The 41,424-nt window shown below is 63.5% G+C and carries 37 protein-coding genes and 1 pseudogene; 23 read left to right on the top strand and 15 right to left on the bottom strand.

Features of this window, described 5'->3' with window-relative positions:
- The 16 genes from DFR31_RS09850 to DFR31_RS09785 form a co-directional block, all read left to right on the top strand.
- The coding region (locus DFR31_RS09850) for an OsmC family protein (RefSeq protein ID WP_121442498.1) at positions 1–309 on the top strand (309 nt) is incomplete at its 5' end.
- A gap of 448 nt (positions 310–757) precedes the next feature.
- Positions 758–1,795, top strand: coding sequence for a DUF262 domain-containing protein (locus tag DFR31_RS09845; protein WP_121442497.1), 1,038 nt, complete (start codon positions 758–760; stop codon positions 1,793–1,795).
- An 11-nt stretch (positions 1,796–1,806) separates the two neighbouring features.
- Complete coding sequence (locus DFR31_RS13800; RefSeq protein ID WP_147436970.1) at positions 1,807–2,424, top strand: hypothetical protein; 618 nt, start codon at positions 1,807–1,809, stop codon at positions 2,422–2,424.
- Positions 2,425–2,528: 104 nt separating this feature from the next.
- Entirely contained in the window at positions 2,529–3,107 is a 579-nt protein-coding gene (locus tag DFR31_RS09840) for a DUF6932 family protein (RefSeq protein WP_147436969.1), read from the top strand.
- On the top strand, positions 3,097–4,050 hold the full coding sequence (locus DFR31_RS09835) for a hypothetical protein (RefSeq protein ID WP_121442495.1): 954 nt from the start codon (positions 3,097–3,099) through the stop codon (positions 4,048–4,050). Before DFR31_RS09840 ends, DFR31_RS09835 begins: the two co-directional genes overlap by 11 nt.
- Positions 4,051–4,212: 162 nt before the next feature.
- Positions 4,213–4,902 (top strand): hypothetical protein, encoded by a 690-nt coding sequence (locus DFR31_RS13795; protein WP_147436968.1) that lies wholly within the window; start codon positions 4,213–4,215, stop codon positions 4,900–4,902.
- A 98-nt stretch (positions 4,903–5,000) separates the two neighbouring features.
- On the top strand, positions 5,001–5,690 hold the full coding sequence (locus DFR31_RS09830; protein ID WP_211328284.1) for a nuclease-related domain-containing protein: 690 nt from the start codon (positions 5,001–5,003) through the stop codon (positions 5,688–5,690).
- Positions 5,687–6,193, top strand: coding sequence for an OsmC family protein (locus tag DFR31_RS09825; protein WP_121442494.1), 507 nt, complete (start codon positions 5,687–5,689; stop codon positions 6,191–6,193). The genes DFR31_RS09830 and DFR31_RS09825 overlap by 4 nt, the downstream gene beginning before the upstream one ends.
- On the top strand, positions 6,183–8,975 hold the full coding sequence (locus DFR31_RS09820) for a type I restriction endonuclease subunit R (RefSeq protein WP_170153657.1): 2,793 nt from the start codon (positions 6,183–6,185) through the stop codon (positions 8,973–8,975). The genes DFR31_RS09825 and DFR31_RS09820 overlap by 11 nt, the downstream gene beginning before the upstream one ends.
- Positions 8,976–9,040: 65 nt before the next feature.
- Positions 9,041–10,585 carry a restriction endonuclease subunit S gene (locus tag DFR31_RS09815; RefSeq protein ID WP_170153656.1) on the top strand — a complete coding sequence of 515 codons (1,545 nt, stop codon included), beginning with the start codon at positions 9,041–9,043 and terminating at the stop codon, positions 10,583–10,585.
- Positions 10,582–12,504 carry an ATP-binding protein gene (locus DFR31_RS09810; protein ID WP_121442492.1) on the top strand — a complete coding sequence of 641 codons (1,923 nt, stop codon included), beginning with the start codon at positions 10,582–10,584 and terminating at the stop codon, positions 12,502–12,504. Before DFR31_RS09815 ends, DFR31_RS09810 begins: the two co-directional genes overlap by 4 nt.
- Positions 12,501–13,988 carry a class I SAM-dependent DNA methyltransferase gene (locus DFR31_RS09805; protein WP_121442491.1) on the top strand — a complete coding sequence of 496 codons (1,488 nt, stop codon included), beginning with the start codon at positions 12,501–12,503 and terminating at the stop codon, positions 13,986–13,988. Before DFR31_RS09810 ends, DFR31_RS09805 begins: the two co-directional genes overlap by 4 nt.
- A gap of 161 nt (positions 13,989–14,149) precedes the next feature.
- Positions 14,150–14,392, top strand: a complete 243-nt coding sequence (locus DFR31_RS09800; RefSeq protein WP_121442490.1) for a type II toxin-antitoxin system Phd/YefM family antitoxin — start codon at positions 14,150–14,152, stop codon at positions 14,390–14,392.
- Positions 14,389–14,652 carry a Txe/YoeB family addiction module toxin gene (locus DFR31_RS09795; protein WP_121442489.1) on the top strand — a complete coding sequence of 88 codons (264 nt, stop codon included), beginning with the start codon at positions 14,389–14,391 and terminating at the stop codon, positions 14,650–14,652. Before DFR31_RS09800 ends, DFR31_RS09795 begins: the two co-directional genes overlap by 4 nt.
- A 298-nt stretch (positions 14,653–14,950) precedes the next feature.
- Entirely contained in the window at positions 14,951–16,246 is a 1,296-nt protein-coding gene (locus DFR31_RS09790; RefSeq protein WP_121442488.1) for an MFS transporter, read from the top strand.
- A gap of 313 nt (positions 16,247–16,559) precedes the next feature.
- Positions 16,560–17,234, top strand: coding sequence for an HAD family hydrolase (locus tag DFR31_RS09785; RefSeq protein WP_121442487.1), 675 nt, complete (start codon positions 16,560–16,562; stop codon positions 17,232–17,234).
- A gap of 151 nt (positions 17,235–17,385) precedes the next feature.
- Here DFR31_RS09785 and DFR31_RS09780 read toward each other — a convergent pair whose 3' ends face one another.
- Entirely contained in the window at positions 17,386–19,620 is a 2,235-nt protein-coding gene (locus DFR31_RS09780; protein ID WP_121442486.1) for an NADP-dependent isocitrate dehydrogenase, read from the bottom strand.
- 178 nt (positions 19,621–19,798) lie between these two features.
- Between DFR31_RS09780 and DFR31_RS09775 the strand changes: the two are divergent.
- Both DFR31_RS09775 and DFR31_RS09770 read left to right on the top strand, forming a co-directional pair.
- Positions 19,799–19,942: pseudogene (locus DFR31_RS09775) on the top strand (arsenic resistance protein); the annotation flags it as partial.
- Positions 19,943–20,141: 199 nt separating this feature from the next.
- Positions 20,142–20,669 (top strand): YgjV family protein, encoded by a 528-nt coding sequence (locus DFR31_RS09770; RefSeq protein WP_121442485.1) that lies wholly within the window; start codon positions 20,142–20,144, stop codon positions 20,667–20,669.
- Here DFR31_RS09770 and DFR31_RS09765 read toward each other — a convergent pair.
- The 14 genes from DFR31_RS09765 to DFR31_RS09700 form a co-directional block, all read right to left on the bottom strand.
- Positions 20,666–21,511, bottom strand: a complete 846-nt coding sequence (locus tag DFR31_RS09765) for a universal stress protein (protein ID WP_121442484.1) — start codon at positions 21,509–21,511, stop codon at positions 20,666–20,668. The two genes, DFR31_RS09770 and DFR31_RS09765, sit on opposite strands and share 4 nt — an antisense overlap.
- A gap of 30 nt (positions 21,512–21,541) precedes the next feature.
- Positions 21,542–21,862: a CC/Se motif family (seleno)protein gene (locus DFR31_RS09760; RefSeq protein ID WP_121442483.1), complete on the bottom strand. Its 321-nt coding sequence runs from the start codon at positions 21,860–21,862 to the stop codon at positions 21,542–21,544.
- Positions 21,859–22,974: an ACR3 family arsenite efflux transporter gene (arsB, locus tag DFR31_RS09755; protein ID WP_121442482.1), complete on the bottom strand. Its 1,116-nt coding sequence runs from the start codon at positions 22,972–22,974 to the stop codon at positions 21,859–21,861. The genes DFR31_RS09760 and arsB overlap by 4 nt, the downstream gene beginning before the upstream one ends.
- A complete protein-coding gene (arsA, locus tag DFR31_RS09750; RefSeq protein WP_121442481.1) occupies positions 22,971–24,686 on the bottom strand; it encodes an arsenical pump-driving ATPase in 1,716 nt (571 codons plus the stop codon). Before arsA ends, arsB begins: the two co-directional genes overlap by 4 nt.
- A gap of 88 nt (positions 24,687–24,774) precedes the next feature.
- On the bottom strand, positions 24,775–25,155 hold the full coding sequence (gene arsD, locus DFR31_RS09745) for an arsenite efflux transporter metallochaperone ArsD (protein ID WP_121442480.1): 381 nt from the start codon (positions 25,153–25,155) through the stop codon (positions 24,775–24,777).
- A gap of 76 nt (positions 25,156–25,231) precedes the next feature.
- The gene (arsC, locus tag DFR31_RS09740) at positions 25,232–25,654 is read right to left on the bottom strand and encodes an arsenate reductase (thioredoxin) (protein WP_121442479.1); all 423 of its coding nucleotides are present in this window, start codon (positions 25,652–25,654) and stop codon (positions 25,232–25,234) included.
- A gap of 27 nt (positions 25,655–25,681) precedes the next feature.
- On the bottom strand, positions 25,682–26,020 hold the full coding sequence (locus tag DFR31_RS09735; protein ID WP_121442478.1) for a metalloregulator ArsR/SmtB family transcription factor: 339 nt from the start codon (positions 26,018–26,020) through the stop codon (positions 25,682–25,684).
- 151 nt (positions 26,021–26,171) lie between these two features.
- Entirely contained in the window at positions 26,172–27,131 is a 960-nt protein-coding gene (locus DFR31_RS09730) for a PstS family phosphate ABC transporter substrate-binding protein (protein ID WP_121442477.1), read from the bottom strand.
- 135 nt (positions 27,132–27,266) lie between these two features.
- A complete protein-coding gene (locus DFR31_RS09725; protein ID WP_121442476.1) occupies positions 27,267–30,089 on the bottom strand; it encodes a bifunctional diguanylate cyclase/phosphodiesterase in 2,823 nt (940 codons plus the stop codon).
- Between the two features lie 39 nt (positions 30,090–30,128).
- On the bottom strand, positions 30,129–31,340 hold the full coding sequence (locus DFR31_RS09720; RefSeq protein ID WP_245971151.1) for a TonB-dependent receptor: 1,212 nt from the start codon (positions 31,338–31,340) through the stop codon (positions 30,129–30,131).
- On the bottom strand, positions 31,330–31,869 hold the full coding sequence (locus DFR31_RS09715; protein WP_245971150.1) for a hypothetical protein: 540 nt from the start codon (positions 31,867–31,869) through the stop codon (positions 31,330–31,332). The genes DFR31_RS09720 and DFR31_RS09715 overlap by 11 nt, the downstream gene beginning before the upstream one ends.
- A gap of 199 nt (positions 31,870–32,068) precedes the next feature.
- On the bottom strand, positions 32,069–33,385 hold the full coding sequence (phoR, locus tag DFR31_RS09710) for a phosphate regulon sensor histidine kinase PhoR (protein WP_425452551.1): 1,317 nt from the start codon (positions 33,383–33,385) through the stop codon (positions 32,069–32,071).
- Positions 33,386–34,075 (bottom strand): phosphate regulon transcriptional regulator PhoB, encoded by a 690-nt coding sequence (gene phoB, locus DFR31_RS09705; protein WP_121442473.1) that lies wholly within the window; start codon positions 34,073–34,075, stop codon positions 33,386–33,388.
- A 59-nt stretch (positions 34,076–34,134) separates the two neighbouring features.
- Positions 34,135–35,670 carry a hydantoinase B/oxoprolinase family protein gene (locus tag DFR31_RS09700; protein ID WP_121442472.1) on the bottom strand — a complete coding sequence of 512 codons (1,536 nt, stop codon included), beginning with the start codon at positions 35,668–35,670 and terminating at the stop codon, positions 34,135–34,137.
- Between the two features lie 258 nt (positions 35,671–35,928).
- On the opposite strand from DFR31_RS09700, the gene DFR31_RS09695 reads away from it, so the two are divergent.
- The 5 genes from DFR31_RS09695 to DFR31_RS13880 all read left to right on the top strand — a co-directional run.
- Entirely contained in the window at positions 35,929–36,537 is a 609-nt protein-coding gene (locus tag DFR31_RS09695; protein WP_121442471.1) for a superoxide dismutase, read from the top strand.
- A 223-nt stretch (positions 36,538–36,760) separates the two neighbouring features.
- The gene (locus tag DFR31_RS09690; RefSeq protein WP_121442470.1) at positions 36,761–37,945 is read left to right on the top strand and encodes an acetylornithine transaminase; all 1,185 of its coding nucleotides are present in this window, start codon (positions 36,761–36,763) and stop codon (positions 37,943–37,945) included.
- 23 nt (positions 37,946–37,968) lie between these two features.
- On the top strand, positions 37,969–38,880 hold the full coding sequence (gene argF / locus DFR31_RS09685; RefSeq protein WP_121442469.1) for an ornithine carbamoyltransferase: 912 nt from the start codon (positions 37,969–37,971) through the stop codon (positions 38,878–38,880).
- A gap of 5 nt (positions 38,881–38,885) precedes the next feature.
- Entirely contained in the window at positions 38,886–39,965 is a 1,080-nt protein-coding gene (locus DFR31_RS09680) for an ABC transporter ATP-binding protein (RefSeq protein ID WP_211328283.1), read from the top strand.
- Positions 39,966–40,106: 141 nt separating this feature from the next.
- Positions 40,107–41,424, top strand: a 1,318-nt coding sequence (locus tag DFR31_RS13880) for a methyl-accepting chemotaxis protein (protein WP_170153655.1), incomplete at its 3' end; no start/stop codon positions are given.

Genomic DNA, 41,424 nt, shown 5'->3' with positions numbered 1-41,424 from the left:
ATGCTGCTGGAGGCGCTGGTGGCGTGCGCCGGTGTCACGTTGTCGGCGGTGGCCACGTCCTTGGAAATCCCCATCGAAGCGTGCACATTACGGGCTGAGGGGGATCTGGATTTCCGTGGCACGCTGGGCATCTCGAAGGAGGCCCCGGTGGGGTTCAAGGAGATCCGCCTGGAAATCGCGCTTCAATCACCCGCCTCGGCCGAGCAACTGGACACGCTCCTCAAGCTCACCGAGCGGTACTGTGTGGTGGCGCAAACGTTGAAGGCCGCCGTGCCGGTGCACGCCAGCTTTCGAGACCATGCCCAATAACCAGAACCCGGAACAACGCCCTATCAGCGAACTGCAACCGAGCCAATGGCGGAAGGAGGGAGAACGACGAGGACCTGGCTGACGGCGTGCGCATCTGACCCGGAGTACACGCCTGGGAAGCGCAGGCGCAGAGGCGTGCGACCGAGTGGTTGGAATTGGTTGGCTGATCCTGCACTATCAGGGGAACAGGATCACAGACTGCGCCAGGGAGACCCACCATGCGCATCCAGGGACGATGGCCCGCTTGCCAGAACAACACCGCCAGGTGCCACCCGCCCCATGGGCCGGTGATACTTTCCCCGTCTTATAGTGTGACCCGCGTGGACCGTGCCTTGCGGCGGGGCGGCTCAGTTCAACAGACATTTATCCGCCATGCTGCGCACGGGCGGATCGCTGCTTAGATGTTATGCAGCCGGTGGACAGCTATATTTCACCATCAGGAGAAGAAATGAAAAAATTTGATACACGAGTTTATAGCGTATCTGACTTCGTTGAGTGGGAGTCGTCTGGCCTGCTCGATTTATCGCCTGAATTTCAAAGACGATCCGTTTGGAGCGAGAAAGCCAAGTCGTATCTTATTGACACCATTGTCCGAGGCAAGCCGATTCCAAAGGTTTTGATTACCCAGGAGCTAAAAGGAACCAGAAACATTCGTGTTGTTGTTGATGGGCAGCAAAGGTTAAGAGCAATACTTGAGTTCATGGAAGATGGGTTCAAGATTTCAAAAGCGCACAACCCTGAATTTGCGGGGAAAACATATTCGACTTTAAACGAGGGCTTGCAGCATGAGATCCTTAAGTATGAAATCGGGGTCGACTTGCTATTTGATGCGACTTATCCAGACATACTAGATATTTTTGCTCGACTTAACACGTACTCAGTAAGGCTGAACAATCAAGAGCAACTTAATGCTAAGTATCTAGGTTTTTTCAAGCAAACCGCATATAGTTTAGGCTATGAGTATGTTGGCTATTGGGTTGATTCAGGAATTTTGACCAAAGCTCAGGTATCAAGGATGGCAGAGGCAACTTTAGCCTCTGACCTTTTGGTTGCACTGGCCGATGGAGTTCAAACCAACAAGAATATTTCTACCTTTTACAAAAAGTTTGAGGATGAAGAGGGAGACTTAGACAAAATTCAGGACCTTTTTCACAAAACCATGAGTGTCATTGGTGAGATTTATCCGGCCTCCGAACTAAAGAATACTAACTTCAGCAGAATACATCTATTTTATTCACTGTTTTGTGCAGTGGCTCACTGCATTTCCGGTGTTGAGGGACTAGAACATGCTCCCAGAGTAGACATTATTAAAAACATCAAGAAGACTAGAGTTCGTCTAGATGAGATAAGCTCTCGATATGACGAAGATGACGAAAGTCAAGATTATCAAAAATTCATAGACTATTCTCGTCGCGCGACTACTGATACGAGCAGACGAATTTTCCGAAGTGAATTCCTGTGCAAAAAGCTCTCTGAAATTCTCTGAGGTCGGAAGCAATGGCCAGAATAAAGATTTCCGCAGCCCACAGGGATTTTACGGCAGAGCTGAATTCTTTGATAAGATTAGACTCAATCAATCAGTCTAACACTGGATTGAGCAAAGGGCAGTTAGAGCTCCTAACAGAGGGAGTATTTCTCTCCGCTTTCAGGGCATATGAAAATTACGTAGAGGAGGTTTTTATTTTGTATACCCTAGAAAAAAATGGGCTTTCTGGTTTCAAGCCAAAATCATATTTAAAACCTAGGAGCTACAATCATTCAAGAGACCTAATACGGTCATCAATGCCATTCTTAGATTGGTCAAATCCAGAGTCGGTAATGGAAAGAGCTTCTATTTATCTTAGCTCTGGCGAACCATTGAGGACGGCCATAGCTGGTGCAAACCGCGATCTTCAAGACATGAAAACACTCCGGAATCAGATCGCTCACAACTCCAAAGAAAGCAAAATTAAGTACGCTAAACTACTCCGCCGGGAATACGGTACAGCCCCGTTGAACATTCCTTCGCCTGGTCGACATCTTTTAAAGACTGCACCCGGACGAAGCCCCACGGAGCATTATTTAGCCTTTTACATAAATACATTGCTATCCGTTGGGGTTGCGATTGCCGCATAAATATATAACAACTTCAGGCAGGGCGACGCCCTTTACATTGCGCCTTCTGCTCCTTGACAAAGACGCGCGTTCTGCAAACGTTATTCGAGAGGGGACAGGTAGTAGTGATTCCAGATTTCAACCAATCAGGCGTGCTTCCGCCTTTCCTGGCGACGCGTGGGCCGACGGACTCCGCTGCAATGGCGCCGTATCCTACGTCTATGGCAGAAGTCGCTGATACCTTAGGCTTTTCTGTGGAAAGGCGTGGCATCCTCTCCGGCCTCCTGGACTTCCGCCGGGCCCTACAGGCGGCAGGATTCACCGATGGGTTTCAATGGCTTGCAGGAAGCTATCTCGAGGATTGCGAGACACAACGAAGGCGCCCCCCGAAGGACGTTGATGTGGTCACGTTCGCCCGGCGACCACCGGCACTACAGGAGCAAGGCGCCTGGAACAAATTTGTGGCAGGTTCTCCCGAACTCTTTGACCGCAATGTCGTGAAGAGCGCGCATAGCTGTGACGCGTTCTTCGTCGATCTCTCCCTCCCCCCAGAGGCGATCGTGTCGCGCACTAGGTACTGGTTCGGCTTGTTCTCCCACCAGCGGGCGACATACTTATGGAAAGGGATCTTGCAGATACCCCTGCACGCAAACGATGATGCAGCTTTGGCTCTGCTGAGCGGAGATCGCAAACATGCCTCTTAAGTTGCAGATTGATGCCCTTGAAGCAGAATTGGCGGGAGTTGAGGCTCTGCTCGGCGAGGCTTCTGAGATTGGAGACACGGTTGGCAAGCTCCAGTACCAGCAGCGCGCAGATGAACTGCGCGCAGAGCTTGATCGTTTGTATACCCTTCACTCGCCTTTCGCCAGCGTTGCGCTTTACTTTAACGGAGAGCCCGTACTGGGTTCGCGGGGTATTGCCGCAGACTTCGCTGGAAGAGCTCTGGACACGTTCCAGGAGATAGTTTCGAAGGTCTACGCTAAATGTGAACTAGGGACTATTGGCGAACGTGGGCGCGTTCCGCTGCAGGACAGCGCTGGCTTGATGATTACGGGCGTCACGCACGGCTCCTTCGGCTTTGTTCTAGATGAATTATCTGACCAGGAGGAATTACACGACACCGCACTGAAAGAAGTCATCCACTCCGTATCACAACTTCTCGAGGACATCGGTGCGGACTCCGAGCAGAAGTTCGAAAGCACAATTGAAGATATAGATGCCCGGACGCTCATAGCTCTCCGCAACTTCTTCAAAGACATGGATACCGCGAGCGCGACGGTCCGCCTTGTCGACGACGAGCGGGATTTTACACTCGACGAGGGTGCGATCCATCGCGGAAGGCTGAGAACGGAAGCGACGCAAATCAAAGAGGATACGCAGTCTGTCGAAGGTAACTTGCTTGGTTTTCTACCAGAACACAGGAGATTCGAGCTTCAGGTAGCTAGTGGAGAAGTCGTCTATGGGACGGCTTCGATGGAAGCTGCCGAACAGGTTCAAGAAGCTGTCGAATCCGGCAATTTTGTAGTCGGTGGCGCTAACTCATGGTGCGTAGGGAACGTCATTGTGCGAACCGTCCAGCCTCTAAACCGGACTGCGCGCATCACTTACAGGTTGGTGGAGTTTACGAAGCTTGGAAATGCCGGATAACTTAGGAGCTGGAGTGATGGGATGGACTCCTCCCACCCCCTTATCCGGATCCGGCATCTGAGTGCCATGCTGGATAAGAGGGCGGGATGAGTCTGTCCTATCACTGACAGCATTAGCTCTCTTCGGTTGCTCTCCAGGGAGCTGAGGCTTTAGGAGTCATTTATGGATAGCTGGTCACTTGACCTGAAATCTGAGTTCGTCAACAATTTATACGAGAGCTACCTCAATCGTGTCGAACACATTACCACTTTATACTCAGTCGTCACCCTGATTGAGCAGCAAATATGTTCAAGCTCAGAATGCCTAAATGAGGCGGTGGAGATTCCGCTCAGCACCAACTTTGGGAACTGGGCAACGATAAAAAGAAAACGCGATATTATGCATAGTGTTAAATCGGGGCAACTGCATAGGATCAACTGCTATCAAGCTGTTGTTTCGCTTGTTTCCAACTTCGAAGACCTTATCGATAGAATCATCAATCACGTTCGCGTTTCTAAAAAAGAAATATCCAATGCGGCACCAATTGGCCAAAAGGGGAGAATTGACCACCCTCTTCTAAAGAAGGTTCATGCCGTTCACTCAAATCTTTCGATGCATAGCAATATGGTTGGGCGACATGAGACTTATTATTACTACAGGATTATCAAAGCCAGGAACTGCATTGTGCATCGACAGGGAATTCCGAATAGCTTGGAGACAACTCTTCTCCAAGGGTGGGTCTCAGATGGGTGTATTGCGTTTGATAAAAATCAAATCGATGACTTTGTACATTTCTTTTTGATGCCTTTGATTAGCATGATTAAACAGTTAGACCAACAATTGGGAGAAGATATTGAAGAGTCGAACTCCTAACAAAGCAATCAACGCGGACGATGAACTGCATCGCACATGTGCTACCTCGCCGGCACGCCGCCGTCATTCGCCGGTTATCGCAAAGTTGAAAAAAATACGTGGAAACTGGACTAATCACAACTGAAATCCTAAAGGTACTGTTGTGGGCAATTCCCGTCGCCCTGATCATGGCCACACTCCGGTCCCCATGGTTCAAGGGGCTGGCCGGCGAAGCCTTGGTCGCCTTGGCAGCAAAGCTAAGGCTCCCGGCAAGTACCTACCACCGACTGCACAACGTCACTCTCCCCACGCCGGACGGAACCACCCAGATTGACCATATCTTCGTATCTCGGTACGGCATCTTCGTGGTCGAGACCAAGAACATGAAGGGCTGGATTTTCGGCGGTGAGCGGCAGGCTCAGTGGACGCAGAAGATCTACAAGCGAACCTTCAGGTTCCAGAACCCCCTTCGGCAGAACTACAAGCACGTGAAGGCGCTGGAGTCGGCGCTTGATGTCTCACCAGAGCACATCCATTCCGTGGTGGTGTTCAACGGGGCAAGCCGGTTCAAGACACCCATGCCAGCCAACGTTACTTGGGGCGGCGCCTACATCACGTACATCAAGTCATTCACTAACCCAGTGCTGAGTGAGTCCGAGGTACGAGACGTCCTGTCGCAAATCAAATCCGGCCGGTTGGCGCCAACCCGGGAGACGCACCGCCAGCACGTCCAACAGCTCCGGTCTCGGTCCACCCCGACAGGCCAGCGCGCCCTACGCACTTCTCCAAACAAGAGGAGCCCACCATGACTGATCTCCGCTCCCTCCAGGCACCGCTCAAGGAGCAATACCGGCAATCTCCGGAATCGGCCCTCGTCACGCTGAAGGCGGAGGGCCGTGTCGGCGAAGGGGTCTCGTGCAGTCTGGCCACCGGCAAGGCGCTGGTCGAGGCTGGGCTGCACCCCGCGACGGGTGGGCCCGGCACCCAGGCCTGTTCCGGGGACATGCTGCTGGAGGCGCTGGTGGCGTGCGCCGGTGTCACGTTGTCGGCGGTGGCCACGTCCTTGGAAATCCCCATCGAAGCGTGCACATTACGGGCTGAGGGGGATCTGGATTTCCGTGGCACGCTGGGCATCTCGAAGGAGGCCCCGGTGGGGTTCAAGGAGATCCGCCTGGAAATCGCGCTGCAGTCACCCGCCTCGGCCGAGCAACTGGACACGCTCCTCAAGCTCACCGAGCGGTACTGTGTGGTGGCGCAGACATTGAAGGCCGCCGTGCCGGTGCACGCCAGCTATCGAGACCATGCCCAATAACCAGAACCCGGAACAACGCGCCCGCGACCGCATCGATGAACAGCTCCGCGCCTCCGGCTGGACGGTGCAGAGTCTGGCCGCCCTGAACCCGCAGGCCGCCCGGGGCGTAGCGGTGCGCGAGTACCCCACCGACACCGGCCCCATGGACTACCTGCTGATGGTGGACGGCGAGCCGGTGGGCCTCATCGAGGCCAAGCGGGAGGAGGAAGGCCACCGCATCACCACGGTGGAGGAACAGTCGGCCCGCTACGCCGGCGCGGCACTCAAGCATGTGGGCAGGGCCGACCTGCGCTTCGTGTACGAGGCCACCGGCGAGATCACCCGCTTTACCGACCGCGACGACCCGGCCCCGCGCGCCCGCGAGGTGTTTCAGTTCCACCGGCCGGAAACCATGGCGGCGTGGCGCGCTCAGGCCGCCCCCCTCCGCGCCCGGCTGCAGGCCCTGCCCGCGCTGCAGCCCGACGGCCTGCGCGACTGCCAGTTCCGCGCCATCAACAACCTGGAAACCTCGTTAAGCGAGAACCGCCCCCGGGCGCTGATCCAGATGGCCACCGGCGCGGGCAAGACCTTTACGGCCATCACCAGCATCTACCGCCTGCTCAAGCACGCCGACGTCAAACGCGTCCTGTTTCTGGTGGACACCCGCAACCTGGGCGTGCAGGCCGAGAACGAGTTCCACCAGTACCTGCCCCAGGACGACAACCGCAAGTTCACCGAGCTCTACACCGTCCAGCGCCTGCGCTCGCCCCACGTGCCCACCGACGGGCAGGTCTGCATCAGCACCATCCAGCGCCTCTACTCCATCCTGAAGGGCGAGCCGCTGGAGGAGTCCGCCGAGGACGAGCTGCCCGGCCTCGACGCCCTGCGCCGGGAGCCGCTGCCGGTGGTCTACAACCCCAGGGTGCCGCCGGAGTTCTTCGACGTCATCGTCATCGACGAGTGCCACCGCTCCATCTACAACCTCTGGCGGCAGGTGATCGAATACTTCGACAGCTTCCTGGTGGGCCTGACCGCCACCCCGGACAACCGCACCTACGGCTTCTTCCACCAGAACGTGGTCAGCGAGTACCCGCTGGAGCAGTCGGTGGTGGACGGCATTAACGTGGACCATTTTGTCTGGCGCATCGACACCCGTTTGACCCGCGAGGGCGCGAAGATCGAGGCGGAGGAGACCATCGAGCACCGCGACCGCCTCACCCGCGAGCAGCGCTGGCAGCAACTGGACGAGGACCTGGAATACGAAGGCGCGCAACTGGACCGCAGCGTGGTCAACCCCAGCCAGATCCGCACCGTTGTACAGGCCTTCCGCAACGCCCTGCCCCGCATGTTCCCCGACCGCCGTCTGCCGGACGACGAAGCCGGCCCCGCCGGGGTCGAGGTGCCCAAGACGCTGATCTTCGCGAAGACCGACAGCCACGCCGACGACATCATCCACACCGTCCGCGAGGAGTTCGCCGCCGGCAACGACTTCTGCCGCAAGATCACCTACCGCATCGACGACGACCCCCAGAGCGTGCTGAACAGTTTCCGCAACGACTACCACCCGCGCATCGCCGTCACCGTGGACATGATCGCCACCGGCACCGACGTGAAACCCATCGAGTGCCTGCTGTTCATGCGCGACGTGAAAAGTCGCAACTACTACATGCAGATGGTCGGACGCGGCACCCGCAGCCTGGACGCCGACGGCCTGCGCCAGGTCAACCGCTCCGCCGCCGGGCCCAAGGCGCACTTCGTGCTGGTGGACGCAGTGGGCGTCAGCGAATCGAAGAAGATGGAAACCGGCAGCCTGGAGCGCAAGCCCAGCGTGCCCCTGAAGAACCTGATGCAGGCCGTGACCATGGGCGTGCGCGACCCGGACAGTCTGACCAGCCTGGCCGGCCGTCTGGCCCGGCTCAGCAAACGTCTGGACGACGAGCAGCAGCAGGCGGTGCGCAAGATCACCGGCGGCCCCGACCTCAACACCATCGCCTCGGAACTGCTGGCCACCGACGACCCCGACGCCCTGCGCCGCGCCGCCCGCGAAACCCACCACCTGCCCGAAAACGCCGAACCCAGCCCGGAACAGCTCGAAACCGCCCGTGAGGAACGTGCCAGGGCCGCCACCGCCGCCATCACCGGCGCGCTGACCACCTACCTGGAAGAGGTGCGCCAGCGGCAGGAACAGGTGGTGGACACCCTCAACCCGGACAAACTGGAAGTCAGCGGCTGGGAAACCGACGCCGAAACCCACCGCGAGCAACTGCGCCAGGCCTTTCGAGAGTGGCTGGAGGCCCACCGGGACGACATCGACGCCCTGACCATTTATTATCACCAGCCGCACCGCCGGCGGGAGATCACCGCCCGGGCCATCCGCGAACTGCTCGACGCCCTCAAGCGCGAGCAACCCAAGCTGGCCCCGGCCCGGGTGTGGGAGGCGTACGCCCGTCTGGACGAAGTGCAAGCGCGCCGGCCGGAAACCGAACTGGCCCAGATCATCGCCCTGGTGCGCCGGGTCAGCGGCTGGGACGACCAGCTCACCCCCTACGCCGAAACCGTGCGCGCCAACTTCAAACGCTGGGTGTTCGGCCGACACTCCGGCAACCAACCCAAATTCAACGAGGAACAGATGGCCTGGCTGGAAAAAATCCGCGACCACATCGCCGCCAGCTTCCACATCACCGTGGACGACCTGGACTACGCCCCATTTGACGCCGAGGGCGGACGCGGGCGCATGTGGCAGTTGTTCGGGGAGGACATGGAGCGGGTGTTGGATCAGATGAATGATGAGATGGCGGCGTGATGGCTACTTCTGGATCTCAACCACCAGAATGTGTTTCCCAATGGCCAAAAACATGGGAAGTGGCCGTGCTTGGCCAGGTAATCAGCGCCATAGAAGCTGGAAAAAGTTTCAAGTGCCTTGAACGGCCTCCAGAAGAAGGCGAGATTGGTGTAGCCAAAGTTAGCGCCGTAACGTGGGGAGAGTACCAAGAAAGTGAGAGCAAAACTTGTCTAGATCCTAGCCGAGTTCAGAACAATTTATTTATCCAAGAAGGGGACTTTCTATTTAGCCGATCAAATACAATCGATCTTGTCGGCGCTTGCGTGATTGCAAAAGCAGTCAGCCGCAATGTGATGCTAAGCGACAAGATCCTACGACTGACGTTTACTTGGGTTTCACCAAAGTTCGTCCTTTTCTACTTACGATCCGTAGCAGGCCGGCGGCAAATCGAACTGCTGAGCACAGGCAATCAGCAATCGATGCGGAACATTGGCCAGGAACGCATTAGGGCGATTCGACTGCCAATACCACCTCTTGCAGAACAACGCCGCATCGTCGCCAAGATCGAAGAACTCTTCTCCGAACTGGACAAGGGCGTGGAAAGCCTGAAAACCGCCCGCGCCCAGCTCAAGACCTACCGCCAGTCCCTGCTCAAGGCCGCCTTCGAAGGCCGCCTCACCGAACAATGGCGCCGAGACAACGCCGACAAACTCGAAACCGCCGACCAACTCCTTGAGCGCATCCGCGAAGAACGCGAAGCCTGCTACCAGCAGCAGCTAGGAGAGTGGAGGGCCGCAGTCGCGGAATGGGAGGTGAATGGCAAGTCAGGAAAGAAGCCGAGGAAGCCAAGACTGCCAAAGAAACTGCCTAATATAAGTAATGAAGATATTCGCAACTTACCTCATATACCTTATGAATGGAAGTATCTTCGTTTAGGTACATTGATACATACGGACGTCGGCTATGCTTTCAAGAGCTCTAGTTTTTCAGAGTCAGGCGTGCGGCTTCTTCGAGGTGATAACATCGCACCCGGGAGACTCCGTTGGGATAATGCAAAATACTGGCCAGAGAAAAGACTTAGCGGCTATGAGAGTTTATTAGTACATGAAGGTGATGTTGTCTTAGCCATGGATAGACCCATAATTTCTTCCGGTTTGAAACTGGCGGTAGTACGCCCAGAAGATTCCCCATGCTTACTGGTTCAACGGGTCGCTAGGTTCAGGAAAAGCACTTCAGTAGACATGAGATTCTTGACTGGAGCCCTATCACAGAAGAGATTTGCTGTGCACTGTCTAGGCAACCAGACAGGAACTCAGCTACCGCATATTAGCGAGTCACAAATCAGGGAATTTATTATTCCTGTTTGCAGCGCGGAAGAGCAAGCTGAGATTGGGCAGGTGCTCGATGAAGAGTTATCAAAGATCGAGCATTTAGAGCATCTGATCCTATCTTCAATAGAGAAAATCGAATATTTGCGCCAGTCCATCCTAAAACGCGCCTTCGAAGGCAACCTCGTCCCCCAGGACCCCAACGACGAGCCCGCCAGCGCCCTGCTGGAGCGCATCCGCCAGGAACAGGCCGATGCCCCCAAAATCAAGCGCCGCACACGCAAGGCAAGGACGCCCGCATGAGCCAGGTGACGGCACAGGAACTCCTCGATCAACTCCGACAACTCGACGAGTCGGATCGGATCGAAGCCAAGCGGGCCTCGGCCATCGGTGAGTCCCTGCTGGAAACGGTCTGCGCCTTCGCTAACGAGCCGGGGCTGGGCGGCGGCTGGCTGTTGCTGGGCGTGGAAAAGGCCACGGATACGCCCGGTGACTATCGCGTAACCGGCATAGCGGACCCGGACAAGCTGCTCAACGACCTGCACTCCCGCTGTGCCAATGCCTTCAACGTGCCCCTGCGCATTCAGGCGCGGGCTGAGGCGCTGAGTGAAGGCACGGTAATCCTGGTAGAAGTGGCGGAAGCCGATCCGGCCTCCCGGCCTATCTGCTTTGCGAACAAGCCCCTGCCCCGCTCGGCCTGGCGGCGTGGCCCCAGTGGCGATTACCGTTGCAATCAGGACGATCTCGCGGCGCTGTATCAGGGGCGATCTGGCCAGAGTTACGATGCCTCAGTGGTGACCGGGGCCAGTCTGGATGATCTCGACCCGGACGCCATCGAGCACTATCGCAACGCGCGCCGCGCCGTAAACCCGGCGGCGGAGGAGCTGAACTTTTCCGACGATGAATTGCTGGAATCGCTGGGTGCTGTCGTTCGAAATGCCGGCAACCTGCAGCCCACGGTGGCAGGGGTGTTGCTGTTCGGTCGGCGGGGCGCTTTGCGCCGTCTTTTCCCGGCCAACCGGGTGGACTATGTGCGCATTCCCGGCAAGGAGTGGATTGAAGACCCACACGAGCGCTTCACCACGCTGGATCTGCGCGACACCCTACCCCGGCTGATTCAGCGGGCGACGGCCGCGGTGCTGGACGACCTGCCCCGTGCCTTCCAGCTACCTGAAGGGGAGATACGCCGGGACGAAAAGACGGTGCTGCCAGACAAGGTGGTGCGCGAGGCCGTGGTGAACGCCGTCATGCACCGCAACTATCAGCGCCAGCAGCCCGTTCAGTTGCTGCGTTACAGTAATCGACTTGAAGTGCAGAACCCGGGGTACTCCCTGAAGGCGCTGGAGAATCTGGGCGAGCCGGGTTCGCAGTGGCGCAACCCGGTCATCGCTTCGGTGTTGCACGAGATGGGGTTGGCTGAAACCAAAGGCAGCGGTATCCGCGTCATGCGCCGGCTGATGGAGGAAGCGGGGCTTTCGCCGCCCAGTTTCGATTCCGACCGCCACAATGACCAGTTTTCTGCTACCTACCTGTTCCACCACTTCCTGACCGAGGAGGATGTCGCTTGGCTCGGCCAGTTCCGGCATCTGGGGCTGGGCGAGGACGAGCAGCGGGCGCTGATCTTCGTTCGGGAGACCGGCCGAATCACCAACTCCGATTACCGCGACCTGAACCGGGTCGATACCCTGACCGCCAGTCAGCGATTGGCCCGTTTGCGGGACCTGGAGCTAGTCGAGCAGGTGCCGCGTGGACCGGCGACCTACTATGTGCCGGACGCTCGACTGGGTATTCCAGCAGACCAGGCTGAGGATGAGCTGTTGGCTAACTTTTCCGAGTCGCCGGAAGGCTTATCTAGGGAGTCCGAAGGCTTATCTAGGGAGTCCGAAGGCTTATCTAGGGAGTCCGAAGGCTTATCTAGGGAGTCCGAAGGCTTATCTAGGGAGTCTCTACTCGGAGCGCTCCCAGAATCTTTGCGCCACCAGATTGAGGCGCTGGGCCAGAGGACCCGCGGCTCTGAACGACTTGAAGCCGCCATATTGGCCCTTTGCGCCCTGCGCCCCTGGTCGTTACGTGAGCTAGCGACAGCGACGGGGCGCAACCCCGCCTATCTCCAACACCGATACCTCACGCCATTGGTACGCAAGGGTCGGTTACAGCGACAGTACCCAGATGAGCCGAACCGCCCAGATCAGGCCTATATCGCCATCGAGGAGCAAGAATGAACGCCGAAAACCTCGTCTCCAGGGTCTGGAACTTCTGCCACATGCTGCGCGACGACGGCGTGAGCTATGGCGACTACCTGGAGCAGATCACTTACCTCATCTTCCTCAAGATGGCCGACGAATACAGCCGGCCGCCCTGGGGCCGGGATGTGGGCATCCCCGAGGCCTACAACTGGCAGAGCCTGAAGGCCCGCAAGGGCGCGGAGCTGGAGGGGCACTACATTGAGCTGCTGCGCGAGCTGGGCCAGGCGCGCGGCATGCTGGGCCAGATTTTCACCAAGGCCCAGAACAAGATTCAGGACCCGGCCAAGCTGGCGCGGCTGATCCAGCTCATCGACGACGAGACCTGGGTGATGCTCGATGCCGAGGTCAAGGGCGATATGTACGAGGGCCTGCTGGAGCGCAACGCCCAGGACACCAAGTCGGGCGCCGGCCAGTACTTCACGCCCCGCCCGCTGATCCGCGCCATGGTGGAGTGCGTGCAGCCACAGCCCGAGAAGACCATCTGTGACCCGGCCTGCGGCACGGGCGGCTTCTTTCTGGCGGCGTACGATTACATCAAGGCGCACCACATGGCCGAGATGACCGCCGAGCAGAAGCAGGCGCTCAAGCACCATACGTTCTACGGCAACGAGATCGTGCCCAGCGCCCGCCGCATGTGTCTGATGAACCTCTTTCTGCACAACATCGGCGATATTGGCGATGAACCCACCATCTCCCCCACCGACGCGCTACTGGCCGAGCAGCCGAGAAAACACGATTACGTGTTGGCCAACCCGCCCTTCGGCAAGAAGAGCACGCTGACCATCACCAACGAGGCCGGTGAGCAGGCGCGGGAGGAGTTCGAGTACAACCGCCAGGATTTCTGGGCCACCACCTCGAACAAGCAGCTCAACTTCGTCCAGCACATTCGCACGCTGCTGAAGGAGCACGGTCAGGCGGCGGTGGTGGTGCCGGACAATGTGCTGTTCGAGGGCGGCGCCGGCGAGACGGTGCGGCGCAAGCTGATGGAGACCACCGAGTTGCACACCATCCTGCGCCTGCCCACTGGCATCTTCTACGCCCACGGGGTCAAGGCCAATGTGCTGTTCTTCGACGGCCGCCCCGGGCGTGCGGAGCCGTGGACGGACGCGGTCTGGTTCTACGACTACCGCACCAACATCCACCACACCCTCAAGAAGAAGCCGCTGCGCGACGAGCACCTGCGCGAGTTCATCGAGTGCTATAAACCGGGGGCACGCCACCAGCGCCAGGCCACCTGGAGCGAGGACAACCCGGACGGCCGCTGGCGGTGCTACAGCCGCGAGGAGATCTTCAAGCGCGACAAGACCAGCCTGGATATCTTCTGGCTGCGGGACCAATCCCTGGGCGACCTGGACAACCTGCCCGAGCCGGACGAGATCGCCGAGGAGATCATCGAGAACCTGGAGGCCGGGCTGGAGAGCTTCCGGGGGGTGTTGTCGGAGCTGCAGGCCGAGCGGTGATTCGGGCGGTGGAACCCAATCGAACCTTCAGTATCCGCGAAATGCTGCCCAGTGCCCATGCAAAGTGAGGCAGAGAGGCCGCCTATCATGTAGCGTTCGTCTTGACGTACGTACTGAATAGCGTACATTTGATGAACTACTGAACACGTCAGGGGTGCGTCATGACCGGAATCACTGCAACCGAGGCGCGCAGCAACCTTTACCGGTTGATCGATGAAACGGCCGAGTCCCACCAGCCCATCGTCATCATGGGTAAGCGGAACCGAGCCGTTCTGGTATCCGAGGAAGACTGGTCAGCCATTCAGGAGACCCTGTACCTGCTGTCGGTACCGGATATGCGGGAGTCTGTTCGCGAGGGGATGGAAACCCCATTGGATGAATGTGATGAGGAGCTGGATTGGTGACATGGAAGCTGGCCTACACCAAACAAGCGCAGAAGGACGCAAGGATGCTGGCCGCCAGCGGCCTCAAATCGAAAGGTCAGGAATTGCTGGCGCTGATCGCCGAAGACCCCTACCGCAAGCCGCCCCCGTTCGAGAAGCTCATCGGTGATCTCTCGGGGGCCTATTCCAGACGCATCAACATTCAGCATCGTCTGGTCTATCAGGTGCTTGAGGACGAAGGCGTGGTGAAGGTGCTCCGGCTCTGGAGCCACTACGAATAATGCCTGGTCATCCCCCTCATCTCCGACGACATCGGCACCGGGGTGCGCACCTCGGCCATGTTGCCCTCGAAGAACTCGAAATCCAGGGGCTGGAACTTCTGCCAAATGCTGCGCGACCAATCCCTGGGCGACCTGGACAACCTGCCCGAGCCGGGCTGGAGAGCTTCCGGGGCGTTCTATCGGCGCTGCAGTCTGACCGGTGATGCCTGACCTGACCACGATCCGGGTTTACGGTGAGGCGGAACTGGAGGAGGATATTCGCCGCGACGGACGCAGCTAAGACCGGAGGCCGCATCGTATGAAGCTGTCGAGTACCGGATTCGCAGTCCTTGGGGCCGCGCTGATCGCCATCAGTTACGGGTTGGCACGCTTCGCTTTCGGTCTCTTCGTACCACCCATCCGCGAAGAGCTGGGTCTCTCGGCGTCGGTGATCGGCATCATCGGGGCGTTGCCGTTGATCAGCTTTCTTCTGGCGACGGCAGTTGCGCCGCTGGTCACCAAAATTCTCGGTTCCCGCTACACCGCGACGCTCTCCGGGGCATTCGGCGCCGGCGGGCTTGGACTCATCAGTCAGGCTGACGGCGCGGTGGCGCTCGGCGTGGGCGTATTCGCGTGCGGCATCTGTACAGGCTTAATGATGCCCGCCCTCACGGCGGCCATGCAGGCCGTGGTGAAGCGCACGCTGCACGGGCGCGTTAGTTCGGTGATGAACGCAGGCACGAGTATCGGTGTGGTAGTGGCCGTTCCCACGGTACTGCTGTTGACGGATGCCTGGCGGTTTGCGTATGCCTCTTTTGCCGTACTCGCCGTCGTCGGCCTGGTGGCCGCCTGGCGTTTACTCCCCTCGGTGTCACGGGTGGTGCCCGCAGAGGCCGCCTCTCCACCGCCTCTGAGGGAACTGCCCTGGTCGCGCCTTATCCGGCTGTCGCTCTTTGCCTTCCTCATGGGTGTCGTCTCGTCCGCCTACTGGATCTTTGCGCCAGACCTGGTAGTCAACCTTGGGGGCCTCCCCTCCGCTTCCACGGCCTGGCTCTGGCTCGCGGTAGGGGTGGCCGGGCTTGGTGGTGCTGCGGTCGCCGACCTGGCCGACCGCAACAACCCGCCGATCACCCAGGCGCTGATGCTGATGATGCTCGCCGCCAGCCTTGCGCTGCTCGCCGCAAGTCCGGCGCAACCGCTGCTGACGGCGTTCTCGGCGCTGGTCTTCGGGCTCGCCTACATGAGCCTGACCGGGCTTTACCTGATGACTGGCATACGCTTGCTGCCCGGGCGCCTCTCGGTTGGCCCTGTGCTGCCCTTCATGGCGGTATCGCTGGGCCAGGCCAGCGGATCGCCGTTGGTGGGGTGGCTGGTGGAAGGGTTTGGCTACGCCGATGCGTTCGCCATGCTCGCCGCGGTTGGTGTCTTCGTGGCCGTGCTGTCGCCCTTCTACCCGGGCGCCATCGCCGAGGCAGAGGAAGAAGAGGGTTCGGAGGAAACGGGTCTGCAGGCCGCGTACGATCACCAGTTGCACGACGAAGAGGGTGAACCGCTCGAGGACCCGTGTTGGACTCTTGATGAGGACGAGGGCGACGCTGGCATGAAAACCTCTTGACCACTCATTAATCGGAACCAGGCCGCGCAGCCGATTCAGACAGCGCCATGCTCGAGAGCTCCGCCCCAATATCACGGTGATGGGTGGCGTGCTGGCGGCGAGTGGCCTGGCTGCGACCGGGACCCAGTGCTATACGGTTAGGCATGTCCGCACCGGACGTCGGCCGAATGGATATGATGCCGACTTGGGCGTATTTACCATTTTTACAATGAGGTTTCCCCGCAAGAGGAAGAAACAGTGCGGGCGCAACACCGCCGGGGCCAATGCGCGATACATGCCGGCTTGCCGCGATCGCAAAGAAGGAGCCCTCAAAATGCCAGCCAGACCAAACGTCGTCGTTTTCGATGTTTTGGAGACGCTCCTCAACCTTGATCCACTGGCGGAGCGCTTCGAAAAAGTGGGTCAGCCCGCAACCTTGGCCGGCCCATGGTTCATGCGATTTCAGCGCGACGCCATGGCACTGAGCCTTGCCGGCGATGCCGCACCCTTCGAGCCCGTCGCTCGTCAGGCTCTGAGGACCGAATCGCAACAGACGCTCAGCGAAGACGACATCGATTACATCCTCGCCGGCTTCGCCTCGCTGCCCACCTTTGATGACGCCCTACCGGCCATGCGCACCCTGTCCGAGGCCGGCATCAAGGTTGGCTGCCTGACTGTCGGCAGTCCGGATAATACGCGTGCCTTCCTTGACGGCGCCGGGCTGCTCGAGTTCGTTGACCACGTCGTCACCGCCCAAGCCGCAGGCATTTGGAAGCCGCACCCGAACATCTACCACTTCGCCGCGGAGCAGTTGCAGACACCGCTTGACCGCATGGCACTGGTTGCCGTGCACGCCTGGGATTGCCACGGCGCCAAGCGGGTCGGCGCACTTGCCGGCTGGTGTGCCCGTCTTGAACTTGAGCCTGGGGATGTCTTTCTGCCTGCCGACGTCACCGGCCAGACCCTGACCGAGGTGGCGGACAAACTGGTGGCCCTGGGAGAGCCCTGACTTTCTTACGCCGCCGAGGACGTCGCGACATTTCAGCGCGTCATCGCCCAGCTGCCCGACATAGGGTCTGGGCCGTGACGCAAAACGGAGGCGGCGGGCCCCAATGGTGGGAAGGCCCGCCGCCCCGCCCTTCAGGGGTCTAGGTCTAGGCCTAGCCCATCGCCTTATCCAAAATGGCATTCAGCGTCGGGCTGGGCCGCATGACCTTGTCGGCCACCTCGGGGGACGGGTGGTAGTAGCCGTCCAGCTCCGCCGGCTTGCCCTGCACCACGCTGAGTTCTTCGAGGATCTGCTCCTGCTTCTCCTTGAGCTCCTTGGCCACGGACTTGAAGCGCTCCGCCAGCTCCTTGTCCTCGGTCTGCGCGGCCAGCGCCTCGGCCCAGTAAAGGCCCAGGAAGTAGTGGCTGCCCCGGTTGTCCAGCTCACCGGTCCGGCGGGAGGGCGATTTCTCGTTCTCCAGCACCGCCTCGGTGGCCTGGTCCAGGGCCTGGCCCAGAATGCGGGCTCGCGCGTTGTCCTGCTTCATGCCCAACTCGTCCAGCGATACGGACAGGGCCAGGAACTCGCCCAGCGAATCCCAGCGCAGGTGGTTTTCCTCCTGCAACTGCTGGACGTGCTTGGGCGCGGAGCCGCCGGCCCCGGTCTCGTACATGCCGCCGCCGTTCAGCATGGGCACGATGGAGAGCATCTTGGCCGAGGTGCCCAGCTCCAGGATGGGGAACAGGTCGGTCAGGTAGTCGCGCAGCACGTTACCGGTCACGGAGATGGTGTCGCGACCGCGCAGGGCGCGCTCCATGGACCGGCGAATGGCCTCTTCGTAGGTCTGGATACGGATATCGAGCCCGCTCAGGTCGTGCTCCTGCAGGTAGCAGTTGACCTTCTTGATCAGCTCGATGTCGTGGGGGCGGTTGCGGTCCAGCCAGAAGATGGCGGGGGTGTCGGACTCGCGGGCCCGGCGGACGGCCAGCTTGACCCAGTCGCGCACGGCGATGTCCTTGGTCTGGCAGGCGCGCCAAATATCGCCCTTCTCCACCTCATGCTCCATGAGCACGTGGCCCTTGTGGTCGACGATGCGCATGATGCCGTCGGCCTCGAGTTCGAAGGTCTTGTCGTGGGAGCCGTACTCCTCGGCCTTCTTCGCCATCAGGCCCACGTTGGGCACGGAGCCCATGGTGGTGGGATCGAAAGCACCGTTGGTCTTACAGAAGTTGATCATCTCCTGGTAGATCTTGGAGTAGGTGCTCTCCGGCATGACCGCCTTGCAGTCCTTCGGCTTGCCGTCGGGGCCCCACATCTTGCCGCCGTTGCGGATCATGGCCGGCATGGAGGCGTCCACGATCACGTCACTGGGCATGTGCAGGTTGGTGATGCCCTTGTAGGAGTCCACCATGGCCATTTCCGGGCGGTGCTCGTAGACGGCCAGGATGTCGCGGTGGATCTCCTCCTGCTGGGAACGCGGCAGGGTCTCGATCTTCTCGTAGACGCTGCTGAGGCCGTCGTTGGGGTTCACGCCCAGTTCCTTGAACAGGCTGCCCCACTTCTCGAAGACCTCCTTGTAGTAGACCTTCACCGCGTGGCCGAACACGATGGGGTGCGAGACCTTCATCATGGTGGCCTTCACGTGCAGCGACCACATGACCTGGGAGTCCCGGGCATCCTTCATGGTCTCTTCCAGGAAGGCGCGCAGGGCGTTCACGCTCATGCGCATGCTGTCGATGATCTCGCCGGTCTCGAGCTCCAGCTTCTTCTTCAGCGTGACGTTGCCTTCCTTGTCCACGAACTCGATGCGCACCGTACCGGCCTGGGGCATGGTGACCGACTGTTCGGCGGAGTAGAAATCACCACCGCGCATGTAGTCCGCGTGGGTGCGCGAGGCCTTGCACCAGTCACCCATGTTGTGGGGGTGCTTGCGGGCAAAGTTCTTGACGGCCCGCGGCGCGCGGCGGTCGGAGTTGCCCTCGCGCAGCACCGGGTTGACGGCGCTGCCCAGTACCTTGCCGTACCGGTCGTGGATCTTCTGCTCTTCGTCGTTCTTCGGCTCGGCGGGGTAGCTGGGGACATCGTAGCCCTGGGCTTGCAGTTCCCGGATGCAGGCGTTGAGCTGGGGGATGGAGGCGCTGATGTTGGGGAGCTTGATGATGTTGGCGTTCGGGTCCTGCGTCAGGTCACCGAGGAAGGCGAGGCCGTCTTCCACTTTCTGATCGTCGCTCAGCCGCTCCGGGAACTCGGCGAGGATGCGTCCGGCCAGGGAGATATCGGAGAGCTTCACGTCGATCCCGGCGGCGCTGGTGAAGGTCCTGACGATCGGGAGCAGCGAGCGGGTGGCAGCTGCGGGGGCCTCGTCCGTGAGGGTGTAGTAGATGGTATTGGTGACGTTGTCGGTCATTGGGATCCTCTTATGGTGATCATCGGATGACGACGCATGTAGTTATTATCCGACCCGAATGGCCACGCATGGCGGTCAGGTCCTCTGCGTACTCGCTGAGCGCCCCGAGGGTATCGAGTCGGCCCCGGTAGGCGCAAACGGAAGCACTCCCTCTATTGTACATCGGTTGACGCGGTCGCTCCTGCCCATCGCCCTGGCCCTGCCGGACTACCTGGCCGCTGCGGTGGTGGTGATCGTTTTCCAGTCGCTGGTGGAGCTGTTCGGTATGGTCGCTTACCTGAAATGGGTACCGCGCCGGCTCATCCCTGACGCCCCAACCTAAGGAGGCGCAGAGCACCCAGTCATTGCGAGGAGCAACGCGACGAAGCAATCCATGACCGGTGCATTGCCGGACCGAATGGATTGCTTCGCTGTGCTCGCAACGACGGTTGAATTAATGACTTGGAGAGTCAAGATAGGGGCCAGGACACCGCGCCCGGTCGCGTTGCCACTCACTCGGCGCAGACGGCTCTGACAACACCATGCTCGAAAGCTACGCTCCAATATTCGGCCAGTTCTTTGGCCTGGTGTCGCTGGTGCTCTGTGTGCTGGCGTTTGCCAGCAAGAAGGACGACCGGCTGCTGGTGCTGCTGACCTCGGCCAATGTAGCGTTCGCGCTGCAGTTTATGGCGTTCGGCAGCTGGACGGCGGCGGCGCTGAGCGTGCTGGTGATCGCCCGGATAGCGCTGGCCCGGCGCTACCCCCGCAACCTGGCGGTGATGGCCGGTGTGTTGGCGGCGAGTGGCCTGGCCGCCCTGCTCACCTGGCAGAACTGGGCGGATTTCCCGGCCCTGGTGGCCATGGTGCTGGGCACGGTGGGCATGTTCATGCTGCGCGGCATCCCCATGCGCGTCTTTCTGGGCCTGGCAGCCCTGGCCTGGCTGGTCAGCCACGTACTGGTGGGTGCCGTGGGCGGCATGCTGGCCGAGGCCCTGGTGCTGGCCACCAACCTGATTACCATCTTTCGATTGGCGCGAGTGAGTCCCCGCTACGCGGAGGCCGTCAGTTAGGCGCCGGAATGGGCGCTCTGGGCGGGCACCAGCAGCACCAGCCGGTGGCTCGCCCGGCAGACAGCCTCGGCGGTACTGCCGAGCAGCAGTTCCGTCATCCGGTTGTGGCCCCGCCGGCCGAGAATGATCAGGTCCGCCCCGCGCGCCTCGGCCGTCCGGACAATCTCTGCGCTCGGCCGACCTTCTTCCAGCAGTTCCACGGCGAATGCATCGGGTGGACCGGCACGCTCCCGCAGGCGCTGGATATGACCTTCAATGCAGGCCCGGGAGTCGCCCGGCCCGGGGCACTCGAGCCAGGGGCCCACCGAAACCACCATGCCCCCCGCGCATTGGGGCAGAAAACGCAGGAAAACGGCCTCGGCACCGGCAGCGGCTTCGGAGCCGTCGGTGGCCAGCAGGGGCCGGCAGATGTCGTCCAACGGTTTGGCCTCCTCGCCGTTGATGGGCGCCAGCAGCAGTGGACGGTCCGCCAGCCGCGCCAGGTCCAGCACCGTGCTGCCGAGTAACAGTTCCCGGATAACACCGTGCCCCTGGCTGCCCGCCAGGAGGGCACCCGCCCCCTGCTCTGCCGCTGCCGCAACCAGCTCGCGGGCCACCGGGCCGACCCGCACGGTCCAGTCCACCTCCAGGCCAGTGTCCTGCTTGAGCTGGGTGGCGATTCCCGCCAGTTTCTCTTCGTAGTACGCCCGATGCCTGACCTCCGGCGCCCGGGTATACGCCTCGGCGATCACGTAGGCCAGGGTGACGCGCTGGCAGCCCAGGGCCGGCAGGCGAGCCAGTTGGGCTGCCAGCTGCGGCCAGGCCGGTGAGAAGTCGATAGCGGCCAGAATGTGCTTAAGCATGTCCTTTCTCCGTTGGCTGAAACGCCAAAATCACTGCCTGTCGGTTGTGCCCGGCGACGCGGGCCGCCAGGGGCTGACGGCCCCCTCCACCACCAGCCGTTTCCAGCGCCAGATCCCCTCCAGGTCCACCTGGTAAGGGCCTTCAGAGAGCGCGTTGGCGAGGTAGACGGTCACGCCCTCCACCACCAGGACCGCGTAGTCCTCCCGCGCCTCTGGCACCCGGGCCTCGGCCATGGGCACGGCGGCGTGCCCGCCACAACAGCCGTGCTGGGGCGAGGCGCGCAGGGTCAGCGCCCCACCGTGGCGCTGCACCCAGTCCCGGGCGGCCGGGGTGAGGGTCACGGTGGTCATCCCTTACCCGCCACCGGCGCCAGCCCCGGCTGGGTCTCCTCCGGGAACCAGTGTTTCGTCCGGTTGGCGATCCGCACCAGTGCCAGCATCAGCGGCACCTCCACCAGCACCCCCACCACGGTGGCCAGCGCTGCACCCGATTGCAGGCCGAACAGGGCAATGGCGGCGGCCACCGCCAGTTCAAAGAAGTTGCTGGCACCGATCATGGCCCCGGGCGCGGCCACCGAGTGCTGCACCCGCCACGCCTTCGCCCAACGATAGGCGATGAAGAAGATCAGGAAGGTCTGAATGATCAGCGGGATGGCGATCAGCAGGATGTGCAGCGGGTTGTTCAGGATGACCTCGCCCTGGAATGCGAACAGCAGGATAAGGGTGAGGATCAGCCCGATGGGGGTCACCGGTGCCAGGCGCTTCATGAAGACGTTGTCGAACCACTCCACGCCCTTGTGCTTGATGAGCAGCACCCGGGTGAGGTAACCCGCCGCGAGCGGGATGACGATGTACAGGAACACCGACAGCGCCACGGTATCCCACGGCACCTGAATGTCCGAGATCCCCAGCAGCAGCACCACGATGGGGGCGAAGGCAAAGAGCATGATGAGGTCGTTCACCGACACCTGCACCAGGGTGTAGGCGGCATCGCCCCGGGTCAGGTAGCTCCAGACGAAGACCATCGCCGTGCAGGGCGCCGCGCCCAGCAGGATGGCCCCGGCCAGGTACTCCCGGGCCAAATCCTCGGGGATGAAGGGTTGGAAGACCACCATCAGGAAGAACCAGGCAATGGCGAACATGGTGAAGGGCTTGATCAGCCAATTCACCGTGGTAGTGATCACCAGCCCCTTCGGCTGCCGGCGCACCCCCATGATGGAGGTGAAGTCGATCTGCACCATCATCGGGTAGATCATGGCCCAGATGAGGATGGCCACCGGGATGGAGACCTGGGCGTACTCGAACTGCGCCAGGGTATCCGGCACCACGGGCAGGAACTGCCCGAGGAGCACGCCGGCGATCATGCCCAACGCCACCCAGATGCTCAGGTAGCGCTCAAACAGGCCCATGCCCTCCTTGGTGGAGGGGGCGTTGTCGGCAGCAGTGGGCTGCGTATCGCTCATGAGTAGTCCTCACTCCAGGGTTCGATGATCAGTCGGCTGTGGTGCTCGGCCAGGATCTCCCGCAGGTAACGCGCCTCCTGCGCCTGCCGCGCCCGCAGTACCGGATCGGTGACGGTCAGCGGCGTGAGCGCCTGGTTGGCGATCCAGGCCGCCGGTTCGATGCCGGCCCGGCGCAGGTCCGCCTGCAGGGCGGCCGCCTCGTGCACCGGGGTGGCCTCCGGCAGGGTGCAGATCAGCATGTGGGTGTAGTGCGGGTCGCGCAGGCGGGGCAGCAGGTGCTCCACCTCGGGCGCCACGCCCTGGCTCTGCCGGCCCAGCTCCCGGTGGTAGGCCTGGGCGGCGTCCAGCAGCAGGATGGTGTGGCCGGTGGGGGCGGTGTCCAGCACCACAATCTCGTCCTCGGCCCGGGCCACGGTACGGGCAAAGGCCTGGAAGACGGCGATCTCCTCCGTGCAGGGGGAGCGCAGGTCCTCCTCGAGCAGCTTGCGGCCCTCCTCGTCCATGTCGGCGCCGGCGGTGGCCATGACGTGGGCCCGGTAGCGCTCGGTCTCCGCCTGGGGGTCCACCCGGCCGATGGTCAATCCGGTGGGCAGTTCGCCCCCCACCGCTGCCTCCACGTGGGCGGCCGGGTCGGTGGTGGTCAGGTGCACATAGTGACCGCGCGCGGCCAGGGCCACGGCGATGCGGGCCGCCAGGGTGGTCTTGCCGACACCGCCCTTGCCCAGGGTCATGACCGCACCGCGGCCGTCGCGCTCCAGACTGTCGACCAGCCGCTCGAAGGTCTCGCCCTCGGGGGTGGCAATACCCGCCGGCTGCGGCGCGGGGGCGTCCTCGGTGCCAAGCAGGACGCGCAAACCGGCGAGCCCCATGGGTGCCCGGGCACGCAGGGGACGCTCGCTACGCGGCAGTTCAACGAGCGCGGCAGGCATGGCAGCCAGTGCCCGCTGGCCCCGGGCTTCCAGAGCGCGGGCCACCGGATCGCGGTCATCGCTGGCCCGGAAGACCCCGTTGACGACCAGGTGCTGATTGCCGACCCCGAGCGCACGCAACTCCGTGCAGGAACGGGCCGCGTCTTCCAGGGCGGCGGTTTCCGGGCGACTGACCAGGACCAGCGTGGTGCGTGCACCGTCGGCCAGGGCTGCGACCGCACCGGCGTAAACACCCTTCTGGGCCGACAGTCCTTCCAGCGGGCCGAGACAGGAGGTACCGGAGGTGTTGGTCTCGATGTAACCGGTCCAGGCGCTGGGCAGGGAGAGCAGCCGCAGGGTGTGGCCGGTGGGTGCGGTGTCGAAGACCAGGTGGTCGTAGCCCTCGGCGGCACGGGGATCGCCCAGCAGGCCGGCAAAGGCGTCGAAGGCGGCGATCTCCACGGTGCAGGCCCCGGAGAGCTGCTCTTCCATGCTGCGGACAATGGCCTCGGGGAGTTGCCCCCGGTAGGGGCCGACCACCCGCTCCCGGTAGGCCTCGGCGGCCTTCTCCGGGTCGATGTTCAGCGCGTGCAGGTTATCCACGCTCGGGACCGGGCGCGGGGTATCCCCCAGATCGGTCTCCAGCACCTCGTCGATGTTGGAGGCCGGGTCGGTGGAGACCAGCAGCACCCGCTTGCCCTGCTCCGCCAGGGCCAGGGCGCTGGCACAGGCCAGCGAGGTCTTGCCGACTCCGCCCTTTCCGGTGAAGAAGAGGTTTCGGGTGGTATTTTCGAGAAAGTCCATCGATGAGCCCTATGGGGTTAGGGAAACGGGGCCACGGAAAGCAGTAAGCCGAGGATGGGCGGTTGCCGATGCCAGAGCGCGTGAGCGCCTAGCAGCACCCGCTGCCCTGCTGCTTCTCGGCGTCAGCGCCGCAGCAGCCGCCGGACTCCGTTTCGCTGGATTGCGCCTTGACACCCACCCAGCCGGCCAGCGCCTCGCGGTCCGGGTAGCTGCCCTGGCTCATCACCTCGCCATCCACCAGGAAGACCGGCAGGGCGTCTTCGCCCCGGCGCTCCAGGATGCCCTTGATGGTGGCGTTTTCGACGAAGGCGCCGGGCTGCTGGGAGAGGTTGTATCGGGTCACCGCCACCCCCTGCTTCTTCAGCCAGTCCAGGTCGGCAGCCAGCTTCGAGAGCTTGGGGTCGACGCTGGGGCCGCAGACACCGGTGGAACAGCATTGCGGCGGGTCGAAAACGGTCAGTTCGGTCATGTCACAACACCTCTCGCATTGAATATTCGTCGACGGTGAGCCGCCGCGTGCGCCTGATGACTCCGGCCCTGACGGGTCATTTGAGGGTGTCAACCAGATCGGCGACCCGTCGCTTGATGTCATCCCGCACGGCGCGGAACTCGGCCATGATTTCTTCCTCACGGCCCCGGACCTTGGCCGGGTCCGGGAGCGGCCAGTGGTGTTTTTCGAGGCCGCCCGGCACCACCGGGCAGTGCTCGTCGGCGTGACCGCAGACGGTGACCAGTACATCGGCACGGGCCAGCATGTCGTCGGTGAGCCGGGTGGATGCCTGCCCGGAGATGTCCACGCCATCCTCGGCCATAACGGCGATGGCGCGCGGGTTCTTGCCGTGGGCCTCGATGCCGGCGGACAACACCGTTACGCGGTCGCCGCCCAGGGCCCGGGCGTAGCCCTCGGCCATTTGCGAGCGGCAGGAGTTGCCGGTGCAGAGAAAGAGCACGGCCTTGTGTTCAGTCATGAGGCGGCCTGTATCAGTAACCTTGTTTCAGTTCAGGGGTGGGCGGTTGGGCATGCAGCAAAGCCGCTGGTGGGCGGCCTGCCAGGGCACGCCGGCGGCGCCGGCAGCGGCCTCGACAACCCGGTGCACCCAGTCCGGCAAATCGTCCGCCAGCCGGTAGTGCACCCACTGCCCCCGCCGCTCGTCCACCACCACACCGGCGTCGCGCAGTTGCGCCAGGTGGCGGGAGATCTTGGGCTGGGACAGTTCCAGGGCGTGGGTGAGCTCGCAGACGCAGAGACGCCCTTCGGCCTGGAGCAGGATGACGCTCTGCAGCCGCGTGGTGTCCGCCAGCAGGCGGAAGAGCTTTTCGGGGGCGATGTCCATGGGCACAATATACGCCTTGCCGTATATATGGACAAGCATATAGGCAGATTGGTCGGCCGCCAATAACGAAAGGGGCGCCACTCTCCCGAGTGTCGCCCCTTTCTACCGGGCCAATCCCTGGCCCGTTCAGGCTGTTACCGCAAGGTACGGCTTACAGGCCCAGGCGCTCCTTCTCACGCTCGGCCGCGGAGGCCGGCAGCGGGATGAAGCCGTCGCGCACGGTCACGTCCTGACCCTCCTGGGTGTAGATCATGCGCAGGAACTCGCGCTCCACCGGAGGCAGGTCCTCGTTGGGGTTCTTGTTGACGTAGACGTACAGGAACCGGGCCAGCGGGTAGTCGCCGCTCAGCGCGTTCTCGGCATTGGGCTCGTAGAGGCCGTCGTGGCCCAGCTTGATGGCCCGCACGCCGGAGGTCAGATAGCCGATGCCGGAGTAGCCGATACCGTTCAGCGACTCGCTGACGCCCTGCACCACTGAGGCGGAACCGGGCTGCTCGTTGATGGTGTCCTTGAAGTCACCGTCGCAGAGGGCGTGCTCGCGGAAGTAGCCGTAGGTGCCGGAGACGGCGTTACGGCTGTAGAGCGTGAAGTCGCGATTGGCCCACTCCCCTTCCAGGCCCACCTCGCCCCAGCGGGTGATGTTCTCACCGCCGCAGCGCTGGGTCTCGGAGAAGATACCGTCCACCTGCTCGATGGTCAGGCCCTCAATGGGGTTGTCGCGGTTCACGTAGACGGCCAGCACGTCGATGGCCACGCGCGCCAGACTCGGCTCGTAGCCGTGGGTGTTCTCGAACGATTCGATCTCGGAGTCGCGCATGCTGCGGCTCATGGGACCAAAGTTGGCGGTGCCTTCCGTCAGGGCCACCGGGGCGGTGCCCGAGCCCGCGCCCTCGATCTCGATGGAGACGTTCGGGTAGTACTCGTTGAAGGTCTCGGCCCAGAGGGTCATCAAATTGTTCAGGGTGTCGGAGCCCTGGCTGGAGAGGTTGCCCGAGATACCCGAAACCGGCTCGTAGTTCGGCAGGTTCGGGTCCACCTCACCGGCACCGGCAGCACCGACGGCAAATACGGTTCCGGCCAGGCCGGCGATGCAGCAGTTCTTCTTCCACATAGTTCGTCACTCCGATGAATCAATGGCGGTTAACGCAAGACGGAGTATGGGAAGGCTGTCTGACGCGGACGTGACCGGTTGATGACAGTATGGTGACACGTGCGGCCTGCCCGAGACGGCGGCTCGCGGAGATGCTCAACCGTGGCCGAATGCCTCGGCCACGGGTACCGGGCGGCCCAGGTGGTACCCCTGACCGAAGGCGATCCGGTAATCCTGCAGCAGGGGTACAAGGGCCTCCTGATCCACGAACTCGGCGATGGCCTCCTTGCCAAAGCCAGCGGCGATGTCGGCAATGGCCTTGACGATAACCCGGCTGTCGTCGTTGTGGGTCAGGGACCGAATGAAGGAGCCGTCGATCTTGATGTAGTCCACCGGCAACTGCCCGAGGTAATGGAAGCTGCTGAAGCCCACGCCAAAATCATCCAGCGCGGTGCGACACCCCAGCTCCCTGATGCCCTGCAGCACCCCCCGGGCCGTGGAGAAGTCGGTGACCGCCGCGGTCTCGGTGATCTCCAGAATCAGCTGATGCGGGTTGGCCCCGCTGGCCTGAAGTTCGGCGGTCAGATAGTCGGTCAGGCCGTCGTCATGCAGCGACTGGCCGGAGAGGTTCACCGCCAGGGAGATGCCGTCGGCCTGAACCCGTTTCAATAGTCTCAGCGCGGCACGCAACACCCATCGGTCCAGTTGGACGATCTGCCCGCTGTGCTCGGCAAACGGGATGAAGCGCCCCGGCATCAGCAATTCCTGATCGGTGTTGCGCATGCGTACCAGCACCTCGTAATGCCGCACGCTGCGGTCAGCGAGGCGCATGATGGGCTGCACCATCAACTCGAAAGTGTCTCCCTCCAGCGCCTGGTGCAGTTGATCCACCCAGTAGACGCGCTGTTCCAGCTCGTCCTTGACTGTGTCGATGGCGTGCAGCAGGTGCCACGGACGGGCCCGGTTCTCCTTCGCCTTGTACATGGCCACGTCGGCGCTGGCCATCACGTCCTCGGGGGCATTGCCGTGGTCCGGGTACAGGACGATGCCGATGCTGGCAGAGGCCCGGTGGCGCTGGTTGCCGATGCTGAGGCCGACATCCTCCAGCAGCCGGGCGACGTGCTGGGCCACCTGTGTGGCCTGATCCGCGTCCGCGTGCTCCAGAAGCAGCGCAAACTCATCCCCGCCCAGGCGGGCAATCACGCTGCGGTGCTCCAGGTTCTGCTGCAGGGTATCCGCCACCAGGCGCAACAACTCATCGCCGGCCTGGTGGCCGCTGAGCTCGTTGACATCGCGGAACTTGTCCAGGTCGGCCAGCAGCACCGCGCCTCGGCCGCCCTTGGCCAGCGCGCGGTCCAGCGTCTCCTGGAAATAGCGCCGGTTGTGCAGCCCGGTAAGCGCATCCCGTTGTGCCAGCCAGGTCAGGCGCGCCTCGGCGGCCTTGCGCTCGGTAATATCCAGCCCCACCGAGATGCGACCCGGCGGCTCGTCGTGACCCACCGCCAGCGGGGCGTGGTACCAGGCGACAATGCGTTCGCCACGACCGGGCGTCTGCAGCGGGCGCTCCTCCTCGTGCGGTATGCCGGTGTCACGGCCTGCCGGCACCAGGCCGGGAAACGCCACATCGAAGGGCTCCCCGATCAGGTCCCCGGCGCTGCACTCCATTGTGGAAAGGGCGTAGTCGTTCACCAGCGTGATCCGCCCCGAGGCGTCCTGGCTGACAATGAAGACGTGGGCGGTGTCCAGCAGACTGCCGATGAAATCCCGCTCCTGGCCCAGCGCCCGGAGCTGATCGGCGACCTGCCTGCCCCGCCGATGGACTTCGCCCTCCAGGGTCTCCAGCTGGTCGGCCAGGTCCAGCGTGGTGGACTCCAGCAGATCGATCTCGTCGGCCAGACGGGCGTGCTGCTCGGGGATCGCGGTGCGCGCCTGACTGAAGCCTCCGCTGGCCAGCCCCGGGAGGACCTGCGCCAGTCGGCGCAGGCGATGCATCGGCTGCCACAGGATCAGCAGCAGCATGATCTCTGCTGCCACCCAGCCCGCCAACGCCACAAGGAAAAGGTTGCGCGTATGGGCCTGTATCGCCTGCAGCTGGCTACTGATGTCGGAGACCAGCAACAGGTGCCCACCCGATTGACTCTCGGTCTGCTCGGTCAGCGGTATCGCGTGCACCTCCACTGTCCTGTCCCCGTGCTCGAAGCGCGCGGGCTCGCGGGACAGGGCCGACCATTCCACCGCCTCGGCTACCAGGTGCAACTGCGGCAGGGTCTGCGCCTGACGGGTAATCGCCTGCAGCTGCCCGTCCCAGTTCTCGAGCCAGCGCTCCGGATCTGCGCCTTCTGGGCGTTCATCTCCCCTGAGCAGCAGGGCAACGTCATTGCCGGTGACCGCATGGAGCTGCCGGGTCAGGTCCGCCAGCGAGCGAGACAGCATTACGATGCCGACGGACTCACCATCCAGCAATACGGGCAGCAGGGTGTAGTGGCGGCAGTGGTCGCAGCAGTGGAGTTCACCCAGCGGCCGGTCCGTGTCCAGCACCTGCGCCAGCCAGTCATCCAGCCGCTCCGGCGCCACCAACGACTCTTCGCCGCGGCCGGCCAGCACGGTGCCGTCCTCTCGGTAGAGCCTGATCTGCTCCACGCCGGCATCCAGTTCGAGCGTCGGCCAGTGGGCGCGGAGGACCTGGTTGGCATGGGGCGCATTACCCTGGGCCAGCGCCTGGGCGAGCCCGGGGGCGCCAGCAACAACCCCTGCGAGCTCCCGCAGGCTCTCCTCGGCCCGTTCCAGGGCCAGTTCCGCCTCGCGATGGTGCCGGGCATGACTGGCATCGCGCGACTCCTGGAACTGCCGCTCCAGCGTGTCGTGCCCCAGGCTGGTGACCAGCGCCGCCAGCCCCAGCAGCACCAGGCTGGTCAGGGCGATGACCCGCCAGGTCAGGCCCAGCCTGAACCGGGCGCGCTTGGAGGTCTGTTCACTCATTAACTCGGGTACCGCTTGTCATCAGGCTGGCCACCCTGTTCAGTACCGCAGGGACATCTGCAGCAGCAGCATGTTCCAGCGCCGGCTGGTGTCAGCCGGATCGGGGTTGTCCTCGCCAGGGAGCCAGCCGGTCCCGTCCACGTGGTGGTACTCGGCCCCCAGCAGGACCTTGGGATGGGGCTGCCAGCGCAGGCCGAGGGTCCAGTCGTGGGCGTAGCGGGCATGTGCCGGTATCTGCCCGTTAGTGCCCGCCGAGAAATCCCGGCCGGAACGGTCGCTGCGATCAGTGACCAGGCTGTCGTAGCGAATAAGCCACTCCCAGTTGTCCATGAAACGGCGGTTGTACTGGAGGTACCAGCTCTCGCCGGTGATGTCGAAGTCCGCCCCCAGCTCACCGAGCCCCTCCATGCTGGATTCGCGCAGGGCGAACTCGCCGGTCAGGCTCCACTCCGGCTGGTTGTACTGCAGGGAGAGTATCCAGGGGCGGAATTCGAAATCGCCGTCGCTCGCCCCGCTGCGCTCGTACCGTGCCTTGACGCGGGCCGCGCTGAGGGCTGCCACGACACGGCCCCCGTCGTGCTCGTAGCGCAACTGGCCGATGACGGAATCGCGCGGTTCGATGGAACCATCGACCTGGTCCAGCCCCAGCGTGACTTCCAGGTCGTCGTCGGCCTGGGCGCGCCCGGCCCCGATCTGGGCCCGCAGGTTACCACCGCCCGGCAGCCGTTCCTCCCAGTACACCGAGCCGCCATCCGCCGCCATGGCCAGCGAGCGGGCGCGGTCGAAGTAAATGGATTGCGGTAACAGGATGCCCGGGCGGGCGAAGGGCACGTCCCGGGTCTGGTTGTACAGCCCGAAGGGGTTCTTGAACCGGCCGGCCTGGACCCCCAGGGTCCGGCCCGGGGTGGAGACCAATTGGTAGTCCACCACGCCGTGGTCCAGCTTTGGGCGGGCATCCCGCCCGTCCCCGCCGGCGCGCCGGCTGAGCACCTGCGCCGAGAACAGCAGGTCCTCGTGGGGGCGCAGGGAGGCGTTGGCACCGATCTCCGTGTACTGGAAGCTGCCACTGCCATCACTGCTGGGCCCGAAAAAGTTGTTGTGGTCGGTAGTGACCCAGCCCTGGCTGAGGAAGCCGTGAAGCTGCAGCGTATCCAGCACCCGGTCATCGGCTGCCGCCAGGCCCGGCACCACCGCCCCGCACAGGACGGCAAGCACCGTGCCCAGCCGGACGCCCTGCGCCTTAGCGGACATCGATAACCTGCACCCGTTCATCCAGGTACTCCTTTGTCAGATAGCCCATCGCCCCCGGGGTGGTGGCCACCCGCTCGCGCATCTCCGAGAGCGAGCCCACCTCGCGGGGTGCCTGTCCGGTGCCAGAGAACACCGCCCGGTCCCAGGAGAGCCGCAGTTGATGGGGGAAGACGCGCAGTCGTTCCTTGGTGAAGCGGGCGTGCACCGGGTGGCTGTCCGGCAGTACGTAGACGCGTGCGCTGGCACCGTCGGGCCAGTTGCGCTGGCGCATGGCGAACATGGCCCGGCTGTTATCGCGGTTGAGTGACCGGGTGGAGACATCAGGGTGGGCCACCAGGTAGACCGCGTCATCATCGGCCCCGGCGGCGGGCACGCCCGCCAAGCCGACCAGGAGGAACACGGCAGCGAGCCAGCACGGCATGCCCCAGGCATGGAACGCGCGACGACGCCCGGCGTGATTGTTCGCCCCCGGAAAAGTGATAGGAATAATACGCCCCCGCAGTTCCTTCAGCCGCCGCAACCTGGTCATCCCTGCGCACTTGTGAATGAGGTGATTTTTTATCGGGATAGGGTGTTTCCTTTACAGAACACTATAGCGAAGCCTAACCCTTAGAGAAATAGCGAATTAGCGCACATTATCAGGGTGTGTTTTGCTGGCTTTAAAACCTTCCAAAACCCGGGAATGCTCACCGGGAATGCCTGCCGGCTGCCCGGCCCCGATGGTGCCCCTATCGCGATGGCGCCGGCGCGCGCTGGATGGCCTGCGGCGGGAAGGTGCAGATGAAGGTGCTACCCTGCCCCGGTTGACTGCGAATTGTAAGCTGGCCGGCGTGCCGGTTGAGCACATGCTTGACAATGGCGAGCCCCAGTCCAGTGCCGCCGCTGGCCTTGGAGCGCGCGCTATCCACCCGATAAAAACGCTCCGTCAAACGGGGAATATGTGCAGCGGGTATGCCTATGCCATTATCGGTCACAGCCAGGTGCGCGCCCGTATTATTCGCGTACCAGCGCACACCAATAAACCCATTCTCAGGGGTATATTTAACGGCATTAAATATCAGGTTGGAAAAGGCGCTGCGCAGTTCGCTCTCGCAGCCCTCGAGCAACAGCCCGCGCTCGCACTCCAGCTCAAAACGGTGGTTGCGACTGCCGGACAGGGCCCGGCCATCCTCCACGAGCTCCTCAAGCAACGGGCACATGTCCACCCACTCCGGGTTGCTGGGCGTCGCGCCGGTCTCCAACCGCGAGAGCATCAACAGGTCGTCTACCAGTCGCCGCATGCGCTCCGACTGCTCCTGCAACAGGCGCATCGTGTCGCCAACATCGGCGTCGTCGCCCAGCTCGTCGGCCAGGGTTTCGGCAATGCCATAGATGACCGTCAAGGGGGTGCGCAGTTCGTGGGAGACGTTGCCCACGAAGTCGCGGCGCATGGTCTCGAGCCGGTGCAGGTGGGTGACATCCCGCGCCAGCAACAGGGACAGGTCCTCGCCGTAGGGCACCAGCCGAATCTCCAGCCAGGCATCGGAGTGCAACGGCGAGGGCAGGCTGATCTCCCGCGCCACCGGGCTATCGTTGGCCAGAAAGGCCGCAAACTCGGGATTGCGCACGATGTTGGCGATACGCTGGCGGGTGTCTGCCGGCCATTGCAGACCGAGCAACCGACCGGCCGCCGCATTCCACCAGTCGACCCGGTAATCGTCGCCGAGCACCACCACCGCATCCGGCATGGCGCGCGCCGCATCCCGGTAGCGTGTCATCAGCCGTTGCAACGCACGCCGACGGTGCCGCTGACGTTGTTGCCGTCGGTCCAGGGCATCCATCAGGTGGCCCCACAGACCGCGGGCCGGGGGCGGCGAGAGTTCGCGACCTTCCCGCAGCCAGAGTTCAAAGCGGACCAGGTGATAAAATTCCCAACCCAGCAGGGCCAGGGTGGGCACCAGCAGTGCTTCGGCCAGGGCATCCAGCCACCATCCCGCCAGGCCGGCAACCAGAAAGAGCCCCAGGCGGGTCAACAGCACCCGGGGCCAGGGGTTACCCCGCATCAGTCACACCTGGGCCGAGAAACGGTAGCCGGTGCCCCGCACGGTCTGGACCAGGTGGTCATGGCCGGACTCGGCCAGCACCTTGCGCAGTCGGCGGATATGGACGTCGACGGTACGCTCCTCCACATAAACATTGGTGCCCCAAACGTTATCCAGCAACTGGCCACGGGTGTAAACGCGCTCCTGGTGGGTCATGAAAAAGTGCAGCAGGCGGAACTCGGTAGGCCCCATGTCCAGTGTTCTGCCATCCCCGGAGACCCGGTGGCTGACCGGGTCCAGGGTCAGGCCCTGCACCTCGACGGGCTGGTCGCCGGCATCGGGCGTGGTCCGGCGCAGCACGGCGCGTATACGGGCGATGAGCTCCCGGGGCGAGAAGGGCTTGGTGACGTAATCGTCCGCCCCCACTTCCAGGCCGCGCACCTTGTCCTCCTCCTCGCCACGCGCGGTGAGCATGATTAACGGGACGCCACGCGTGAAGGGGTCCCTCTTCAGGTCCCGGGCCCAGTCGATGCCGCTCACATCGGGCAGCATCCAGTCCAGCAGGATCAGGTCAGGCAGGCGCTCCAGCAGCACCTCTTTGCCCTGGGCCACGTCCCCCACGCCGGTGATCTCGAACCCCGCACGCCGCAGCGGCAGCAAGAGCATTTCACGGACGGCGGCGTCGTCTTCTACCAGCAGTATGTTTACAGGCATGCATCCGGTTCCCAATGTGGTTACGACGGCCGCTATTTAAAGGCAGTTATGTTACAGCACTATGAAGCCCCCCAGCCCCCGCCGCCCGGGGTCATGACCGTCAGCCGGTCACCGGCGGCCACCTCCAGCCGGGCCTTTCCGGGCAGGGGCTGGTCGTTCAGCCGGTTCTCCCCCGGCGCACCCGCCCCGCCGCCGGCCAGGCCCCAGGGCGCGTGGCGCCGGCGCTCGGTGATCAGCGTCACCGAGGCGGGGGTCAGGAACTCGTACTCCCGGACCACCCCCTGGCCGCCCGGGTGCTGCCCCGCCCCGCCGGAACCCCGCCGCAGCGCGTAGCGGCGCAGGCGCAGTGGATAGGCCATCTCCAGCGCCTCTAGCGGAGTGTTCAGGGTGTTGGTCATGTGTACCTGCACGCCGGAGCGGCCGGGGTGATGCGGACCGCCGCCCATGCCACCGCCGAGGGTCTCGTAGTAGTCCCACGGCGCATCACCGGGTAGTGCCCCCATGGCCAGGTTGTTCATGCCGCCGTGACTGGCTGCCGGGATGCGCTCCGGCAGCGCTGGGGCCAGGGCGCCGAGCACCGCGTCCACCACCCGCTGGCTGGTTTCCACGTTGCCGGCGGCAACGGCCGCGGGCTGGCGGGCGTTCAGCAGCGAGCCCTCCGGTGCGCTGAGGGTGATCGGGCGGAAGGCGCCGGCGCAGGCCGGGGTCTGCGCCGGCATCAGACAGCGAAAGACGTAAAACACGCCGGCAGCGGCCACGGAGAGCGGGCAGTTGAGGTTGCCCTTGACCTGGTCGGTGGTGCCTGTGAAATCCACGTCCACATCGTGGTGATCGATGCGCACCCGAACCTGGATAGGCAGGTCCTCCGCGCCCTGGCCGTCGTCATCCAGGTAGTCGGTGAACGTCCAGCTGCCGTCCGGCAGGTCCGCCAGCGCGGAGCGCACCAGCCGCTCGGCGTAGTCGTTGAGGGCCACCAGGGCCTCGCGGAACGCCGTGACGCCCATCCCCGTGACCAGCTCCTGCAGCCGGCCCACCCCGCTGGCCACGGAGCTGGCCTGGGCAGCGAAGTCGCCGGCGGCCTGACGCGGGTTGCGGGTGCGCGAGACGATACGCCGGAGCACGGCCTCGTCCCGCCGCCCCGCCTCGTACAGCCGCACCGGGCTGATGATCACGCCCTCCTCCTCCAGCGTGGTGGACAGGGGCATGGACCCGGGGGTAACGGCGCCAATGTCGGCGTGGTGGGCACGGTTGGCCAGAAAGGCCACCAGCTGGTCGTCCACGAACAGCGGAGAGACCAGCGTAACGTCCGGCAGGTGAGTGCCGCCCAGGAAGGGATCGTTAAACACCACCATGTCGCCCGGCTGCCAGTCGAAGCGGCGGATCACCCCGCCCATGGCGTAGGCCATGCTGCCCAGGTGCACCGGGATGTGCGCCGCCTGGGCCGCCAGGCCACCCTCGGTGTCGAACACCGCACAGGAGAAGTCCAGCCGGTCCCGGATGTTGGGGGAGAAGGCGGTCCGCCGCAGCACGGCGCCCATCTCCTCGCAGACGGCAGCCATGCGGCTGGAAAACACACTGAGGGCGATCGGATCCATGGTGACTGCTCCCGGGCGTTCAGGGCCGTACCGAGTCAGTGACGGGCCTAGGGTGTTAAGGTACGGCCCACTGAGACAAAGTTGATCTAACTCAAGGTTGCTGTACAACTAGCCTATAATGTGCGGACTCGGAGCGGGAGGGGGTTGAGATCATCCGCCCTAATCCCCAAGTAAAGCACTAAGGAATTAACAACTCGATCGAGCCAGTCGGCCCGTGCCGGCTGTCATTCCCAAACGGAGATACTGAGGAGCGATTATATGGCTTTCAAGCTGCCCGATCTGGCTTACGACTACAACGCGCTGGATCGCGCCATCGACGCCCAGACGATGGAAATCCACCACACCAAGCACCACAACACCTACGTCACCAAGCTGAACGACGCCATCGCGGGCAAGCCGGAGGCGGACCTGGCGCTGGAAGACCTGCTGCAGAAGGCCGGGCAGCTGGGCGCCCCGGTGCGCAACAATGGCGGCGGGCACTGGAACCACACCGCCTTCTGGCAGTGGCTGTCCCCGAACGGTGGCGGCAAGCCGCAGGGTGACGTGGCCCAGCAGATCGACCAGGCCTTCGGCTCCTACGAGAAGTTCCGCGAGGAGTTCACCAACGCTGCGCTGGGCCGCTTCGGCTCCGGCTGGGCCTGGCTGATCGTGAACGCCCAGGGTCAGCTGCAGGTGACCTCCACCCCCAACCAGGACAACCCGCTGATGGACGTGGCCGAGGTCAAGGGCACGCCGATCCTGGGCCTGGACGTGTGGGAGCACGCCTACTACCTGCGCTACCAGAACCGCCGTCCGGACTACGTGGAGGCGTTCTGGGACGTGGTCAACTGGGACGAGGTGAACAAGCGCCTGGCCGAGGCCAAGTAAGGCCCGGGCCGAGTCGTGGCGGCCCCGGCCGCCACCGCTGTAAGGGCCCCGCGCGCACCCCGCCGGGGCCCTTTTGTTTTGAACGCAGTCTCCCCCTGTGTGCTGGCACGTGGGCAGACCCTTTGCCCAACTGCAACCAACTTGCGCCCTGCCCTGCCCCTCTCTAGAATCCTCTCCCTTTCCCGGCGGTTAATGCCGCCCCAAAGCGTTGCGGAGCCCGACCATGCTGGAAGCGCTGATGCCCACCTACAAACGCCTGCCGGTCGCCTTTGAGCGGGGCGAGGGCGCCTGGTTGTGGGACGACCAGGGGCGCGCCTACCTGGACGCCCTGTCCGGCATCGCGGTCTGCGGGCTGGGCCACGCCCATCCGGCGGTCACCCGGGCGCTGCAGGAACAGGCCGCCACCCTGCTGCACACCTCCAACCTCTACCGCATTCCAGTGCAGGAGCAACTGGGCGAGCGGCTGACCCGCGCAGCCGGCCTGGACGAGGTGTTCTTCTGCAACTCCGGCGCCGAGGCCAACGAGGCCGCCATCAAGGTGGCGCGGCTGTATGGCCACCGGCGCGGCGTCGAGCGGCCGCGCATCCTTGTCATGGACAACGCCTTCCACGGCCGTACCCTGGCGGCACTGGCCGCCACCGGCAACGCTGCCGCCCAGAAGGGCTTCGAACCGATGCCCGAGGGCTTCATCCGCATCCCCTACGGCGACCTGAACGCAGTGCGCCAGGCCGCCCGGGCGCACGATGACATCGTCGCGGTGCTGGTGGAGCCGGTGCAGGGTGAAGGCGGCATCCAGGTGCCGGCGGCGGACTACCTGCCCGGGCTGCGCGAGCTGTGCGACGAACAGGACTGGCTGCTCATGCTCGACGAGGTGCAGACCGGCATGGGCCGCACCGGGCGCCTGTTCGCCTACCAACACGCCAACATCCGCCCTGACGTGCTCAGCCTGGCAAAAGGGCTGGGCAACGGCGTGCCCATCGGGGCCTGCCTGGCGGGCGGGGCGGCCAAGGGGGTCTTCGGCCCCGGCAGCCACGGCTCCACGTTCGGTGGCAACCCGCTGGCTGCCCGGGCTGCGCTGGCCGTGCTGGACACGCTGGAGGACGAACGGCTGGCCGAGCAGGCCGCCGTGCAAGGCCGCCGCATGCGCGAAGCCTTCATGCAGGCCCTGGGTGATCGCCCGGAGGTGCGCGAAGTGCGCGGCCTGGGCCTGATGATCGGCATCGAGCTGGACCGCCCCTGCCCCGAGCTGGTGGGCGAGGCGCTTGAACAGGGTCTGCTCATCAACGTCACCGCAGGCTCGGTGGTCCGGCTGCTGCCCCCGCTGGTGATCAGCGACGAGGAGGCGGACCGCATCGTATCGGGCGTCACCGAACTCATCCAGGCATTCCTGAGCCGGGAATGCGCCTGAACCCCCACCCGGGGAGGACAAGCATGAATCCGCGTCATTTCCTGACCCTGCTCGACTTCACGCCGGACGAGCTGCGCACTGTGATCCGGCGCGCCTCCGAGCTGCGGCGCATCCGCCACCAGGGCCAGTTGCACGAGCCCTTGCGCGGCAAGGTGCTGGGCATGGTGTTCGAGAAGTCGTCCACCCGCACCCGGGTGGCCTTCGAGGCCGGCATGAACCAGCTGGGCGGCAGCGCGATCTTCCTGTCCCCGCGGGACACCCAACTGGGCCGCGGTGAGCCGGTGGAGGACACGGCGCGCGTGCTATCGCGCATGGTGGATATCATCATGATCCGCACCTACGGCCACGAGGTGCTGGAACGGTTTGCCGAACACTCCGCCGTGCCGGTGATCAACGGCCTGTCCGACCAGTACCACCCCTGCCAGCTGTTGGCGGACATCCAGGCCTTCGAGGAGCATCGGGGCAGCATCCAGGGCCGCACCGTGGCCTGGGTGGGCGACGGCAATAACATGTGCCACTCCTGGATCAACGCTGCCCGCCAGCTGGACTTCCACCTGCGCATCGCCGTGCCGGACGGCTACGACCCCGAGCCCGAGCTGGTCAAGGCCGGCGGTGAGCGGGTGAGCATCCACCGGGATCCCCGCGAGGCGGTGGAGGGGGTACACTTGGTGACCACGGACGTCTGGGCCAGCATGGGCCAGGAGGAAGAGGCCAAGGCCCGGATGAAGGCCTTTGCCGGCTTTTGCGTGGATGACGACCTGATGGCCCTGGCCGATGACGACGCGGTGTTCATGCACTGCCTGCCCGCCCACCGCGGCGAGGAGGTCACCGCCTCGGTCATCGATGGCCCGCAGAGCGTGGTCTGGGACGAGGCGGAGAACCGCCTGCACGCCCACAAGGCCCTGATGGAATTCCTATTGTTGCGACAGGAGTAAACGCGGTGAGCGGCGAGACGGTGCACGGGCAGGACGAGGACATCCTCCTTGAGCTGGACGACATCGAATGCCGCTATGACGACACGCCGGTCATCCGGGGCCTGAGCTTTCGGCTACGGCGTGGGCAGGTGGCCTGTCTGCTCGGCCCCAGTGGCTGCGGCAAGACCACCGCGCTGCGCGCGATCGCCGGCTTCGAGCCGGTGCGGGCCGGCGAGATCCGGCTGGCCGGCGAGGTCATCTCCCGCGCGGGTTACACGATGCCGCCGGAACAGCGGCGGTTGGGCATGGTCTTCCAGGATTACGCCCTATTCCCGCACCTGACCCTCTACGAGAACATCACCTTCGGCCTGCGCCACCAGAGCCGCGCCGAGCGCCGCGCCCGCGCCGATGAGCTGCTGGAGCTGGTGGACATGCGCGGCATGGGGGCCCGCTACCCGCACGAGCTCTCCGGCGGGCAGCAGCAACGGATCTCGCTGATCCGCGCGGTAGCGCCCCGGCCCCGATTGGTCCTGCTGGATGAGCCCTTCTCCAACCTGGACGTGGACCTGCGCGAGCGGCTGGCGCGGGAGGTGCACGACATCTTCCGTGACCAGGGGGTCACTGCCATCCTGGTCACCCACGACCAGCACGAGGCCTTCGCGGTGGCCGACCAGATCGGGCTGCTCAAGGATGGTTACATTGAGCAGTGGGACACCCCCTACAACCTCTACCACGAGCCCGCCTCCCGCTTCGTGGCGGAGTTCATCGGGCAAGGGGTCTTGATCCCGGCCACCCTGCGCGACCACAACAAGCTGCAGACCGAGGTGGGCACCCTGTTGGGCAACCGCGCCTACCCATGGCCCGATGACACCGCGGTGGACATCCTGCTTCGCCCGGACGACGTCCGCTTCATGCCCGAATCGCACCTGCGCGCCCGCGTGACCAATAAGGCCTTCAAGGGCGCGGAAACCATCTACACCCTGCGCCTGGAAAGCGGCCGTCAGGTATTGGCCCTGGCCCCCAGCCACGAGGTCTACCCCGAGGGGGCCGACGTGGGCATCCGGATCGATGCCCAGCACCTGGTGGCCTTTCCGCGCGAAGAGTGAACGGCATCACTCTATGGCACGCCCTGCCCTCAACTTTGGCCCCCGCCTGCCGATAGGTAAGTAAACACTGATATGCTATTGACCCACTAAAACTGGGTTAATTTACGGCGGGCCGTCCGGTAAGGCGGCAAAGGGGCATCCATGCTGAAGAATATGAAGATCGGTACGCGCTTGGCATTCGCGGTTTCGATACTCGCAGTCGTGGGCATACTGCTGCTCTCCAGTGTATTTGTCTGGCGCACCTTCGGGTTGATCGATACCGCCGAGGAGCGGGAGCTGGACAACGTCCACCGCGCCCTGCAGGCGCAGATCGAGGCGGATGCCCACATGGCCGAGGGCTTCTCCGCCCTGATTGCCAACCTGCCCCCCGCCCAGGAGCACTTCGCAGACCGCGACCGCGAGGCGCTGGCGGACCTGCTACAGGGCACCTACGACACCATCGCCGACCCTTACGGGCTCTACCAGTTCCAGTTCCACGAGCCGCCGGCGACCTCGTTCTACCGCTTCCACCGACCGGACCGCTACGGCGATGACCTGTCCGACGTCCGCCATACCATTGTCGCCACCAACGAAGACGAAACGCCCGTTCGGGGCCTCGAGGGCGGGCCGCTGGGCATCGGCATCCGCGGTGTCTCCCCGGTGCATAGCCCGGAGGGCGCGCACTCCGGGGCAGTGGAATTCGGCATGGACCTGGGCCAGGTCTTCGTGGAGCGGTTTGCCGAAGAGTTCGGGGTGGAGGTGACGCTGTTCGCCCTCGATGACAACCGCTTCACCTCCCTGGCCAGCACCATCGGAGGCGAAAGCCTGATCGGGCAGGACGCCCTGCACACCGCCTGGGACGGTGACATGCCACGCGATACCGTGGAGCGCAACGGCACCCCCATGGCCACCCAGGCCCGCATGATCCGGGACTTCTCCGGCGAGCCGATCGCCGTGGTGGAGATCGGCATGGACCGCAGCTTCTATGCCGCGTCCATGCGCAACACGGTGGTGCAGTCCGCCGGGGTCGCGGTGCTCGGCATCCTGATCGGCGTCGGTGTCGCGCTCTGGCTGGCCCACGGCATCGTGCGTCCCATCCGCGCCACCGTCCAGCACATGAACGAAATCGCCCAGGGCGACGGCGACCTCACCCGCCACCTGGATGACTCCGGCCGCGACGAGATGAGCGACCTGGCCACCGCCTTCAACCAGTTCGTCGACAAAATCCGCAAACTGGTCCGCGAAACCGCCGAGGCCACCTCCCAGATCGCCGCCGCCTCCGAGCAGATGGCCACCATCGCCCGGCAAACCAGCGACGGCACCCGGCGCCAGCAGGACGACACCACCCAGGTCGCCACCGCCATGAACGAGATGACCTCTACCGTGGCCGAAATCGCCCGCACCACCCAGGAGGCCGCCGACCTCGCCCACGGCACCGCCAGCAAGGCCGAGGACGGTCGACAGGTGGTCCACGGCTCCA

The organism is Alkalispirillum mobile, assembly GCF_003664325.1.
Classification (GTDB): domain Bacteria; phylum Pseudomonadota; class Gammaproteobacteria; order Nitrococcales; family Halorhodospiraceae; genus Alkalilimnicola; species Alkalilimnicola mobilis.
The sequence above is the reverse complement of the archived record's forward strand: the minus strand, read 5'-3'. Positions and strand labels throughout refer to the sequence as shown.

Coding starts and splice junctions, on each gene's coding strand:
- DFR31_RS09845 (WP_121442497.1), top strand. CDS start 758: ATGAAAAAATTTGATACACGAGTTTATAGCGTATCTGACTTCGTTGAG.
- DFR31_RS13800 (WP_147436970.1), top strand. CDS start 1,807: ATGGCCAGAATAAAGATTTCCGCAGCCCACAGGGATTTTACGGCAGAG.
- DFR31_RS09835 (WP_121442495.1), top strand. CDS start 3,097: ATGCCTCTTAAGTTGCAGATTGATGCCCTTGAAGCAGAATTGGCGGGA.
- DFR31_RS13795 (WP_147436968.1), top strand. CDS start 4,213: ATGGATAGCTGGTCACTTGACCTGAAATCTGAGTTCGTCAACAATTTA.
- DFR31_RS09825 (WP_121442494.1), top strand. CDS start 5,687: ATGACTGATCTCCGCTCCCTCCAGGCACCGCTCAAGGAGCAATACCGG.
- DFR31_RS09820 (WP_170153657.1), top strand. CDS start 6,183: ATGCCCAATAACCAGAACCCGGAACAACGCGCCCGCGACCGCATCGAT.
- DFR31_RS09810 (WP_121442492.1), top strand. CDS start 10,582: ATGAGCCAGGTGACGGCACAGGAACTCCTCGATCAACTCCGACAACTC.
- DFR31_RS09805 (WP_121442491.1), top strand. CDS start 12,501: ATGAACGCCGAAAACCTCGTCTCCAGGGTCTGGAACTTCTGCCACATG.
- DFR31_RS09800 (WP_121442490.1), top strand. CDS start 14,150: ATGACCGGAATCACTGCAACCGAGGCGCGCAGCAACCTTTACCGGTTG.
- DFR31_RS09790 (WP_121442488.1), top strand. CDS start 14,951: ATGAAGCTGTCGAGTACCGGATTCGCAGTCCTTGGGGCCGCGCTGATC.
- DFR31_RS09785 (WP_121442487.1), top strand. CDS start 16,560: ATGCCAGCCAGACCAAACGTCGTCGTTTTCGATGTTTTGGAGACGCTC.
- DFR31_RS09780 (WP_121442486.1), bottom strand. CDS start 19,620: ATGACCGACAACGTCACCAATACCATCTACTACACCCTCACGGACGAG.
- DFR31_RS09770 (WP_121442485.1), top strand. CDS start 20,142: ATGCTCGAAAGCTACGCTCCAATATTCGGCCAGTTCTTTGGCCTGGTG.
- DFR31_RS09765 (WP_121442484.1), bottom strand. CDS start 21,511: ATGCTTAAGCACATTCTGGCCGCTATCGACTTCTCACCGGCCTGGCCG.
- DFR31_RS09760 (WP_121442483.1), bottom strand. CDS start 21,862: ATGACCACCGTGACCCTCACCCCGGCCGCCCGGGACTGGGTGCAGCGC.
- arsB (WP_121442482.1), bottom strand. CDS start 22,974: ATGAGCGATACGCAGCCCACTGCTGCCGACAACGCCCCCTCCACCAAG.
- arsA (WP_121442481.1), bottom strand. CDS start 24,686: ATGGACTTTCTCGAAAATACCACCCGAAACCTCTTCTTCACCGGAAAG.
- arsD (WP_121442480.1), bottom strand. CDS start 25,155: ATGACCGAACTGACCGTTTTCGACCCGCCGCAATGCTGTTCCACCGGT.
- arsC (WP_121442479.1), bottom strand. CDS start 25,654: ATGACTGAACACAAGGCCGTGCTCTTTCTCTGCACCGGCAACTCCTGC.
- DFR31_RS09735 (WP_121442478.1), bottom strand. CDS start 26,020: ATGGACATCGCCCCCGAAAAGCTCTTCCGCCTGCTGGCGGACACCACG.
- DFR31_RS09730 (WP_121442477.1), bottom strand. CDS start 27,131: ATGTGGAAGAAGAACTGCTGCATCGCCGGCCTGGCCGGAACCGTATTT.
- DFR31_RS09725 (WP_121442476.1), bottom strand. CDS start 30,089: ATGAGTGAACAGACCTCCAAGCGCGCCCGGTTCAGGCTGGGCCTGACC.
- DFR31_RS09720 (WP_245971151.1), bottom strand. CDS start 31,340: ATGTCCGCTAAGGCGCAGGGCGTCCGGCTGGGCACGGTGCTTGCCGTC.
- DFR31_RS09715 (WP_245971150.1), bottom strand. CDS start 31,869: ATGACCAGGTTGCGGCGGCTGAAGGAACTGCGGGGGCGTATTATTCCT.
- phoB (WP_121442473.1), bottom strand. CDS start 34,075: ATGCCTGTAAACATACTGCTGGTAGAAGACGACGCCGCCGTCCGTGAA.
- DFR31_RS09700 (WP_121442472.1), bottom strand. CDS start 35,670: ATGGATCCGATCGCCCTCAGTGTGTTTTCCAGCCGCATGGCTGCCGTC.
- DFR31_RS09695 (WP_121442471.1), top strand. CDS start 35,929: ATGGCTTTCAAGCTGCCCGATCTGGCTTACGACTACAACGCGCTGGAT.
- DFR31_RS09690 (WP_121442470.1), top strand. CDS start 36,761: ATGCTGGAAGCGCTGATGCCCACCTACAAACGCCTGCCGGTCGCCTTT.
- argF (WP_121442469.1), top strand. CDS start 37,969: ATGAATCCGCGTCATTTCCTGACCCTGCTCGACTTCACGCCGGACGAG.